Raw genomic sequence first — 44,452 nt, 5'->3', positions numbered from 1 at the left:
CGCCGACTTCAAGATCGACTTCATGAAGTCGGTCGGCATCGCCGTCGCCGACAGCCCCGCCAGCCTGGGCTCCACCATGCTGAAGGTGTTCAAGGGCTGATCGCCTGCGGGCGTCGCCTCAAGGTGACGCCCACGGCCTCCGGCCTTTGAAAAGAGGACGCCTCGAAAGAGGCTGACGGGCGGGACGCTGCGGTGCCCCGCCCGCCGCCTCTCTGGTCGGCCCTCTGGACGGACGGTCCTGGGGACCCATATGCAAGCGTCGGCGGTCTCCCCGCCGGCGCTGGCACATGGGGATCCAACGATCCCCCGTCCCCTTCCGCCTTAAAACCATCTCCCACAGGGACCCGGGTCCACGCCCGAGGTGAAACCATGTCGGCAAATCTGGAACAGACCTCGTTCCTCTTCGGCTCGAACGCCGGTTACGTCGCCGAACTCTACGCCAGCTACCTGTCCAACCCGGCCGCCGTCGACCCCAGCTGGAACAGCTTCTTCCAGGATCTGGACGAGGATTCGCGCGCCGTCCTGGACGAGCTGCGCGGCGCGTCCTGGACCGTGTCCGATCTGGAGGACCCCAAGGCCAAGCGCGACCCGGTCGCCGAGAGCTTCATCGTCGGTCTCCCCAACGGCGCCGCTCCCAATGGCGCCGCCGCCGCGATGAACGGCCCGGCAAACGGCGCCATGCTGGCCCACACCCAGCAGGTCTATGGCGGCATCAGCCCGCAGCAGCTGCGCGCCGCCACGCTGGACAGCATCCGCGCCCTGATGCTGATCCGCGTCTTCCGCGTCCGCGGCCACATGAACGCGCATTTCGACCCGCTGGGCCTGGAAAAGCGCGAGCCGCACCCGGAACTGGATCCGGCGACCTACGGCTTCGGTCCGGACGACCTCGACCGTCCGATCTTCCTGAACTACTCGCTCGGCCTGGAAACGGCGTCGCTGCGCCAGATCCTCGAGATCCTGCACAAGACCTATTGCGGGACGATCGGCGTCGAGTTCATGCACATCCAGGACCCGGAAGAGAAGGCCTGGATCCAGGAGCGCATCGAGGGCGGCCGCAACCACACCGACTTCACGGTGAACGGCAAGCGCGCCATCCTGGAGCGCCTGACCGCGGCCGAGGGCTTCGAGAAGTTCCTGCAGCTGAAATACACCGGCACCAAGCGCTTCGGCCTTGAGGGCGGCGAGTCGATGATCCCCGCGCTGGAGCAGATCCTGAAGCGCGGCGGCCAGCTCGGCCTCCGGGAAGTCGTCGTCGGCATGGCCCACCGCGGCCGTCTGAACGTGCTGACCAACTTCATGGGCAAGCCCTTCTCCGCCGTCTTCTCGGAGTTCCAGGGCAACCCGTCGAGCCCGCAGGACGTCCAGGGTTCGGGCGACGTGAAGTACCATCTCGGCACCTCGTCGGACCGTGACTTCAACGGCAACATCGTCCACCTGTCGCTGACCGCCAACCCGTCCCACCTGGAATGGGTCAACCCGGTCGTGCTGGGCAAGGTGCGCGCCAAGCAGCAGCAGCGCCGCGATCTCGAGCGCGAGCAGGTGATGGGCGTGCTGATCCACGGCGACGCCGCCTTCGCCGGCCAGGGCATCGTGGCCGAGACGCTGGGCCTGTCGGAGCTGCGCGGCTACCGCACCGGCGGCACCATGCACTTCATCATCAACAACCAGATCGGCTTCACCACCAACCCGACCTATTCGCGGTCGGGCGTGTACTGCTCCGACATGGCCAAGATGGTGCAGGCGCCGATCTTCCACGTGAACGGCGACGATCCCGAAGCCGTCGTCCATGTCAGCCGCATCGCCATCGAGTTCCGCCAGAAGTTCAAGCGGGACGTCGTGATCGACATGGTCTGCTACCGTCGCCACGGCCACAACGAGGGCGACGAGCCGGGCTTCACCCAGCCGCTGATGTACAAGAAGATCCGTGCCCACGCGACCACGCGCGAGCTGTACGCCAAGCAGCTGGTCGAGGAGAACGTGATCACCCAGGCCGAGGGCGACCAGATCACCCAGGACTTCATGAAGAAGCTGGAGGGTGAGTTCGAGGCGTCCAGCACCTACAAGCCGAACAAGGCCGACTGGCTGGAAGGCAAGTGGGCCGGCCTGCAGGCGCAGGGTGCCAACTCCGCCCACCGCGGCGAGACCGGCGTGGACATCGACAAGCTGAAGCAGATCGGCTTCAAGCTCTGCGAGTACCCGAAGAACTTCGCGATCAACTCCAAGATCGCGCGCCAGCTGGAAGCCAAGAAGAAGACGCTCGAGTCGGGCGAAGGCATCGACTGGGCGACCGCCGAGGCGCTGGCCTACGCCACGCTGGTGGCCGAGGGCACCGGCGTCCGCCTGTCGGGCCAGGATTCCGGCCGCGGCACCTTCTCGCACCGCCATGCGGTGATGTACGACCAGAACACCGAAGAGAAGTACGTCCCGCTCTGCCACGTCAGCCCGGATCAGGCGACCTTCGAGGTCCATGACAGCCCGCTGTCGGAAGCCGCCGTCGTCGGTTACGAATACGGCTATTCGCTGGCCGAGCCGCACAATCTGGTGCTGTGGGAGGCGCAGTTCGGCGACTTCGCCAACACCGCCCAGACCATCATCGACCAGTTCATCTCGTCGGGCGAGTCCAAGTGGCTGCGCATGTCCGGCTTGGTGATGCTGCTGCCGCACGGCTACGAGGGCCAGGGTCCGGAACACTCGTCCGCCCGTCCGGAACGCTTCCTGCAGATGTGCGCCGAGGACAACTGGCAGATCTGCAACGTGACGACGCCGGCCAACCTGTTCCACGTCTTCCGCCGCCAGATCCGCCGCAGTTTCCGCAAGCCGCTGGTCCTGTTCACGCCGAAGTCGCTGCTGCGCCACAAGCTGTGCATCTCCGACCTGTCGGAGATGGGGCCGGGCAGCACGTTCCACCGCGTGCTGGGCGAGACCGCCAACGATCTGGCCGCCAACGACAAGATCCGCCGCATCGTGGTGTGCTCCGGCAAGGTCTATTACGACCTGCTGCAGGAGCGCATGAGCCGCGGCATCAAGGACGTGGTCATCCTGCGCCTGGAACAGCTCTACCCGTTCCCGAAGGACGCTCTGGCGGCCGAGTTCGCCAAGTATCCGAACGCCGAGCTGGTCTGGTGCCAGGAAGAGCCGGAGAACCAGGGCGCCTGGTTCTTCGCCGACCGCCGCCTGGAAGCCGTGCTGAAGGACGTCGGCCACAAGGCCGGCCGCCCGTCCTATGTCGGCCGCCCGGCCACCGCCTCGCCGGCGACCGGCCTGCTGAAGCGTCACAACCAGGAGCAGGCCAAGCTTCTGGACGAAGCCCTGACGGTCCGCTGACCATCACCCAAGCGAACAAGAAGACGAACGAGGATAAAGAATGGCTACCGACATCAAGGTCCCCACGCTGGGTGAGTCCGTCTCCGAGGCGACGGTTGCCCGCTGGCTGAAGAAGGCCGGCGAGGCCGTCGCCATGGACGAGGCGCTGGTCGAGCTGGAGACCGACAAGGTCACGCTTGAGGTGAACGCGTCGACTGCCGGCGTGCTGGCCGAGATCGTCGCTCCGGAAGGGGCGAACGTCGAGGTCGGCGCCCTGCTGGGCGTCATCAACGAGGGCGCCAGCGCCGGCGCCGCTCCGGCTGCTGCTGCCCCGGCGCCCGCCGCTGCTCCGGCTCCGGCCGCCGCGCCGGCCCCGGCTCCGGCCGCCGCCGCTCCCGGCAACCTGGCCGCTTCGGGCCCGGCCGCCCGCAAGCTGGCGGACGAGAAGGGCATCGACGGCTCGTCCATCGCCGGTTCGGGCAAGGATGGCCGTGTGACCAAGGGCGACGTGCTGGCCGCCCCGGCCGCCAAGCCGGCCGCTCCGGCCCCGGCTCCGGCGCCGAAGATGGTGTGGGCCGCCGGCACCCAGGGCGACCGTCCGCGGGCCGCGCAGGAAGAGCGCGTCCGCATGACCCGCCTGCGCCAGCGCATCGCCGAGCGTCTGAAGGAGGCCCAGAACTCCGCCGCCATGCTGACCACCTTCAACGAGGTGGACATGTCGGCGGCGATCGCTCTGCGCGCCGAGTACAAGGACTATTTCGAAAAGCGCCACAAGGTGCGGCTCGGCTTCATGTCCTTCTTCGTCAAGGCCGCCGTCCAGGCCCTGAAGGAGATCCCGGCCGTCAACGCCGAGATCGACGGCACCGACATCGTCTACAAGAACTACTATGACATCGGCGTCGCCGTCGGCACGCCGCAGGGTCTGGTGGTTCCGGTCGTCCGCGACGCCGACAAGCTGGACTTCGCCGGCGTCGAGGGCACCATCGCCGCTCTCGGCAAGAAGGGCCGCGACGGCAAGCTGTCGATGGACGAGCTAACCGGCGGCACCTTCACCATCTCCAACGGTGGTGTCTACGGCTCGCTGATGTCGACCCCGATCATCAACCCGCCGCAGTCGGCCATCCTCGGCATGCACAAGACGATGGACCGCGCGGTCGTCGTCGGCGGCAAGATCGAGGTCCGCCCGATGATGTATCTGGCGCTGTCCTACGACCACCGCATCATCGACGGCAAGGAGGCGGTCACCTTCCTCGTCCGCATCAAGGAGCTGATCGAGGATCCGCGCCGCCTGCTGCTGGACGTCTGATCCGGAAAACCGGGTTCAATGACGCAAGGAAGGGCGCCGCGAGGCGCCCTTTTCTTTTGCCGATGCGACCGAAACCGCGCTTACAACCAAAACAAAAACACAAATGCCGATAACAATCGCTCCGGTTCGTTGACAGCCCCTGCGTGCCGGTATTGTCTCGGCTTCCCGTTTACGACGAAGGGCGCCATCATGCCGGTCAATATCCTCGATCTGGCCGTTGCCGCGAACACCGTCTACAATTTCCAGAAGGGCCGCGGCAACGACGCCGCCGCCTTCAACAAGGCGGACGGGGCACGGCGGTCTCCGCCCGGCTTCCAGGTGATCTTCACCCATGAAGATATCGACGTCGGCTTCTTCGGCGCCGTCTATCAGGAAAAGCACTCCGACCAGTACATCATCGCCTATCGCGGCACGGCGGTCGGCAGCAGCACGTCGGGCCAGATGGCCGGCACCAAGAACCTGAAGACCGACATCGCGCTCTACACGATCGAAAGCCTGCCCGCCGGCATCCGTGCCGCCCATCTTCTGCTGGAACAGGCGAAGATGCTGCTGGGCGCCGCCCGTCCGATCCTGTGCGGCCATTCGCTGGGCGGCGCCATCGCCACCATCGTCGCGGTCGAGACCGCGCTGCCCTGCTGCGCCTTCAATGCGCCGACGGTGTCGAAGATGGTGCGCGGCGGCATCATCCACGGCCCCTATGTCCGGGTGCCCACCGAAGATCTGGCGTCCATCGAAAAGCAGATCATCAACTTCAACCTGCAATGGGACCCGATCAGCAAATCGTCGAAGGCGGTCGGCAAGGTGATCAAGCTGCCGGCGACCCTCTCCACCGGCGGCCATTCGCAGGACAAGGTGGTCGCCAACATCAAGTCCAGCAAATACGCGTCGATGCCCTTCTTCAGCCTGGTGGGCTGATCTCGATCGGGTTCCTGTTCAATTGGCCGGGCAATCGTCCGGTCAATTGCCCAGATCAATTGAACGAGATGCTCTGCACCACGAACTCCTTTACTTTATAGTCGACGGTCGACCCGTCCCGCTTCACGAAGTTGCGGTATCGGTCGACCAGTCCGGCGAACAGATCGCCGACGCTGCCGCTGGACGCCTTGTATTCGCCGAAGTTGGGATCGAAGAAATACAGGTGCGATCCCAAACCGAAAGCCTTGCCGCCGGACTTGTAGCAGCAGGTCGCGTGCGCCATCCCCCGCTGTTCGAAGATCATGGTGACGACGTGATAGGTGTGGGGGCTGGCGGTGGCGGTGCTGATCGCCTTCATCACCTCCTTGACGCTTTCGGGATTGGTGGCGCTCACCCATTCCGTCTTGGTCGATGCGATCTTGAACCCGGCCTGCGCCATCGCCTGGTTGCGTGATCCGAGCTGCTCGGAGGACAGGTCCAGATCGTGGCTCAGTTCGGCGCCGTAAAGGCGCTGCTTGATGCTGGCGTGCAGGATCGTGTTGTCCAGGTCGATGTAGGCGATGCGCGCCTTCGACGTTTCGCCCTTGTGCGAGCGGTGGCGCGCGATCCACTCAAGACTGAGGCCGAAGCAGATGCCGCTGTTGACCTCGTGGTCCGCGGGAAACAGCCGCTGGATCGGCATGCGCTGCTTGAACGGCGCCACACAATAGCTGTCGAACGCGGCCATTCCATTCCCCATCGATGTCAGAAGATCGAACTCCGGCGGTCCCTCCGGTCGGACGCCGCCAACCTTACGCTATGTCAGATAATCATTCGATTACAATTGATTGGAACTTTCAGCAAATCCTCAGCTTCCCCTCTCCGGCCAATTCCTGCTGCGGCGGTCATCGCTTGACCTCTCCCCCGATCTGTTCGCTTCCACCACAGTTCGGGTCCCTCTCAAATCCTCTTGCATGGTCGATGGTATCTGGTATACGGTATCGATAATGTCAGTGCGGCACGCTTTACGGGCCACCGCCGCACCGGCTCCCCCGGCGCCCAATCCAAGAGGGGGCGAGCGCCAAGGAGATCGACATGGAACAGACAGCAGCAGCGGGTTCGCCCGCGGTTGTGGATTGCGAACAGTTGGTGGCGGTGATCGGCGACGCCGTCATCGTGTCCGACCCGACCGGCGCCATCATCCTGTGGAATGCGGCGGCGGAACGGATGTTCGGCTTCACCGCCGACGAGGCGATGGGCAAGTCGCTCGACATCATCATTCCCGAACGCCAGCGCCAGCGTCATTGGGACGGCTACGAAAAGACCATGGCCACCGGCGAGACCCGCTACGGCCATGACCTGCTGCGGGTTCCGGCGGTCCACAAGGACGGGCACAGCCTGTCGATCGCCTTCACCGTCGCGCTTTTGCGCGGGACCGACGGTGGAGTGACCGGGATCGTCGCCGTGGTGCGGGACGAAACCGCCCGCTGGACCGAAGAACGGAAACTGCGCCGCCGCCTCACCGAACTCGAAGCGGCGGCCGGCTGACGGCATCTGGCGGCAATTAGCGAATTCCGGCCGATAGCGACCTCGACGCCCCCCTGATCTCCGGGCGTGGCCCGGCCGGGCAGAAGAGCAAGTCCAAGAGACAATCTGAAACTACGTGAAAAAAGGGAGTGTTGCAGTCATGACCAAGCCGCTTGAAGGCATTAAGATCATCGACTTCACCCATGTGCAGGCCGGCCCCGCCTGCACCCAGCTTCTGGCCTGGTACGGCGCGGACGTGATCAAGGTCGAACGTCCGGGCGCCGGCGACGTCACCCGCAACCAGCTGCGTGACATCCCGGACGCCGACGCGCTCTATTTCACGATGCTCAACAGCAACAAGCGCTCCCTGACGCTGGACACCAAGACCGCCGAAGGCAAGGAAGTCCTGACCCGTCTGATCCGCGAATCCGACGTGCTGGTGGAGAATTTCGGCCCCGGCGCGCTCGACCGTATGGGCTTCAGCTGGGACAAGATCCGCGAACTGAACCCCGGCATGATCGTCGCCTCGGTCAAGGGCTTCAGCGACGGCCACCATTACCAGGACCTGAAGGTCTATGAGAACGTCGCCCAGTGCGCCGGCGGCGCCGCGTCGACCACCGGCTTCTGGGATGGCCCGCCGACCGTGTCCGCCGCCGCTCTCGGCGACAGCAACACCGGCATGCACCTCGCCATCGGCATCCTGACCGCCCTGATGGCCCGCACCAAGACCGGCAAGGGCCAGAAGGTCGCCGTGTCGATGCAGGACAGCGTGCTGAACCTCTGCCGCGTCAAGCTGCGCGACCAGCAGCGCCTCGACCGCGTCGGCTATCTGGAGGAATACCCGCAGTACCCGCACGGCAAGTTCACCGACGTGGTTCCGCGCGGTGGCAATGCCGGCGGCGGCGGCCAGCCGGGCTGGGTGCTGAAGTGCAAGGGCTGGGAGACCGATCCCAACGCCTACATCTACTTCACCATCCAGGGCCATGCCTGGGCGCCGATCTGTAAGGCTCTCGGCCGCGAGGAGTGGATCGACGACCCGGCCTACAACACCGCCGAGGCGCGCCAGGACAAGATCTTCGACATCTTCGCGGTGATCGAGGATTGGCTGAAGGACAAGACCAAGTTCGAGGCCGTCGACATCCTGCGCAAGTTCGACATCCCCTGCTCTCCGGTCCTGTCGATGAAGGAGATCGCCAACGACCCGTCGCTGCGCGCCAGCGGCACGGTCGTCGAGGTCGACCACAAGGTGCGCGGCAAGTACCTGACCGTCGGCAGCCCGATCAAGTTCTCCGACATGAAGGTCGAGGTCACCGGCTCCCCGCTGCTCGGCGAGCACACCGACGAGGTCCTGGCCCAGCTCGGCTACAACAAGGACCAGATCGCCGCCATGCACGAAGCCAAGGTGGTCTGAGGCGGGTCGCACTTGCCCCCACCCCGACCCTCCCCCGCTGGGCGGGGGAGGGAGTCTGTCGCAGGGCGGCGGAGTTCCCTCCCCTGCGGAGCGGGGGAGGGTTAGGGTGGGGGCAAAGTGGCAACCACCACGCAAAAACGACAACGGCGCCCCATGCGGGCGCCGTTTCCTTTTTCCAAACCCTCGGTGCCTTACGCCTTTCCGCTGCGCTCCAGATCGTCCAGGATTTCCCCGGCCCGGCTGGTCAGGGTGTGGGCCAGCCGGTCGTAATGGCCGTTACCGGTCATGCGGGCGCGCCGGGCGGCATCCGCGCCCAGCTGGGCCAGCTCAAGGGCCATCTTCCGATAGTCCGGAACTGCGCTCCACGCCGCGTCGGCCGCGCCGGCCGCGCCGGCCGCGACGCGAGCCTTCGGATGATCTTTCGAAGCCACAAACCACCCCATCCATCGATGCCGGTGAAGGGCGCAATCCTGGCACGCCGGCGCTCAGGAACCAACTGACGCTTACGGCAGCAGCGTCACAGCCTTTGGATGTGCAAGGGACCAGCCGAACCGTATAGGACCCGCCCGGACTCCGCCGCAATCCGGTCAGTCGATCAGCAGGTCCAGCGTCGAGCGGACCACCTGCACGATCTCCCCGCCATAGGGCGAGCTGGCCTGACCGCGGGCGTTGACGATGATCGACAGCTCATGCTCCGTCGTCGGGGCGAAGCGAGCGATCTCCTGCACCAGATCGTCGGCCAGGATGACGTCGCGCGTCACCCCGGCCTGGGCGGCGGCCTTGTCGCGCCAGCCGTTCAGCGCGGCGGCGATGGCCGCCTCGATCTGCTGCGACTCCTCCTTGCGGCGGAGGTCGGTGAACAGCACCAGCACCCGCCACGCGCCGTCAGCATAGGCGGTCTCGATACGCTGGACCTCGACCGTCCGCAGGAAGGCGGACAGTTGCACCTGCGCCTCTTCGGCGGCGGCGTCGGGAATGGAGAAGGTGCGGATCTCGGTGCTCATCGCCCAACCTTGCTGAAAGGCTTCCCTGGATGGAGGAAGCCTACACAGAAATGGCGCGTTCGGCAAACCGGGACCCTGCCACGGGGGTGTTCCGGGGCCTTGGGGATACCCCCAATTTCCACGGGCCGAATCTGCTCCCCCGCGCGTTGTGGGAGGAGACGACGCGCACCGGCACCCGGCCAATTCCCCTCGCCCGTCCCACGCCTCCACCGCTTGGAGACCCCAGATGACCCATCCCGAACCGCAGGAGCCGCAATCCGCCCACCCCCTTCACGAGGAGCCCACTCCCGACTCCGCCGCGACACCGCGCCGCGGCGGGCGACGCTGGTGGATGCTGGGGACCGGGCTGCTGCTGGCGCTGGGCGGGCTGGCGGTGCTGGCGGTCCTGTGGGTTGGCTCGATGCTCTACGACCAGCCCTTCGCCTGGTACAACCTGAACCGCATCGACGCGATGGCCGACCGGGTGTCGCGCAATCCCGATTCGGTGATGGTGGTCGCGCTCGGCGACACCGCGCTGCGCGACGCCACGCTGGACGAGGGGGGCATGACCAGGATCGCCGCCGAGCGCGGCGTGCCCAACCTGGAATTCCTGCGCATCGTCCACCGGCAGGCCCAGTTCGCCGATTTCGAGCCGCTGCTCGACCGGCTGATCGCCGTCAAGCCGACGCTGATCCTGCTCGACCGCAACCTGCTGACCGCCAGCCGCAGCCCGTTCGACGAGCTGGAGCGCTACGGCCACGGCCTGATGCGGCTCTATCGCGGGCAGGCCTACGTGCAGGATCAGGTGGCATTGCAATACCGGCGCGGCTGCGGCCCGACGCCGTCGGCCTGGCTGACTGGAGGAGCGCCCGGCGCCGTCGACGGCTCCACCGCCACCGCGCGGCAGGTGCGCGCCTTCATCGACCGAGCCTGGGCCGCCGGCATCCGCGTCGCCCTGATCGAGGTGCACAGCCGCCCCGCCGAGCCGCGCTCCACCGGCCTGATCGCCACCGCGTCCGCCGCCGAGCCCTCCGCTGCTCCCTCTGCCATCAACCTGCCGCTATGGAACTACGATGACGAGGACGCCATCCCCGCCACCGCCTGCGGCCAAGCCAGCGCCGATGGCCGCAGCGCCTTCTCCGCCTGGCTGACCGGCGGCATCGCCGGGGCGGTGGCCGGCGCCCAGCCCGACCGCATGCCCGGCCGCGCCGTGGTGACCGAAGCCGCCGCGTTGCCGTAATTGCCGCAGTACAACCGTCCCCGTTCTTTCCACCTTCCGATTTAACCACTTTTTGTTTATGGTTTTGTCGTCGGGCGAGTCGCAACAGGAGACGGATGCATGGCTTCCATCATGATCAAGAAGGCTGGCGAAGGGCTGGTCTCGCAGGCTCACCGCAACGCCGACGTCGGCCCGACCAGCGGCAGCTCGGTCGTCTATGAAATCCAGAATGTGCCGGGCGACGTCAGCGTCGACGACGTGATCGCCGCCTTCAAGAGCTACAAGCCGGTCGACAAGCTGTACGAGATCGACTGGTCCGCCCTGTCAAAGTAACCAGGGGAGGGGGCCGCCAACGCCCCCTTCCTCACACGCCCATTTACTGCTGCAGCGCCGGATAGCGCTTGGCCCACACCTCCAACTGGGCGACATGCTCGGCCTCTTCGGCGGCGAACTCCTCGGCCATCATGCGGACTTCCGAATCGGTGGTGGTCTTCGCCACCTCGGCGTAGAAGGCCTGCCCGCGCTTTTCGCTCTCCAGCGCCAGTTCCAGCGCGTATTCCACCGTCATCAGATAGTGCGAGCCTTCCATCGAGGCCGCTTCCGGGCTGTCACCGTCCGGCCACTGGAAGTCTTCCGGCGCAAGGTCGGGGATCTTGCGGAAGCCCGACCGTTCCCGCGCCTCGGCAAGATGCAGGCGCGAGAATTTCGCCATCTGGCCGAAGAAGGCCGCGACCTCCTGGTTGCCATAGGTCTTCATCGCTTCCGACAAGTCGGCGAAGCGGTTGGCGGCGTCCTCCTCCAGCGCGCAGGCGTGGGCGAGGAACAGGGCGGCGTCGTGGATTTCGGTCATGGATCCCTTTGATAAGCGAATAAGCCCGACGACCCCAAAACCATACATTTTTTACGGTCATCGGTCGCGGCCCCTGTCCCCCTCCCCCGCCCCTGCGACCTTTTGGCGCGCGCCGTGCCGACCGCCTCCCGAAAACCATTGCCTTTCCCGCCGGTTCGCGGCAGCAGACTCCCCCTCATGAGCAAGCCCGCCTTCCCCGCCCTCCCCATTGATCCCGTCCTGCCCGCCCTCTTGGAGGCGCTGGACAGCCGCGGCACCGCCGTGCTCCAGGCCCCGCCCGGCGCCGGCAAGACCACGCGGGTGCCGCTGGCCCTGCTGGAGGCCGGTTGGCTGAAGGGCCGCAAGATCCTGGTGCTGGAGCCGCGGCGCCTTGCCGCCCGCGCCGCCGCCCGCCGGATGGCGTCGATGCTGGGGGAGGCGGTGGGCGAGACCGTCGGCTACCGCGTGCGCCTCGACACCAAAATCGGCCCGAAGACCCGGATCGAGGTGGTGACCGACGGCCTGTTCCTGCGCCAACTGCAAGAGGACCCGGAGCTTCCCGCCGTCGGCGCCGTCCTGTTCGACGAGTTCCACGAGCGCGGCATCGACAGCGACCTCGCCCTTGCCCTGGTGCAGGAGGCGCGCGGCGCGTTGCGCGACGACCTGCGCCTTGTCGTCATGTCGGCGACGCTGGACGCCGCCCCCGTCGCCACCCTGCTGGCCGACGCGAATGGCCCCGCCCCGATGGTGACCAGCGAGGGCCGCGCCTACCCCGTCGAGACCCGCCACCTAGACGCTCCGACCCAAGGCAACCGCATCGAGGACGCCGTTGCCGCCGCCGTCCGCCGCGCCCTGCGCGAGGAGCCCGGCAACGCCCTGGTCTTCCTGCCCGGCGTCGGCGAGATCCGCCGCGTCCAGTCCCTGCTCGACCAGTCCGACCTCGGCCCCAACACCATCATCGCCCCGCTCTATGGCGATCTGTCGGCCGACGCGCAGGACCGCGCGATCTCCCCCACCCCGCCCGGCCAGCGCAAGATCGTGCTGGCGACCTCCATCGCCGAGACCAGCCTGACCATCGAGGGCATCCGCATCGTGGTGGACAGCGGCCTGATGCGGGTTCCGCGTTTCGACCCGCGCGGCGGCATGACCCGTCTGGCGACGGTGAAGGTCAGCCAAGCCTCTGCCGAGCAGCGCCGCGGCCGCGCCGGCCGTCTGGAGCCCGGCGTCTGTTACCGCCTGTGGCCGGAAGCGACGCACAAGGCCCTGGCCCCCTTCACCACGCCGGAGATCCAGGACGCCGACCTTGCCCCGCTGGCGCTGGAGCTTGCGGTGTGGGGTGTTTCCGACCCAGCCACCCTGTCCTGGCTCGACCAGCCGCCGCTCGCGGCGATGGCCCAGGCGCGCGAGCTGCTGACCGGCCTCGGCGCGCTCGACCGGTCCGATCAGAAGGGGGGCGCCATCACCCCGCACGGCCGCCGCATGGCCGGCTTCGGCGTGCATCCGCGTCTGGCCCACATGATGCTGGCCGGCAAGGCGATGGGCCAGGGCGCGCTCGCCTGTCTGGTCGCGGCATTGCTGGGCGAGCGCGACATCGTCCGCAGCCAGCCGGGCTTCCGCGACGCCGACCTGGGCCTGCGCGTCGACCTGCTGCGCGGCGAGGAGCGCGGCGGCCATGGTGCGGCGCGCGGCCTCAGCGTCGATCGCGGCGGTGCCCAGCAGGCGGTGAAGCAGGCGCGGCAGTGGCGCCGCCAGCTTGGCGTGCGCGACGACGACGTGATGGACTCCAACGCCGTCGGCATTCTGGTGGCGCTCGCCTATCCCGACCGCATCGGCCAGCGCCGCCCCGGCGGCCAACCCGGCGGGGTGGCGGCGCAGTATCGCCTGTCGGGCGGGCGCGGCGCCTATTTCCAGGAGGCCGAGCCGCTGTCGGCCGAGGAGTGGCTCGCCATCGCCGACCTCGACGGCGCCGCCCGCGAATCCCGCATCTTCCTGGCCGCCCCGGTCACGCTGGCCGATCTGGAGGAGAGCTTCGCCGACGACATCCGCACCGAGACCATCGTCGCCTGGGACGCGCGCGAGCAGATGGTGCTGGCGCGCCGCCGCCGCATGCTGTTCGCCCTGATCCTGAAGGACGAGAAGCTGGCCAAGCCACCGGCCGAGGCGATGACCGCCGCGATGATCGAGGGCATCCGCGCGCTCGGCCCAAGCTGCCTGCCCTGGACCGACGAGCTGCGCAAATGGCGCACCCGCGTGATGTTCCTGCGCGCGCGGGAGGGCGACGTGTGGCCCGACCTGTCCGACCCGGCCCTGATGGACGGCCTGGAGGAGTGGCTGGCCCCCTTCCTCGACGGCGTGTCGCGCCGCGCCCATCTGGAGCGCATCGACCTGTCGAGCGCCTTGCGCGCCCTGCTGCCCTGGGAGTTGCGGACCCGCCTGGACGCCGAGGCCCCGACCCATGTCGAGGTGCCGAGCGGCTCCCGCATCCCCATCGACTATGACGGCGAAGAGCCGGTTCTGGCGGTGCGCCTGCAGGAGATGTTCGGCCTTGCCGAGACCCCGCGCATCGCCGGCGGCCGGGTTCCGCTTCTGCTGCACCTGCTGTCCCCCGCCCGCCGCCCGGTGCAGGTCACCCGCGACCTCGCGAGCTTCTGGGCCAACGCCTACAAGGCGGTGAAGGCGGATTTGAAGGGCCAGTACCCGAAACACTACTGGCCCGACAACCCGCTGGAAGCGGAGCCCACCGCCAGGGCGAAGCCGAGGGGGCGGTAACTCCGTCAACGTCACCGTTTCCATCTCCGACTCCGTCCCCGCCCCCTCCTCCCACCGGTCTTCTTCCTCTCCTTCCAACCGGTCTTCACCCCCTCTCCCATCTGGTCCTCATCCCCCATCCAACCGGTCCTCATCCCCTCTCCCCCCTGGGGAGAGGGTCAGGGTGAGGGGGCAGCAAAGGCGCCGGCCTTTGCCAGGGGATTGCGAAGGGGCAGCATGCCCCTTGGCGGCGCGCGTCAGCGCGCCCGTCCACCCTCTCCCAGTTCCGTCGCCCGTGGCTACAATCACCCTCTCCCGCCCCGGGAGAGAGCGGGGACCCGCCGCGAAGCGGTGGGGAGGGTGAGGGGCACCCCAAGACTCCCGAACCGCATGGCCCCTGCACGTCCCCAACCGAAACCGGACGCAAACGCGGTAGCCGCATCCCCTCCCCCAGCGCATACTGAAACCGCCTCACCGGCCACCACGCCGAAGACAGCGAGGACACCAGGGAGCCCGACCATGCGGACCTTGCATGATTTGTGTGACGAGATGCTGGCGGTCGCCCAGGGCACCCGCGCGGTTCCCCCGGTGCAGTCCGTGACGGATGGCGAGCCGGTCTCCGGCCTTCTCGGCGTGCTGACCCCGGCCAACCGGGCGTTGATGCACCTGATCGCCACGGAACGCCCGGAGACGGTCTCCCGTCTCGCCCAACTCGCCGACCGCGCCCAGCCCAACGTCTCGCGCGCTCTGCAAGACTTGGCGAAGCACGGTCTGGTGCGACTGGTCCGCGACGGCATGAGCATCCGGCCGAAACTGGTCGCAGCGGAAATCGACGTCGATCTGGTGCGCGGGACTTGCCGGGTGGTGCCGATGGCGGTGGCGGCGGAGTAGGGAGCGACTCCGCATCGCCGGGGCCTGGGTGAGTTTCTGTTGCAACTGCTCTCCCCAGACCGGCGTAGGTTACCCGCAATCTCGCGGCGAGACTAATCCAGTCTAACTTGATCCAATGCTCTCTTAAGTGTCCTAACGACACGATCAAGGTTGGAGTGTATTTTAGAAGTCTCTATGGAAGCTTCAAGAATTATTGTCATACCGCTGTACCCAGTTGACTTCTTTATTTCCCATTCATTACTGGACAATATATCCTTTGCTGATCGCAACTTCTCAGTCCAAAGCCTATCGATTCCAGAACGATTTGTTGCTTCAGTTGCAACGTTCTCAAATGATACAGCAACAGACCTGCCTTGAATATCGCCTTTAATTGATATGGTGCGACCAGCCCTAAGTTCTCTGGTGAAAACAGTCGAAAAGCTATTTGACTCATAATCCGCTTCAACAGAACGATATAGGATTTCTTCTGCCCAAAAGTCAGGGGAAATCCCTTGCCACCGCCCTTCTACAACATCGACAAGCTGCTCAAGCTCTGCGGCAATTTGGCGTACTGTTGGCCTATTCTTTTGCTCCGGCGATGTAGAGGTAAGTATTAACCTACGCACTCGTTCATGCGCTGACTGCCACCTGACCGATGGATCTCGCCTAATCTTCTGCTTAAGTATATCAGACCAGTCAGCTGCGTTCCCACCACCAGTAGGTGGAGTACAACCAGTACAAGCGTAAAAAAGAGACATACCAAGTCCATAGGAGTCAACAAGAGCAGATCGCGATTGCTCATTATTAATATCAGCAACTTGCTCAGGCGGATAGTATCCTGCCTCCTCAATATTACCGGTTATAGTGACACCCCTAGCCTTCAAATGCCAGGACATATCATAATTCAGAAGAACCACATCATGCTTTGAACACTCCAACCTAGAAATATCAGACTCGTTATAGTAAAAATATGGAACCATAATATTTGTCGGGCGAATATCTCGATGAAGGACACCCTGAGGCAGATTATGGCTGTGAACCAGATGATTTGCAACGCTAAGTATTATTTTTATGCCGTCCATCCAAAACTTGAAATTCCTTGATTTTACAATTTCGTTTAAATTGTCTCCCTCAATAAAGTCCATAATTATTGAAGTAGGGATTTCATGCGCAACCACATACCTCGCGTTCCCTGGCACATCAGCATTTGAAAGAAAACGAAGAGACTGAACGCCCCGACGAAAGCTATCAAGCTGCGGCCCCTTTTCTAAATTATCTATTTGGATTATCTTTGCCGCAAATGCACTCCCACTCTCATCAACAACCTTCCAGACACTGGAGAAGGAACCGGAGGAAATTTGATCAACAACAGAGTAACCATAGAATATATTAGACGGCTCCCAGTTCTTTACATGCCAAGCTTGGTGAATAGCTCTAGAATAATTTTTTAGGAAGCTTCTGTATTCCAAACTATCTGTGGTTCCTCCATTTTTCTCAATTATAGATTTAGCATACCCAGCAAGCCTCTTCCTGATCTCGTCTTCATCATCTAACATTAATAGCTCTTTTTGAGAAGGGAGATAATCAAGATTGTCAATCTGCGGTATAACCACCGGTGCCTTCTGATCTTTCGAAACAAATTCTCTGAGATCCTTTATTATATCCGACAAAACTGTAGAGTGATCTGATTTCCCTTCACTATCAACATTCGGCTCGTATCGGACAATCTGCACCCCCGCTTTGTTAGCCCAACGGTTGGCGGCGCTATCACGACGATCTGTAATCCAGAAATGCTGTCCAAGGTCTATTCCCTGCTCAGCCAACTCCTGCAAAAAGCCGCCTGCGGCGACATCGTCCGCAGATATCCCAAGAAATACGATTGCACGATCTGCAATAATGTACTTTACAAATTGACAATAGCCTTGATCTGAAATCAAATTTTTCAGATCTGATCTCGTAAATACCCAACTCCTAGCACTTTGATGAATACCATGGAGATTCGCAATGAATGGCTTTCTCCTATTAACAATATGCACATAGTCGGATGCATCTTTACCAGTGAAAACTGCTATATCCTCTAGCGGCCTTACCCTCCTATGAGCTTTTTCCGCGAAACCATCAAGATTCAACGTAAGAAGACCTGAAACCCCAGGCAGACCCCATATATCTCTGTATATTTCCGGAGGTTCGGCGTTATCGGCCCTCTCCAATATAACTCTTAGAGCCGCTTTAAAGCTTGGCTCTCCAATCACTCCTTTTATAATGTCAAATGCGTGCCAAGAATTGTTAGTACCATAAATCTCGTTTATCTCATCCTCTTTCCTTTTCGCCTCTTCATCTTTCAGAAGGCGAATTGATTCCATCGCTTGCTCAACGAGAATTTGGCGAAGTTCGAGCCATGTGGGTAGGTTGGCGGGCCGACTTGCGCCTGCTCCAAGCCAGAACACTACATCCTTGCGCCTTTCCGCATACAGATCACGAAGGCGTCGATATGGAGCCTGATTAGGATCGAATGGCATAATCTCACCTGTGCGGAAAAGGAAATTCAAACACGTTTATCCCACGCCAACTTGGCCTAATTTTTTTAAGTATTTGCTAACATAACAACCGCCAGACGATATTAACCAAAGGAGCAAACCGAAAACCTGAACTTCTTTTGAGATGAATAACCTCTAACACCACTCTTTACCGCCAACCGTCATCCATGATAGGACTATAAGCCTCAGCCGCCCGAGGAGTGTCCTGCATGCACCGCCACTGGTGCCACGCCCCCTTGCGCCCGTCCTCCCGCGCACCCGCCCCGCCGGATGGAACAGTGAACAGCCCCCGGAAAACCGTTCCAAACTGTTCCAAACGTTCCATCCGACCGCCGCAGACCGGGTCGGGCGCCCCGGATGGAACAGTGAACAGTCCGCCGAACTCTGTTCCACGATGTTCCACCCGCCCAACTCCACCGCCAAAACGAAACGGCCCCCTTCCCTTGCGGGAAGAGGGCCGAAGTCGTTTCAGCTATTCGAAGCGGATCAGTCGCGCTTGACCGTGTCGCTGTTCAGCGCGGCCTGGGCGGCGGCGAGGCGGGCGATCGGCACGCGGTAGGGCGAGCAGGAGACATAGGTCAGCCCGATCTTCTCGCAGAAGGAGATCGAGGCCGGGTCGCCGCCATGCTCGCCGCAGATGCCCAGCTTGATGTCCGGACGGACCTTGCGGCCACGCTCGGTGGCGATCTCCACCAGTTCGCCGACGCCGGTGACGTCCAGCGACTGGAACGGGTCCTGCTCCAGGATGCCCTGGCGCTGGTACTCCGGCAGGAAGCTGCCGGCGTCGTCGCGCGACAGGCCCAGCGTGGTCTGGGTCAGGTCGTTGGTGCCGTAGCTGAAGAACTCGGCCGACTCGGCGATCTCGCCGGCCTTCAGGGCCGCGCGCGGGATCTCGATCATCGTGCCGGTCAGGTACTCCACCGTCACGCCGGTCTCGGCCTTCACCTGCTCGGCGGCGCGGTCGATCACCCCCTTGAGGATGTCGAACTCCTTCTTGGTGATGATCAGCGGGATCATCACTTCGGGAATGACGGCCTCGCCGGTGGTCTTGGCGACCTCGGCGGCGGCGGCGAAGATGGCGCGGGCCTGCATCTCGTAGATCTCGGGGTACGAGATGCCCAGACGGCAGCCGCGATGGCCCAGCATCGGGTTCGCTTCATGCAGCTGGATGGTGCGGTGGCGCACCCGCAACGGATCGGTGCCGGTGGCCTGGGCGACCTCCGCCATGTCCTCTTCGGTGTTCGGCAGGAACTCGTGCAGCGGCGGGTCGAGCAGGCGGATCGTCACCGGCAGGCCGGTCATGATCGTGAACAGCTCGACGAAGTCCTTCTTCTGGAAGGGCTCCAGCTTGGCGAGCGCCTTGCGGCGGCCGGCCTCGTCTTCCGCCAGGATCATCTCGCGGACGGCCAGGATGCGCTCCGGGTCGAAGAACATGTGCTCGGTGCGCGACAGGCCGATGCCCTCGGCGCCGAACTTCCGCGCGGTGCGGGCGTCCAGCGGGGTTTCGGCGTTGGCGCGGATCTTCATCCGGCGGATGCTGTCGGCCCAGCCCATCAGGGTGGCGAAGTCGCCCGACAGTTCCGGCTGGATCGTCGGCACCTCGCCCAGCATCACCTCGCCGGTGGAGCCGTCGATGGTCAGGACGTCGCCTTCCTTAACGGTGACGCCGCGGACGGCCATCTGCTTGGTCTTGTAGTCGATTCGCAGGTCGCCGGCGCCCGACACGCAGGCACGGCCCATGCCGCGGGCAACCACCGCCGCGTGGCTGGTCATGCCACCGCGGCTGGTCAGGATGCCGCGGGCGGCGTGCATGCCGTGGATGTCCTCAGGTGAGGTCTCGATGCGGCAGAGGATCACCGACTCGCCCTTGCCGGCCATCTGCTCGGCCTCGTCGGCGGTGAACACCACCTTGCCCGACGCGGCGCCGGGGGAGGCCGGCAGGCCCTTGGCGATGACCTTGCGGTCGGCCTTGGGGTCCAGCGTCGGGTGCAGCAGCTGGTCGAGCGAGGCCGGATCGATGCGGCGGACCGCCTCGTTCTGGTCGATGACGCCCTCGTTCGCCAGATCGACGGCGATCTTCAGCGCGGCCGGGGCGGTGCGCTTGCCGTTGCGGGTCTGCAGCATGAACAGCTTGTTCTGCTGGACGGTGAACTCGATGTCCTGCATGTCGCGGTAGTGCTTTTCCAGCTTGAGGCGGACCTCGTTCAGCTGGTTGAACACCTCCGGCATCACCTCTTCCATGGCGGGGAGGTCGGACTTGTTGGCGAGCTTGCCGGCGACGGTCAGGTGCTGCGGCGTGCGGATGCCGGCAACGACGTCCTCACCCTGGGCGTTGACCAGATACTCGCCGTAGAAGGCGTTCTCGCCGGTCGACGGGTTGCGGGTGAAGGCCACGCCGGTGGCGCAGTCGTTGCCCATGTTGCCGAAGACCATGCACTGCACGTTGACCGCGGTGCCCCAGTCGGCCGGGATGTCGTGCAGCTTGCGGTAGGTGATGGCGCGGGCGTTCATCCAGGAGCCGAAGACGGCGCCGATGGCGCCCCACAGCTGCTCCTGCACATCCTGCGGGAAGGGCCGGCCCAGCTCGCGCTCGACCGCCTTCTTGTAGTCCTCGATCACCGCCTGCCAATCCTCGGCCGACAGGTCGGTGTCGAGGTTGTAGGACTTGTCGCGCTTGTGGTTGTCGAGGATGTCCTCGAAATGGTGATGCTCAACGTCGAGCACGACGTTGGAGTACATCTGGATGAAGCGGCGATAGCTGTCGTAGGCGAAGCGGCCGTCACCCGACCGCTTGGCGAGGCCAGCGGCGGTCGCGTCGTTCAGGCCCAGGTTCAGGACGGTGTCCATCATGCCGGGCATCGACGCGCGGGCGCCGGAGCGGACCGACACCAGCAGCGGGTTGATCGGGTCGCCGAACTTGGCGTCCATCGCCTGTTCCAGCCGCGCGATGGCGGCGTTCACCTGCGCCGTCAGTTCCGGCGGATAGGAGCGGCCGTTGGCGTAGAAATAGGTGCACAGCTCGGTGGTGATCGTGAAGCCCGGCGGAACGGGCAGGCCAAGATTGGCCATCTCGGCCAGATTGGCGCCCTTGCCGCCCAGCAGGTTCTTCATATCGGCCCGTCCTTCGGTGGCACCGGCCCCGAAGCTGTAGACCCACTTGGATTCACCCTGGCTCGCCATCGCGGAATTCCTCTCGCCCCATGGTCGTCCGGCATGCGGGTGCTCCCCTTGTGTCCAACGACGGTCGCCGGGCGGTCCTTTCCGCTCAGCGAAACGCCGTGGTCAGTTTGCTTGACCGCACATGCCGCTGAGTGGACCTTCTATCGCCCCAAACGTTGGGACACAAGACAGTCGCGTGGTCTAGAACGGGATGACCTGCGCTTTGCCGGCAAAGGAGCGTTGCGACTATATCGTATTGCCGGATCCCCATTACTCCGGCGGAACCGCATAAGCACCGATTCGAATGGTGAAATGCGGTCGAAGTACCCCGTAAATCCAAAGAAAAACGGGACCATTTCCACTGCAAATGTTTCAGATGCTGAAGCAGGCGTCGGCCGGACACTCCACCCAGTGCTTGCCCTCCCCCCTCAGCCAGTCCGCCAGCGCCGCCGCCGGCATCGGCCGGGCGAAGCGGTATCCCTGGCCGATGGCGCAGCCTTCCGCCTCCAGCATGAGGTGCTGGGCCTCGCGCTCCACCCCCTCCGCCACGACGGTCAGGCCCAACGCCTCGCCGATCTGGATGATGGCGCGCACCAGCGGCCGGTTGGCGGCATCGATGTCCAGTTCCTTGACAAAGCTGCGGTCGATCTTCAGTTCGCCGACGGGGAAGCGCTTCAGGTAGCTCAAGGACGAATAGCCGGTGCCGAAATCGTCGATCGACAGGGTGACGCCCAGCGCATGCAGGGCATCCAGCGCGTCATGGACGCCGACCTCCTCGGTCATCATCAGCCGCTCGGTGATTTCCAACGTCAGGTCGTTGGCCGGGATGCCGTTGGCGGCCAGCGCGGCACGGACCTGATCCGGCAGGTCGCCGCGGGCGAAGCGGACGGCGGAGACGTTCACCGCCAGCCCCGGCACCGGCACCCCCGCTGCACGCCAGCGGCCGAGCTGCGCCACCGAAGTCTGCAGCACCCAACTGTCCAGCCGGTCGATCAGCCCGCATTCCTCGGCCAGCGGCACGAACTCCACCGGCGACACCGCGCCCCAGCGCGGGTGGGTCCAGCGGATCAGCGCCTCCACCCGATGCAGGCAATGCGGCTTCAGCCGGACCTGGGGCTGGTAATGCAGCTCGAACGGAGCCTCGTCGTCCGGGCATCCGGCCTCCTGGCGGTCCAGCGCCTCGCGCAGCGCCGCCTCCATCTCCAGCCGGCGCACCGCCTGTTCGTTCATGTCGCGACGGAAGAAGTGGCAGCGGTTGCGGCCGGCCTGCTTGGCCCGGTACATCGCCGCGTCGGCCTGGCGCAGCAGCGTGTCGAAGTCCATGCCGTCGTCGGGATGCACGGCGATGCCGATGCTGGCGGTCGGGGTCAGCGTCAGGTCGGCGACCGTCAACGGCACCGACAGGGTGGCCAGCACCCGTTCGGCCAGCAGGGACGCATGGGCGGCGTCGCAGCCCGGCAGCAATGCTACGAACTCGTCCCCGCCCAGCCGAGCCAGCGTGTCACCCTCGATGAACAGTCGCTCCAGCCGGGTCGCCACCTCCACCAGCAGCCGGTCGCCGACCGCATGGCCCAGAGAATCGTTGACGGTCTTGAAGCGGTCGATGTCCAGGAACATCAGCGTCACCGGCTGCCGCGTACGTCCGGCCAGCGCCAGCGCCGCCGTGGCGCGGTCGGCCAGGAGCTGGCGGTTGGGCAGCCCGGTCAGCGTGTCGAAATAGGCCAGCCGATTGATCTCCGCCCGCGCCCGGTCATGTTCGATGGCGAGCGCGCACAGATGCACGCAGGCCTCCACCAGCCGGCGGTGAAAGGGGGCGGCAGGGCGGCGCTCGCGGTAATAGAGCGCGAAGCTGCCCAACATGCGGGCGTCCCGCCCCTTGATCGGGTTGGACCAGCAGGCGGCCAGCCCATGGGCCAGCGGCACCTCGCGATAGGGTGCCCAGCGCGGGTCTTCGGCGATGTCGACGGACATCACCGCCTCGCCCCGGCTCATCGCGCTGCCGCAGCAGCCGACGTCGGGGCCGATGGCCAGCCCGTCAATGGCGTTGGCATAGACGACGGGCAGCGATGGGGCGGCGGCGACCCGCATGCGGTTCTCGTCGTCACGCAGCATCACCGAACAGGCGACCTCCGGCGCGCAGGCCTCCACCTGCCGGCAGAGGAAATCCAGGACCTGCTTCAGCGACCGGCCGGCGGCCACCAATTCCAGGACATTCTGCTGCAGGCGTGCCACCGCCTCCGCCCGTTCGCGCTCCTCGAAATCACGCATCTCGCACAGAAGCAGGACGTCGTCGCCGTCGGTCAGATGCTGCCAGTGCAGATCGACCGGGACCGGATCGCGGCGAGGAACGCGCAAGGCAGCGGTGCCGGGTGGTGGATGGTCGTTTTCCTGCGCCCCATCCCACACCGCCTGCCAGTCACGGCCACCGAAATCGAGCAGGCCAGGCAGCGGGCGGCCGATCAGCGCATCCAGGGGGATGCCGGCCAGCCGGGCGAAACCGGGATTGGCGCCAACGATGGTGCCGTCGGCCGATGTCCAGACCAAGGCCGCGCTCCATTGCGCAGCGGTCGCTCGCAGCAAGCGATCGGACGGCAGGCGGTCGTCCAGCGCGGTCCCGGCCGAATCCATGACCCCTGATCCCTCCGGACATGCTTCGGGAACGCCGCGCCGGCGCCCCGGGGGAGTCAGCTAACATGAACACACGCGGCGCGGTCAAGGCCCCTCATCATCCGGCCATACTGTTGCATCCACACGAGAATGGTTCCAAACAGCGCGCGGCGGTTTTGTTCGTATACAAGCAAAAGGGAGGAAGCGGTTTCCCGCTCCCTCCCCTTCATCGTTCATCGTCCGGCTAGGCTCCCGGAGGAGCGCTCTCTGGAGGATCAGCTGCAGCCGGTGGTCGACCCGCAGCTGTCGCACTTCAGGCAGGTGCCGTTGCGGACCAGGGTCATGTTGCCGCATTCGCCGCAGGGATCGCCCTCATAGCCGCGGGCGCGGGCCTCGCGGATGCGGTCGAAGCGCTGGTCGCTGGTGCTGCCGCCATAGGCCGTACCGGTGGCCGCGGTGGCGGCGACATGGCCCTGGACGGTGGCGGCGGCGACCGCCGGGCTGGCGGACATAGCGGCCTGGGCGGAAGCCTGGGTGCCGGCCGAGGCGGTGACGCTCACGGCCGCCGTGTCGGTGCCGGTGGCGGCGAAGGCCGCCGCGGCGCTGGCACGCTGGGTCTGGCCACCATGCAGGACGCGCAGGTTGTTGCGGACATAGCCGGTCGACGCGATGCGGCGGACGATGTCGGACGGCTGCACCTGGGTATCCGGCAGGTCGCCCTGCTTGTCGCCGCTGCCCACGGTGAAGGGCACCAGATCCTCCGGCGTGGCGTGCGCCAGATCGGTGCGGTTCAGGTAGGAGATGGCGATCTCGCGGAAGATGTAGTCGATGACCGAGGTCGCCATCTTGATGGTGTCGTTGCCGGTCACCATGCCCGACGGCTCGAAGCGCGTGAAGGTGAAGGCCTCCACGAACTCCTCCAGCGGCACGCCATATTGCAGGCCGATCGACACCGCGATGGCGAAGTTGTTCATCAGCGACCGGAAGGCGGCACCTTCCTTGTGCATGTCGATGAAGATCTCGCCCAGGCGGCCGTCCTCATACTCGCCGGTGCGCAGGTACACCTTGTGGCCGCCGACATTGGCCTTCTGGGTATAGCCCTTGCGGCGGTGCGGCAGACGCTCGCGCGAGCTGCTCTTCCGCTCCACCACCCGCTCGATCACCTTCTCGACGATGCGCTCGGTGACCATCTGCGCGCGGACGGCAGCCGGCGCCTCGATCATCGCCTCGACGGCCTCGCCATCCTCCTCGTCATCGAGCAGGGCGGCCTGCAGCGGCTGGCTCAGCTTGGAGCCGTCGCGGTACAGCGCGTTCGCCTTCAGGCCCAGGCGCCAGGACATCAGGTAGGCGTCCTTGCACTCGTCGACCGTCGCCGTGTTCGGCATGTTGATGGTCTTGGAGATGGCGCCGGAGATGAAGGGCTGCGCCGCCGCCATCATCGTGATGTGCGATTCCCAGGACAGGAAGCGCTTGCCGATGCGGCCGCAGGGGTTGGCGCAGTCGAACACCGACAGATGCTCGTCTTTCAGGAAGGGAGCCCCTTCCAGCGTCATGGCGCCGCAGCAGAAGGTGTTGGCCGCCTCGATCTGCGCCTTGGTGAAGCCGATATGGCTCAGCAGGTCGAAGCCCGGAGCGTCCAGCGTCTCGGCCGGAATGCCCAGCGTCTGGGTGCAGAAGTCGGCGCCGATGGTCCAGCGGTTGAAGACGAACTTGATGTCGAAGGCGGTGGCGAGGTTGCCCTCGAGCCGCTCCAGCAGTTCGTCGGTAAAGCCCTTGGCCTTCAGCGACTCGTGGTTCACGCCCGGGGCGTTCTTCAGCGTGCCGTGGCCGACGGCGTAGAGCGCAATCTCTTCGATCTGGTCCGGGGTGTAGCCGAGCGTCTTCAGCGCTTCCGGCACCAGCCGGTTGACGATCTTGAAGTAGCCGCCGCCGGCCAGCTTCTTGAACTTCACCAGGGCGAAGTCGGGCTCGATGCCGGTGGTGTCGCAGTCCATCACCAGACCGATGGTGCCGGTCGGGGCGACCACGGTGGCCTGGGCGTTGCGGTAGCCGTGGGCCTCGCCCAGTTCCAGCGCCTCGTCCCACACGCGGACGGCGGCCAGAGCCAGTTCCTGGTCCGGGCAGAGGTCGGCGACGAAGGGCACCGGCTCGACCGCCAAGCCCTCATAGCCGTTCATCTCGCCGTTGGCGGCGCGGCGATGGTTGCGGATGACCCGCAGCATGTGGTCGCGGTTCGCCTCGAAGCCCGGGAAGGTGCCCAGCTCCTGCGCCATCTCGGCCGAGGTGGCATAGGCGACGCCGGTCATGACGGCGGAGATGCCGGCGCAGTAGGCGCGGCCCTCGTCCGAGTCGTAGGACAGGCCCGATGCCATCAGCAGGCCGCCGAGATTGGCGAAGCCCAGGCCCAGCGTGCGGAACTCGTAGGAGAGCTGGGCGATTTCCTTCGACGGGAACTGCGCCATCAGCACGGAGATTTCCAGCACGATGGTCCACAGCCGGCAGGCATGCTCGAACGCCTCGACGTCGAAGGAACCGTCCTTCAGACGGAACGACATCAGGTTCAGCGACGCCAGATTGCAGGCGGTGTCGTCGAGGAACATGTACTCCGAGCACGGGTTCGAGGCGTTGATGCGCCCCGAGGCCGGGCAGGTGTGCCATTCGTTGATGGTGCTGTCGAACTGCACGCCCGGATCGGCGCAGGCCCAGGCGGCATAGCCGACCTTGTCCCACAGGTCGCGGGCGCGGACGGTCTTCACCACCTTGCCGTTGGTGCGACCGATCAGGTTCCAGTCGGCATCGTCCAGAACCGCCTGCACGAACTCGTTGGAGACGCGCACGGAGTTGTTGGAGTTCTGGCCCGAAACCGTCAGGTAGGCTTCCGAATCCCAGTCGGTGTTGTAGGTCTTGAACTCGATCGAGGTGAAACCCTGGCCGGCGAACTGGATCACGCGCTGGATGTAGTTCTCAGACACCTGATCCTTGCGGGCGGCGAGGATCGCCTTCTTGAGCTCCTTGTTCTCCTTCGGGTCCAGGCCCGACTGGGCGGCGGCCATCACCGCCGTCAGGTGCTTCTGGCAGATCTTGGAGCCGGTCACCAGCGCCGCGACCTTCTGCTCCTCGTTCACCTTCCAGTCGATGTAGCCTTCGATGTCCGGGTGGTCCATGTCCACCGTGACCATCTTGGCCGCACGACGGGTGGTGCCGCCCGACTTGATGGCGCCGGCCGCGCGGTCGCCGATCTTCAGGAAGCTCATCAGGCCCGACGACTTGCCGCCGCCGGCCAGCTTCTCGCCTTCGCCGCGCAGCTTGGAGAAGTTGGAGCCGGTGCCCGAACCGTACTTGAACAGGCGGGCCTCACGCACCCACAGGTCCATGATGCCGCCCTCGTTGACGAGGTCGTCGGCGACGGACTGGATGAAGCAGGCGTGCGGCTGCGGATGCTCGTAGGCTGAGGCGGACGAGGTCAGCAGGCCGGTCTTGAAATCGACGTAGAAGTGACCCTGGCTCGGGCCGTCGATGCCGTAGGCCCAGTGCAGGCCGGTGTTGAACCACTGCGGGCTGTTCGGGGCCGCCATCTGGGCGGCCAGCATGAAGCGCATCTCGTCGAAGAAGGTGCGGGCGTCGGCTTCGGTGTCGAAATAGCCGCCCTTCCAGCCCCAATAGGTCCAGGTGCCGGCCAGACGGTCGAAGACCTGGCGGGCCGAGTTCTCACCGACGAAACGCTTTTCCTTCGGCAGCGCGGCCAGCTTTTCCTGGTCGGCTTCCTTGCGCCACAGCCAGGACGGGACGGTGTTCTCTTCCACGGCGCGGAGCGCGGCGGGGACGCCGGCCTTGCGGAAATACTTCTGGGCCAGGATGTCGCTGGCGACCTGCGAGAAGTTGTCCGGCACCTCGATGCCGGTCTGCTGGAAGACGATCGTTCCATCCGGGTTGCGGATCTCGCTGGTCGCCTGGCGGAAACCGAGGCTGGCGTAGGCGTCCTGACCTTCGTGCGTGAAACGACGCTCGATCCGCATGATGAGACTGTCCCCTGCTTGGAGCACGCCGCGGCGGGCTCGAATGGAAATGTGGTGCGACCCGTCCCGATGAAAGCGGCCGGCGGTTCTATCCGCCGTCCGGCCCGGCAATGCAGATGGCGCCGTACAAACAGGGGCCTCTTGCCCGACTGTCCGCCGTCGCCGCTGTGCTGCCGGGACCGGGGCCGCCGCTTGAGGCCGGCCGGGTCACGTGGGCCGCATCCTAGCCAGCGCGACCGGGGCAGGCAAGCCCCACTCTGCTAGATATTGTGGTTGACATGACCGAACCCCTCAAAACCTTGATCTTGTGGTGTTCAACCCGTTACCGGGGATCCTGTTCCCGCCCGCCAAGCAAATTTTCGAGGAGGCGGCGGCTGGGCCGCATCGCGGCCGGAAGGCACCAACTGTAGGCACTCAAATGGCCGCCGGGGCTGGAGATGACCGCGGCACTCCCCGATTAGAGCGCAAAACGCGCCCGACCGCCAGAGCTTCCTTGCGGTGAAAATCAACATCTTGTTGCTAATATGCCGTTGTACCCACCACCGATTCGCCACGGGGCGACTCGGACCAAGCTGCCGGAATCCAAGGGGCGACTCGAAAAGGCCCGCCTTTCCCACCCCCGAGTCGCCGCGGGCTCGCCAAAGGTTCGGCACGGAAGAGGGGTAGTGGCAGCGCCCCCGCAACTATTTCATGCGATCCCGGTTGAGGCGCATGGAGCCAAGGTGGATCCCACGCGATCCTGGGGGAGGAGAGGCGTCCATGCTGAAGATCACCCACAAGATGTGGTTTGCATTGCCCGCGCTGACACTGCTGGTCGGCATGGCGACTCCGCAAGGGGCCGTCGGACAGACGGTCATCATCGACGGCTCGACTCCGGCCGTCGGCGCCGCGGTGGAACGCAAGACCGGCCCCAGCGTCGACCAGTTGATGAACCGCAGTGTCGTCGGTGCCGACGGGTCGAAGATCGGCACCGTCACCGACGTGATTCTCGACGACAAGGGCGAGGCCCAATACATCGTCATCCACTCGGGGGGCATTCTGGGCTTCGGCGGCAAGGACATCGCGGCCGACCTGACCCTGGCCGACCTACGCAGCGGCAGCGAGGCGATCCGTCTGCGCGAGGTGACCGCCGCCAGTGTCCGCGACATGCCGGAATTCCGCTACGACGACAGCATCACTTCGCTGACCCGCAGCCCGGAGCCGCGGCGGTAGGCGGCTGGAAAAGTCGAGGATGAGCACGCAAGGTTTGACACGGATTTCGCGGATTTAGGCACGGATTACACGGATTTTTCTTTGGCTTGGGAAACGCGTCCCCCGCCGACCAGCGACCATGATGCAAGTTCGATCCTGGTTCATCGACGATACCGCTGCTTGACCAGCGACGGACCGGCAACGCCACATCCGTGAAATCCGTGCTCAAATCCGTGAAATCCGTGTCGATCTTGCCCGACACTGCAGCACCCTGCCGCCCATCGTCAGCCCACAACGAAAAAGGCCGCGCCCCAAGCGGGACGCGGCCTTTCTCTTACCCTTCCGGGAGATCGCTATGCCCCCTCCCCCACGTTGCCGCAGGGGAGGATGGCCTCAGACGATCACTCGTCGTTCTGCTGCTTGCGCTTCAGAGCGGCGCCCAGGATGTCGCCCAGCGAGGCGCCCGAGTCGGACGAACCGAACTCGGCCATCGCCTGCTTCTCTTCCTCCATCTCGCGGGCCTTGATGGACAGCGAGATGCGGCGGGAAGCGCGGTCGATCTGGGTGACCTTGGCGTCGACCTTTTCGCCGACGGCGAAACGGTCCGGGCGCTGTTCCGAACGGTCGCGGGACAGGTCCGACTTGCGGATGAAGCCGGTGTAGCCCTCGCCGACGGTCACTTCGATGCCGCCGTCCGTCACCTGCGTCACGGTGCAGGTCACGACCTCGTTCTTCTTCAGGCCGGCGGTGGCCGACTCGAACGGATCGCTGGCCAGCTGCTTGATGCCGAGGCTGATGCGCTCCTTCTCGACGTCGACGTCGAGAACCTTGACCTTGACGCGGTCGCCCTTCTTGTACTCGGCGATCGCCTCTTCACCCGACTTGTTCCAGTCGAGATCGGACATGTGGACCATGCCGTCGATGTCGCCCGGCAGGCCGACGAACAGACCGAACTCGGTGATGTTCTTGACTTCGCCTTCCAGCTCGGTGCCAGGACCGAACTTGTCGGTGAAGGTCTCCCACGGGTTGTCCAGGCACTGCTTCAGGCCGAGGCTGATGCGGCGCTTCTGCGGATCGACGTCCAGGACCATGACCTCGACTTCCTGCGAAGTCGACACGATCTTGCCCGGATGGACGTTCTTCTTGGTCCAGGACATTTCCGAAACGTGGACCAAGCCCTCGATCCCCGGCTCCAGCTCCACGAAGGCGCCGTAGTCGGTGATGTTGGTGACGCGGCCCTTGAACTTCGCGCCGACCGGATACTTGGCCTCGACGCCTTCCCACGGGTCGGCTTCGAGCTGCTTCATGCCCAGGCTGATGCGCTGGGTTTCCGGGTTGAAGCGGATGACCTGGACCGTGACGGTCTGGCCGATCTGCAGGGCTTCCGACGGATGGTTGATGCGGCGCCACGCGATGTCGGTGACGTGCAGCAGGCCATCGACGCCGCCCAGGTCGACGAACGCACCGTAGTCGGTGATGTTCTTGACGACGCCCTGGAGGATCTGGCCTTCCTTGAGGTTGGCCACCAGCTCCGAACGGGCCTCGGCGCGGCTCTCTTCGAGCACGGCGCGACGCGACACGACGATGTTGCCGCGCGAGCGGTCCATCTTCAGGATCTGGAACGGCTGCGGGGTGCCCAGCAGCGGGGAGATGTCGCGGACCGGACGGATGTCGACCTGGCTGCCCGGCAGGAAGGCCACGGCGCCCGACAGGTCGACCGTGAAGCCGCCCTTGACGCGGCCGAAGATGACGCCGGTGACGCGGGTCTGGTCGTTGAACGACTTCTCCAGCAGGGCCCAGGCCTCTTCGCGCTTCGCCTTCTCACGGCTCAGCATCGCCTCGCCGTTCTTGTCTTCCATCCGCTCGAGGTAGACCTCGACGGTGTCGCCCGCCTTCAGCTCGGGCGGCTGGCCGGCAACGGCGAATTCCTTCAGCGCGACGCGGCCTTCCGACTTCAGACCGACGTCGATGGTGACCATGTCGTTCTCGACGGCGACGACGCGTCCCTTGACGACCGTACCTTCGAGCGACTCGGCCGCGCCCAGCGACTCTTCGAGCAGAGACGCAAAGCTTTCCTTTTCGACCGTGCGGGCCAGTGACTGTGCCATTGAAACTCCTAAAGGTGGCGCGAAAGCGGCCCCGTTCCGGTCCCTCCCGCGGCAAAACGGGTGGGACCTCGACCGAACCGCCGCGCCGGGCACCACGCCCGGCGACTTGGTTGATGGTTTTCCATGGAGGGCGTCGGACCCGCCCGCGCCGCCACCGGCGGCCCGTCAACGGAAGTCCGAAGCGGCGGCTTTAGGCCGTGGGCTTCAGACCGGTTTTCGAACCGATGTGGTCGACCGCCATCGAGAACACCTGATCGGCATCGAGAGCGGACGTATCAAGCACAAAAGCGTCGACAGCCGGACGGAGCGGGGCCACCGCTCTCTGGCTGTCGCGCGCATCACGAGCCTTCATGTCCTCCAGGACATCGGAGGATATAGCCGGAATCCCCCGTCTCTGCAACTCCTTGAGTCGCCGTTCGGCCCGGACCTCCACCGAAGCGGTAACGAACAGTTTGGCCTGGGCATCGGGACAGACCACCGTTCCGATGTCGCGCCCGTCCAGAACCGCCCCCGGCGCGCCGCCCGGCGGGTGGGAGGCGAAGCGCCGCTGGAAGTCGAGAAGCGCCGCCCGCACCTCCGGCACCGCCGCCACCTTGCTGGCCGCCTGCGCCGCCTCGTCGGTGCGCAGGGCCACCTCCTGCAGGATCGGGTGCTCGGGGTGCAGCTCATAGGCGGCGCGCGCCGCCGCCGCGTTATCGGCCGGATCGCCGCCGGCCCTGAGGACCGACACGCCGACCGCGCGGTACAGCACGCCGGTGTCGAGATGGGCGAAGCCGAAGGCGTCGGCGATGCGCTGCGACAGGGTGCCCTTGCCGCTGGCGGCCGGGCCGTCGATGGCGACGACGACCGCCCTGGCCGGAGTCTCCTGATTGGAAAGCGGCTGCGTCATCGCCTCACGCCTCACTGATCTTCGCGCCGAGCCCGTTCATCAGACCGACGAAGTCGGGGAAGCTGGTGTCGATGAAGGCGCCGTCGTCGACCGAAATCGGCTCTTCCGACGCCATGCCCAGCACCAGGAAGCTCATGGCGATGCGGTGATCCATGGCGGTGAGGACGGTGGCGCCGCCCTTCGGCGGCTTGCCGGTGCCGTGCACCGTCAGGCTGTCGTCGGCACCGACCTCGACCGACACGCCGCAGCGGGTCAGGCCTTCCGCCACCATGGCGAGGCGGTCGCTCTCCTTCACCCGCAGCTCCTTCAGGCCCAGCATCACCGTGGTCCCCTCGGCACAGGCGGCGGCGGCGGCCAGCACCGGGTATTCGTCGATCATGCTCGGCGCGCGGTCGGCCGGCACCACGATGCCCTTCAGCGCGCTGTGCTTCACCCGCAGGTCGGCCACCGGCTCGCCCGCCTGGTCGCGGCGGTTCTCGAAGGCGATATCGGCGCCCATCTCCACCAGCGTGTCGTAGAGGCCGGTGCGGCGCGGGTTCATACCGACATCGTTCAGCAGCAACTCCGAGCCCGGCCGCAGCAGGGCGGCGACCGCCGGGAAGGCGGCGCTGCTGGGATCGGCCGGCACATGGATGGTGCGGCCGGTCAGTTCCGGCTGGCCGATGACGGTGACGGCCAGCGCGCCGTCCTCCAGCCGCTCGGTCGTCACGGTTGCGCCGAAATGGCGCAGCATCAGCTCGGTATGGTCGCGCGTCGGCTCCGCCTCGATCACCGTGGTGGCGCCGGCGGTGTTGAGGCCGGCCAGCAGGATCGCCGACTTGACCTGGGCGGAGGCCACCGGCAGGCGATAGGTGATCGGGACCAGATCGCCGCTGCCGACCACGGTCAGCGGCAGGCGTCCGCCGGAACGGCCGACGAAGCGGGCGCCCATCTCCTCCAGCGGCTTGGTGACGCGGGCCATCGGCCGCTTGTTCAGCGAGGCGTCGCCCGTGAAGACGCAGGTGATCGGGTGGCCGGCGACCAGCCCCATCAGCAGGCGGGCGGCGGTGCCGCTGTTGCCCATGTCCAGAACCTGCGCCGGTTCCTGCAACGCTCCCAGCCCGACGCCGCGCACGCGCCAGACCCCGGCCCCCTGGCCGTTGTCTTCACGCTCCGCCTCAGCCCCCAGCAGGCGCATGGCCGCTGCGGTGTGCAGGACGTCTTCCCCTTCCAGCAGGCCGTGGATCACCGTCTCGCCCACCGCGATGGCGCCCAGCATCAGCGACCGGTGCGAGATCGATTTGTCGCCGGGCACACGGATGCTGCCCCGGATCGCGCCGGTGGTGGTGGAGCGCAGCGGCCTTGCGTGCGTCATGGGACGGGTCCTTCGGATCGGAACGGGAAGCGGTTATGGCCGCCGTTCCTATCACAGCCCCCGCCCCGATGCGAGAGGATGGGCCCCTTTCCATCCCCGCCAGAGCTTGTGCGGCGCACAAATGAAAAGAGGCCGCCCGAAGGCGGCCCCGAGTTCAAGGAGGAAACCAAATGGAGGAGTTGCACACTGTGCAGGTCCGTTCTAGCGAGTTATGGTTAACGCCCTGTAAAGGCAACCCCTGCCCGGGCGGGATACCTCTTTCCCGCTGCCGCTGCGGCGCGGCGATCACCCGGCCGCTTCATCTTTTTTTTGACAAGCGTCTCAGGGCATGGCAAAGGGCGCCTCTTGAGAACCCCCTGATTTTTGTGACGGAGGACGTGGCGTGGCCAAACCCGAATGGGGCGTCAAGCGCATCTGCCCGAGCTGTGGCGCTCGTTACTATGACATGCGCAAGGACCCGCCGGTCTGCCCGAGCTGTGGCGCGCAGTTCGATCCCGAGGCTCTGCTGAAGTCCCGCAAGGCCCGTCCGGCCCCGGCCGACGACACCAAGAAGGTGGTGGCCGTGGCGGAGGACGAGGAAGAGGCCGAGGCTGAGACCGAGACCACGGAACTGGAGGACGTCGAGGACGACATGTCCGTCGACGACATCGAGGAAGCCGACGACACCACCGAGGATGAGGACGACGTCCTGATCGAGGACACGTCGGAACTGGGTGAGGACGACATGGACGAGGTCGTCGATGTCGAAGGCGAGGACGAGGAGGAGCGCTGACCGGCGCCCTTCCCGGTGACTGCTTTCCGGTGGGTGCGGGAGGTCAGGCGGAGTGGTGAAAAAAAGCGCGGCGGGGCGAATTTTCCGCTTGCATCACTCCACCGCCTGACTATTATCCCGCTCCACCAAGGCCGGACGGAAACGACCGGCCCCCAGAGTTAAAGGGGCCATAGCTCAGCTGGGAGAGCGCTACAATGGCATTGTAGAGGTCAGGAGTTCGATCCTCCTTGGCTCCACCAAATCGATCAAGGGCTCGGCGAGCAATCGCCGGGCCCTTGATGCTTTTGGACCATGCTCCCGGCTGAACCGCCAGTTTTGCCCGTACTTGCGAATGCTGTCCGACCGGACGGGAATGCCGCCGCGCCTGCGGACGGCGGGACGGCATTCCCAAGCGTCCGCTACTTCAGCCAGCGGTCGAACACCGCCTGATACTGGCCGGTGGCGACGGCCTGGTGCAGCCACTGGTCGACCCACAGCTTCAGCACGATGTCGCGCGGCAGCAGGAAGGCCTTTTCCGAAAAATCGAAGGGCTTGTCCGGATGGACGGCGCACAGCTCCGGATGCAGCTTCTGCTGAAGCCGGGTCTCCACCGCATCGGTGATCATCAGGTCGGCCTTGCCGGCGACGATCTGGTCGAAGATGGTGACGTTGTCCGGATGCACCTCGATCTGGGCAGTGTGGATGTTGGCGCGGGCGAATTTCTCGTTGGTGCCGCCGGGGTTGACGATCAGGCGGACGCCGGGCTTATCGATGTCGGCGACGGTCTGGAAGCGGTCCTTGTTCTCGCAGCGGGTGATCGGCGTCTTGCCGTCGCGCATCAGCGCATCGGAGAACAGCGCCTTCTTCTGCCGCTCCAGCGTCACGGAAACACCGCCGACGGCAATGTCATACTTGTCGGCCAGCAGGTCGGGCAGCAGGTTGCCCCACGTCGTCTTCACGAACTCAACCTTGACGCCCAGCGCTTTGCCCATGGCTTCGGCGAGGTCGATGTCCATGCCCTCGAACTTCTGGGTCTGCGGGTTCAGGTAGGTGAAGGGCTTGTAGTCGCCGGTGGTGCCGACGCGCAGCGTGCCCGCCGAGATCACCGCATCCAACCGCGACTCCTGGGCGGTCGCGTGGGCGGCCGCTTGGGCGGAGGGAGCGGTCTGCGCTGCGGCTCCGGTGGACGACAGGGCGGCGACGGCACAGACCAGAACCGCGCCGACCACGGCGGCAAGGCTCCGGCCGCTGCGGCGCAGGGTATGGACGGGCATGAAGATCCTCCCAATGCTTTGTTTGCCGACCGGATGGTACGGTGCAGGGAAGGATCTGGCGAGAGTCCGCGATCCGAATGTGCAGAGTTCAGCTATGCAACAATCGAAAAGCCGCGGAAGCCCGAAAACGGCGAAGGCCGCGAACCCGTTCCGGTTCGCGGCCTTCAGAATGGTGGGCGGTACTGGGATTGAACCAGTGACCCCTACGATGTCAACGTAGTGCTCTCCCGCTGAGCTAACCGCCCACTGTAGCGGCCGGTGGCGGAGCGTTTGGCGTCGTTCCGTCCGGCGTGGGCGGGTGTATACCGACCTCCTTGCCCACACGCAAGCCCTTTCATGGCCCCACCCGCTTTTTTTATCCGCCGGCGATAGAGCGGCGGCCAATCCCGTGACAGAGGTCCCGTGACACGGCGGCTGGTGTCCATTACATCATTCGACCATGGACGCCTCCTTCGACGCGCAGCGCGACGCCGGCCCCGATCCGGACGCCGACGCTCAGCCGCCCAACGCCCCGGCCTTCGAAATCCTGGCCCCGCAGAGCCAGAGGCTGCCGCTCGTGCTGGCGTCGCCGCACAGCGGGAACGCTTATTCCGCCGCGTTTCTCGCCTCATCCCGCCTGGATGCCCGCGCGTTGCGCAAGTCGGAGGACTGCTTCGTCGACGAGATCTTCGCCTTCGCCCCCGGCTTGGGCGTGCCGCTGATCCGCGCTCTGTTCCCGCGCGCCTATCTGGACGTCAACCGCGAAGCCTACGAGCTGGACCCGGAGATGTTCGCCGATCCGCTGCCGGCCTATGTCAACACCCGTTCGCCCCGGGTGGCGGCGGGGCTGGGCACCATCGCCCGGGTGGTCGCCAACGGCGAGGACATCTACAAGGGCAAGCTGCGCTTCACCGAGGCGCTGGACCGGGTCAGCCGCTGCTACACCCCCTATCACAACGCCCTGCGCCAGCTGGTGGACGCAACCCACGACGCCTTCGGCCACGTGCTGCTGATCGACTGCCATTCCATGCCGTCCGCCAGCGCCACCACCGATGGACGGCGGGGCGGCGGTCGGGGCGGCGGGCGCGGCGCCGGCCATCCCGACATCGTGCTGGGCGACTGCTTCGGCAACGCCTGCGCCCCGGCGGTGATCGACGCGGCCGAGGAGTATCTGTGCGGGCTGGGCTATGCCGTCAGCCGCAACAATCCCTATGCCGGCGGCTACACCACCCGCCATTACGGCCGGCCGCGCCAGGGCATCCACACGCTTCAGATCGAAATCGCCCGCGACCTCTACATGGACGAGGCGGCGCTGAAACGCCTGCCCTACCTGGACGTTCTCGCCCGCCACATGACGGAATTGGTCGACACGCTGGGCCTGCTGCCGCCCCACGGTCTGGGTCCGCGCTGATCCGCGGATGAGACGCCCGTAAGGGACCATTGCCCCGTCTCTGCCACAGTTTCGCCCTATCACGTCAGGGCCAAGCTTCGGCTTGGCACCGCTGCGACCTCTTCCGGGGCGGCGCGCTGTCGCGTCGGCTCCGGGAGCCTTTGGCACAAAAAAAGGGCCGCGGGCGGACCCGCGGCCTCAGTCTAGGGAGGAAACGCCCAAGAAGTGCGTTACGCCAACGTCCACGCCGAGGCGCGACCGTTGCCGCACTGCACAATATGAACGCGGCGCCGCCCGGCTTCAAGCCAAAAAAGAATTTCTTATTCATTACATTGCGTTAACCGGAGTTGGAGGTATCGCGAACCGGATAGCGCCTCAGCAAGTCATGCTGCGCCGCACCATAACCCTTCGTGGAGTGATCTGACCCAAAGGACAGGGAGCGCCGGACCTTCGGACCAGCGTCTTGAGCTTGACGGCCGGCGCTCGGAACCAAGCCCGCCCATCGTCGTTTCGTAGTGGTCCCGCATAGGGTGTCCACCAGGACAGCCGGACTTCGCGGACTGCGGAACGCCCTGCCGGCGGCCAATAAGGAGAAGAACATCGTGAGCAGGCTCGTCGTCGTATCCAACCGGGTGGCCCTGATGGAAGAGGGCAAACAGGCGGCCGGCGGCCTCGCCGTCGCCATCCTGGCGGCCTTGAAGAAGACCGGCGGCATCTGGTTCGGGTGGAGCGGAAAGGTCGTCGATGGCGAGTCCCAGGCGGAACCGACCCGGACGGAGGCCGGCAAGCTGACCTATGCCACGCTGGATCTGGGCCGCCGCGACCACGAGGAATATTACAACGGCTTCGCCAACCAGACCTTATGGCCGCTGTTCCATTACCGGCTGGGCCTGATCTCGGTAAACCGGCGCACGCGCGAAGGATACGAGCGGGTCAACGCCTATTTCGCCGACAAGCTGGAGCCGCTGCTGCGCCCGGACGACATGATCTGGGTCCACGACTATCACCTGATCCCCTTCGGCGACGAGCTGCGCCGCCGCGGCTGTTCGCAGCGCATGGGCTTCTTCCTGCACACGCCCTTCCCGCCGCCGGAACTGCTGACCGCCCTGCCCAACCACCGCGACCTGATCCGCGAACTGTGCGCCTATGATCTGGTGGGCTTCCACACCGCCACCGACCTGCGCGGCTTCTGCGACTATATCCGCACCGAGACCGACGGCACGGTGGAACAGCGCGGCGCCTACGGGACGGCGATGATCCGCGCCTTCGGGCGCACCCTGCTGGCGAAGGTCTTTCCCATCAGCATCGATACCGAAGCGCTGGAAAGCCTGGCCCGCACCGCCGGCCGCTCGCGGCAGGCCGAACGTCTGCGCGAAAGTCTGGTCGGCCGCCGCCTGATCATCGGCGTCGACCGGCTCGACTATTCGAAGGGCCTGCCGCAGCGCTTCGCCGCCTTCGAACAACTGCTGGAAAGCTATCCGGAGCATTGCAACCGCGTCTCCTTCCTGCAGGTCGCCCCGCCCTCGCGCGAGGATGTGCCGGAATACATCGCCATCCGCCGAGAGCTGTCGGAGATGGCCGGCCGCATCAACGGCCGATTCGCCGAGTTCGACTGGCAACCGATCCGCTACCTGAACCGCAGCTTCGGACAGCGCGTACTGGCGGGCTTCTACCGGCTGGCCAATGTCGGGCTGGTGACGCCGCTGCGCGACGGCATGAACCTCGTCGCGAAGGAGTATGTCGCCTGCCAGGATGCGGACAATCCGGGCGTGCTGGTACTGTCGCAGTTCGCCGGCGCCGCCCATGAGATGGGCGAGGCGCTGATCGTCAACCCCTTCGACATCGAGGGCGTCGGCGACGCGCTGCAGCGGGCGCTGACCATGCCGCTGGGCGAGCGCAAGGAACGCCATGCCGCCCTGATGCAGACCCTGCGCCGGCACGACATCAGCTGGTGGCGTGAAAGCTATGTGGACGCGCTGACCCGGGCACCGTATGACTTTCCGGTCACCTGAGCATCCGCTCGGTCCATCAAACGAGCATCCGCTCGGCCCACCAACAACGCAGACCCGGATCCATGGCCGCCGATCTCTCCTCCACCCCGGCTCCCATCCTTGTCGCCGACATCGGCGGCACCAATGCCCGCTTCGGTCTGATCGACGGCCGGATCGTCCGCGACACCCGCGTGCTGCGCTGCGCCGATTACGCCTCGATCGAGGATGCGGCGAACGCCTATCTGTCGGCGGTCGGGCTGGCGGCGGTCGGCACTCCCGGCCGGCCGCGGCGCGGCGCCTTCGCGGTGGCTGGGCCGGTCACCGGCGACCACATCGCCATGACCAATCTGGTCTGGGAGTTCTCCGTCAACCGGGTGCGCGATGCCCTGGGGCTGGACGGGCTGGTCGTGATCAACGACTTCACCGCCGTCGCCCTGTCGGTGCCGCGTCTGGCTGACGAGGACCGGCGCCCGATCGGCGACGGTGCGCCGCAGCCGGGGGCCGTCGTCGGGGTGCTGGGGCCGGGCAGCGGGCTGGGCGTGTCCGGTCTGGTGCCGGGCGCCAACGGCCGCTGGACCGCGCTGTCGGGTGAAGGGGGCCATGTCAGCATGGCGCCGATCAGCGACCGCGAGAGCGCCGTGCTGGGCCAGCTGCGCAAGAGCTTCGACCATGTCTCGGCCGAGCGGGTGCTGTCCGGGCCGGGCCTCGTCAACCTCTATGGCGCGCTGTCGATCCTGGATGGGCGGGAACCGGCCGCCCTCACCCCCGCCCAGGTGGCCGACAACGCCCTGACCGGCAGCGAACCCCATTGCGTGGAGGCGGTGGAGATGTTCTGCGCCATGCTGGGCACCGTCGCCGGCAACCTCGCTTTGACGCTGGGCGCGCGCGGCGGCGTCTATATCGCCGGCGGCATCGTGCCGAAGCTGGGCACGCTGTTCACCCACTCCCGCTTCCGCAAGCGCTTCACGGAAAAGGGCCGCATGCGCGACTTCCTGGCCCCGATCCCCACCTATGTCATCACCCACGACCTGCCCGCCTTCCTGGGCCTCGCCGAGGCCGCCGGGGCGGAGTGAGGATCGCGGGGTAAGGTGCGCAGGACAAGGTTCGCCCCACTTGCCGCTTGAACCGGTGGGGCGGACCCCACATGGTTGTTCCCATCCCTTTCGGATTCGCAACGGAACACCATGCCCGCCGACCTTCGTGTCCGCTTCCTGCACCCGTCGGGCGCCATCGGCCCCGGCAAGATCGCCCTGCTGGAGGCCATCGACCGCACCGGCTCGATCTCCGCCGCCGCGCGCTCGCTGGACATGACCTTTCGCCGCGCCTGGTTCCTGGTGGAGACGATGAACACCGCCTTCCGCGAGCCGGTGATCCGCACCAGCGTCGGCGGGCGGGAAGGCGGCGGCGCCGGCCTGACCCCGCTGGGCCAGGAGATGGTCGCCCGCTACCGCCAGACCCAGGAAGAGGCGCGCAAGGCCGCCGAGCCGCACCTGCGCTGGCTGGACGAGGTGCTGAAGGAGGAAGCTCCCGAAGAAAAGCCCGGCACAGGTCCGGCCGGAATGGGCTAACGCCTCCGGAGGGCTTCTCCCTGTCCGGGGGGCGGTCGAATTGGGCACTGGCGCACCGGGACCGTCGCGCCTAAAAGATGCCTTGTGCACCGCAACGGCAGCGACGAAGGGCGGACCATTCATGATGAAGCGTCTTTACGACTGGACCATGGCCAAGGCCGCGTCGAAGGATTCGACCGCCTGGCTGGCCGGGGTATCTTTTGCCGAAAGCTCCTTCTTCCCGCTGCCGCCGGACCTGCTGCTGGTGCCGATGGTCATGGCCAACCGCAAGGCGGCGTGGAAGCTGGCGACGATCTGCACGCTGGCATCCGTCGTCGGCGGCATCGCCGGCTACATGATCGGCTATTTCCTGTACGAGACGATCGGCCGCTGGGTGATCGATTTCTATCACCTGACCGACAAGTTCGAGCAGCTGCGCCACACCTTCGTCGAGTACGGGGCCGAGATCCTCATCATCAAGGGCATGACGCCCATCCCCTACAAGCTGCTGACCATCACCGCCGGCGTCGCGCATCTGCCGCTGTGGGTGTTCATCGGCGCCTCGATCATCTCGCGGTCGATCCGCTTCTATCTGGTGGCGGCGCTGCTGTATTTCTTCGGTCCGCCGATCCGCGCCTTCATCGAAAAGCGGCTGACCCTGGTCACCAGCGTGTTCGCGGTGGCGCTGGTCGGCGGCTTCCTGGTGGTGAAGCTGCTGTAAGCCGCCACTTCTTCCAGACAGACAGGACCTCCATGCCTCCGCGCGGGCGCCCGCCCCAACCCAGCCGCGCCCGTTCCCGGACCGCCGCCCATCCCTCCCCCTCCGTCCCGGCACCCGACAGCGTCGACCAGCGCAAGCTGTTCCGCGTCGCCGGGCTGGCCGCCGTCTCCGCCCTCTTTGCCCATGAGCCGGAGCGGGTGGAGCGCCTGTTCTTCGACGAGCGGCTGAAACCGGCGGTGGGCGCCTACTGCAAGGCGATGGCGGCGGCCCGCAAGCCCTACCGCATGGTGGAGGCGGACGAACTGGCGAAGGTCGCCGGCACCGTGCTGCATGGCGGGGTGGTGGCGCTGATGGCGCCGCGGACGCTGCCGCTGTTCGATACGGAGGCCGCGCGCCGGGCGGCGGAGCCGCTGCTGATCCTCGACGGCGTCGGCAACCCGCACAATCTGGGCGCCATCCTGCGCACCGCCGCCTTCTTCGGCCTGCCCCGCGTCCTGGTCTCCGACCATCCCGGCCAGGCCTTGCCGTCGGAAGCCGCCTATCGCGTGGCGGAGGGCGGGTTCGAGTGGGTGACGCTGGAGCGCGCCCCCGCCCTGCCGGCCGTGCTGAAACGGCTGCGCGCCAGCCACCGGGTGTTCGGAACGGCGCTGGACCAGACCCGGCCGACGGTCGATGCCGGCGCGCTGACCGGCTGGCGCGGCAAACAGAGTGTGAAGCCGCCGGCCGTCGTGCTGGGCAACGAGGAGGACGGCATCCCGCCGGCCACCCTGGCAGCCTGCGAGGCGGTGCTGACCATCCCCGGCAGCGGGCGCGTCCAGTCGCTGAACGTCGCCGCCACCGCCGCCATCCTCATCCACGCGCTGGCCGCCGGGTAAGCCGGCTTAGCCGAGCGCCGCGATCAGCACCACCGCAACCACGGCCATGGAAGCCAGCGGCAGCAGTTCCACGCCGTCACGCTTCCAGGTCGGCGCATTGCCGTGATGGCCGCCGGCATGGCCGTCCGCGATGTCGTCGGCCCAGCCATGGCGCGACGGAACCGCACCCGGAGCCGACACCGCCGGGGCCGCCGGGCTCGCAATGTCCACCACGCCGTCGCCGCGGTGATAGTCGCCGCGCTGGCGCGCCAATGCCGGATTGGGGCGGCCGCGCATCAGGCGGGAATCGTCCAGTTCGACCTCGACTCCGGCAGCCTCCACCCGCTCGATCACCGCGGCGGTTTCCTCCGGGGTCATGGTATCGACAGGCAGGATCTCGCCCAGCGCTTCGGCGCTCAGGCGGTTGCCGTTGCGGCGGCCACGGTCGATCAGCGATTGGATGAGACGGTCGTCTGTGCTGCTGGCCATGATGGCTCTCCTTGTTCAAGATCCTCGCGGGTCCTCTGGTCAAACGCATGGAAACGCCTGAAGGTTCACGACACCTCCCTTCCCGCCTTCCGCCCCCTGCGCCACCTTGCCGCAGTCGGCCCGCCACCCGACATAAGTGGTCCCTCCAACGGATCGTCATCGATCCACAGGATCGTCATTGATGGGAGACTCGACCATGCTGGGGCATTTTCTGCGCAAGCCGGCGACGCTGCCGACGCCGGAGGAGGCGCTGCCCGGCCGCAGCCAACCCGTTCCGGTTCCCGGACAGCATCACGTCAACGGCCATCGCCTGACCGGCCCCTATCCGCCGGGGCTGGAGGTCATCGACCTTGGGCTCGGCTGCTTCTGGGGGGCGGAGCGCAAGTTCTGGCAGCTTCCCGGCGTCTGGGTGACCGCCGTCGGCTATCAGGGCGGCCACACCCCGAACCCGACTTATGAAGAGGTCTGCTCCGGCCGCACCGGCCATACCGAGGCGGTGCGCGTCGTCTACGACCCGGCGATGGTGAAGGTCGAGGATCTGCTGCGCGTCTTCTGGGAATCGCACGATCCGACCCAGGGCATGCGCCAGGGCAATGATGTCGGCACCCAGTACCGCTCCGCCGTCTACACCCACAGCCCCGCCCAGCAAGCGGCGGCGGAGTCGACGCTGGCCGCCTATCAGGAGCGGCTGGCCCAGGCCGGCTACGGTCCGATCACCACCGAGATCCGCGAGGCCCCGCCCTTCTACTTCGCCGAAGGCTACCACCAGCAGTATCTCGCCAAGAATCCCAACGGCTATTGCGGGCTGGGCGGCACCGGCGTCACTTGTGCGGCCTGATTGGCGCGGCGTTATTGGCGCGGCCTGATGAAGCGCGGGTAAACACAGGGGTGCGGCGCCCCTGCCGGGCTTAGCCCTTGCGGTTGCGCCACACCGGCCCTTGCGGGTATGGTTCGGGCGGCTCTTGAAAGCTCCGGCGGCGTTACCCCGCGGGGGCGCCGCCCGTCCAGCTGCGATTGTCATGACCAAGGAAAGAACCGAGCTGGCGACGCCGTATCTCAGCGGCCTGCTCGAATTCTGGCTCACCAAATCCGTCGCCGGCCGTCCGCCGGTCCCCAGCAGCATCGCCCCGGCCGATTTGCGGCCGTGGAAGGACAACATCGCCGTGTTCGAGGTGATCGGGGAGGAATCCGGCACCTTCGTCTATTCCTATTACGGCAAGGCGCTGGCCGCCGCCTTCGGCCAGTCGCGCCTGGGCGCCACGCTGGACGATCTGCCGCCCGAACAGCGGGCATTGCTTCAGCCGGAATACGAGACGGTGCGCCGCGAACGGCTGCCCGTCGCCCGTGTCCACACCGCCGTCTTCGGCGGGCGCACCCGCAGCTTCGAACGGCTGGTGCTGCCGATGTCCAGCGACGGGGTCAGCATCGACAAGCTGCTGGTCGCCGCCTACGAGATGACGCCGCGCGAGCTGGCGGCGCGCCCACCCCTGCCGGGCGGCTCCTCCTCCGGTCCAGTCCCCCTCACCGTTCAGAAGCCGGGAGCCTCGGCATGACCCCGCGTATGCCGCATCTCGCCGCCCCGCCCACCCAGGCGGGCGTGGTGACCGCCGACGAGTTCAATCTGTGGTGCGCGCTGAACGGCCGCCCCTTCAACCTCGTCCCCAACCCGCGCCCCGACGGCCGCGTGATGTGGGATGTGGAGGTTCTGCCCGGCACGCCGCGCGCCGGCACCGTCTATTCCACCAACCTGTCGGACGAGGCGCTGGCGGTAGTCGCCGGCTTCGCCTTCCTGTCCGGCGTCGAATGGGCCTATGAGGCGCGCGACCCGGCGGAGGCCGAAGCGCCCGCCACCGCCCCGTGCGAGGCCGCCCCGGCTGCGGCAGCCCCCGTTCCGGCCCCCGTTCCAGCCTCCATGCCGGCGGCGGTGGCCCCCTGCGCGCCCGCCGCTCCGGCGGAGCCGGTGGAGTATCCCGCCGTCTACTCGCTGCCCGCCGTCTCGCTGCTGCAGAACCCGCCGCCGCGCCCGGTCCAGCAGCATGACGAATCGGTGCTGGCCCGCAACGCGCGGATGCTGGAAACCGTCCTGAAGAACTTCCGCGTCCGCGGCGAGATCATGGACGTCCGCCCCGGCCCGGTGGTGACGCTGTACGAGTTCGAGCCGGCCCCCGGCACCAAGTCGGCGACCGTCATCAACCTGACCGACGACATCGCCCGCTCGATGAGCGTGGTGACCGCCCGCATCGCCATCGTCCCCGGCCGCAGCGTCATCGGCGTCGAGCTGCCGAACCCGGTTCGCGAGATGGTCTATTTGCGCGAAAGCTTCGACCACGACGCCTTCCGCAACACCACGGCGCAGCTCGCCATCGCGCTGGGCAAGGACATCAGCGGCGAGCCGGTGGTGGCCGACCTCGCCCGCATGCCGCACCTGCTGGTCGCCGGCACCACCGGCTCGGGCAAGTCGGTGGCGATCAACACCATGATCCTGTCGCTGCTCTACCGGCTGCC

General features: G+C 66.0%; 33 protein-coding genes, 2 tRNA genes and 1 pseudogene. 22 read left to right on the top strand and 14 right to left on the bottom strand.

Annotated elements, in window-relative coordinates:
• The 4 genes and pseudogenes from TSO5_RS33525 to TSO5_RS28055 form a co-directional block, all read left to right on the top strand.
• Positions 1–100, top strand: a pseudogene (locus TSO5_RS33525) (succinate--CoA ligase subunit alpha); the annotation flags it as partial.
• 269 nt (positions 101–369) lie between these two features.
• A complete protein-coding gene (locus TSO5_RS28065; RefSeq protein WP_109154696.1) occupies positions 370–3,324 on the top strand; it encodes a 2-oxoglutarate dehydrogenase E1 component in 2,955 nt (984 codons plus the stop codon).
• Positions 3,325–3,364: 40 nt separating this feature from the next.
• Positions 3,365–4,609, top strand: coding sequence for a 2-oxoglutarate dehydrogenase complex dihydrolipoyllysine-residue succinyltransferase (odhB, locus tag TSO5_RS28060; protein ID WP_109154695.1), 1,245 nt, complete (start codon positions 3,365–3,367; stop codon positions 4,607–4,609).
• Between the two features lie 189 nt (positions 4,610–4,798).
• Entirely contained in the window at positions 4,799–5,524 is a 726-nt protein-coding gene (locus tag TSO5_RS28055) for a hypothetical protein (RefSeq protein WP_109073344.1), read from the top strand.
• A gap of 55 nt (positions 5,525–5,579) precedes the next feature.
• Here the strand turns inward: TSO5_RS28055 and TSO5_RS28050 are convergent, their stop codons facing one another.
• Positions 5,580–6,251 carry a YopT-type cysteine protease domain-containing protein gene (locus tag TSO5_RS28050; protein WP_158282497.1) on the bottom strand — a complete coding sequence of 224 codons (672 nt, stop codon included), beginning with the start codon at positions 6,249–6,251 and terminating at the stop codon, positions 5,580–5,582.
• A 347-nt stretch (positions 6,252–6,598) separates the two neighbouring features.
• Between TSO5_RS28050 and TSO5_RS28045 the strand changes: the two genes are divergently transcribed.
• The gene (locus TSO5_RS28045; protein WP_109154693.1) at positions 6,599–7,051 is read left to right on the top strand and encodes a PAS domain S-box protein; all 453 of its coding nucleotides are present in this window, start codon (positions 6,599–6,601) and stop codon (positions 7,049–7,051) included.
• A gap of 139 nt (positions 7,052–7,190) precedes the next feature.
• Positions 7,191–8,441 carry a formyl-CoA transferase gene (gene frc, locus TSO5_RS28040; protein WP_109073341.1) on the top strand — a complete coding sequence of 417 codons (1,251 nt, stop codon included), beginning with the start codon at positions 7,191–7,193 and terminating at the stop codon, positions 8,439–8,441.
• 191 nt (positions 8,442–8,632) lie between these two features.
• On the opposite strand, the gene TSO5_RS33080 is transcribed toward frc, so the two are convergent.
• Positions 8,633–8,779, bottom strand: a complete 147-nt coding sequence (locus TSO5_RS33080; protein ID WP_199231041.1) for a hypothetical protein — start codon at positions 8,777–8,779, stop codon at positions 8,633–8,635.
• 249 nt (positions 8,780–9,028) lie between these two features.
• Positions 9,029–9,445 (bottom strand): HRDC domain-containing protein, encoded by a 417-nt coding sequence (locus TSO5_RS28030; RefSeq protein ID WP_109154691.1) that lies wholly within the window; start codon positions 9,443–9,445, stop codon positions 9,029–9,031.
• A gap of 226 nt (positions 9,446–9,671) precedes the next feature.
• Here TSO5_RS28030 and TSO5_RS28025 point away from each other — a divergent pair, with 226 nt between their 5' ends.
• Both TSO5_RS28025 and TSO5_RS28020 read left to right on the top strand, forming a co-directional pair.
• Positions 9,672–10,664, top strand: a complete 993-nt coding sequence (locus TSO5_RS28025) for a hypothetical protein (RefSeq protein ID WP_146203850.1) — start codon at positions 9,672–9,674, stop codon at positions 10,662–10,664.
• A gap of 99 nt (positions 10,665–10,763) precedes the next feature.
• Positions 10,764–10,976 carry a hypothetical protein gene (locus TSO5_RS28020; RefSeq protein ID WP_109154689.1) on the top strand — a complete coding sequence of 71 codons (213 nt, stop codon included), beginning with the start codon at positions 10,764–10,766 and terminating at the stop codon, positions 10,974–10,976.
• Positions 10,977–11,019: 43 nt separating this feature from the next.
• On the opposite strand, the gene TSO5_RS28015 is transcribed toward TSO5_RS28020, so the two are convergent.
• Positions 11,020–11,493, bottom strand: a complete 474-nt coding sequence (locus tag TSO5_RS28015; protein ID WP_109154688.1) for a ferritin family protein — start codon at positions 11,491–11,493, stop codon at positions 11,020–11,022.
• Between the two features lie 177 nt (positions 11,494–11,670).
• On the opposite strand from TSO5_RS28015, the gene hrpB reads away from it, so the two are divergent.
• A complete protein-coding gene (gene hrpB / locus TSO5_RS28010; RefSeq protein ID WP_109154687.1) occupies positions 11,671–14,241 on the top strand; it encodes an ATP-dependent helicase HrpB in 2,571 nt (856 codons plus the stop codon).
• 498 nt (positions 14,242–14,739) lie between these two features.
• The gene (locus TSO5_RS28005) at positions 14,740–15,111 is read left to right on the top strand and encodes a MarR family transcriptional regulator (protein ID WP_109154686.1); all 372 of its coding nucleotides are present in this window, start codon (positions 14,740–14,742) and stop codon (positions 15,109–15,111) included.
• 92 nt (positions 15,112–15,203) lie between these two features.
• Here the strand turns inward: TSO5_RS28005 and TSO5_RS32420 are convergent, their stop codons facing one another.
• The 4 genes from TSO5_RS32420 to TSO5_RS27980 form a co-directional block, all read right to left on the bottom strand.
• Positions 15,204–17,453, bottom strand: a complete 2,250-nt coding sequence (locus TSO5_RS32420) for an SIR2 family protein (protein WP_158282496.1) — start codon at positions 17,451–17,453, stop codon at positions 15,204–15,206.
• Positions 17,454–18,113: 660 nt separating this feature from the next.
• Entirely contained in the window at positions 18,114–20,807 is a 2,694-nt protein-coding gene (ppdK, locus tag TSO5_RS27990) for a pyruvate, phosphate dikinase (RefSeq protein WP_109154685.1), read from the bottom strand.
• A gap of 351 nt (positions 20,808–21,158) precedes the next feature.
• The gene (locus TSO5_RS27985) at positions 21,159–23,414 is read right to left on the bottom strand and encodes an EAL domain-containing protein (protein WP_109154684.1); all 2,256 of its coding nucleotides are present in this window, start codon (positions 23,412–23,414) and stop codon (positions 21,159–21,161) included.
• A 254-nt stretch (positions 23,415–23,668) separates the two neighbouring features.
• Positions 23,669–27,409, bottom strand: coding sequence for a vitamin B12-dependent ribonucleotide reductase (locus TSO5_RS27980; RefSeq protein WP_109154683.1), 3,741 nt, complete (start codon positions 27,407–27,409; stop codon positions 23,669–23,671).
• Positions 27,410–28,168: 759 nt separating this feature from the next.
• Between TSO5_RS27980 and TSO5_RS27975 the strand changes: the two genes are divergently transcribed.
• Positions 28,169–28,621 carry a PRC-barrel domain-containing protein gene (locus TSO5_RS27975; protein ID WP_109154682.1) on the top strand — a complete coding sequence of 151 codons (453 nt, stop codon included), beginning with the start codon at positions 28,169–28,171 and terminating at the stop codon, positions 28,619–28,621.
• Positions 28,622–29,001: 380 nt separating this feature from the next.
• On the opposite strand, the gene rpsA is transcribed toward TSO5_RS27975, so the two are convergent.
• The 3 genes from rpsA to aroA form a co-directional block, all read right to left on the bottom strand.
• The gene (gene rpsA / locus TSO5_RS27970; RefSeq protein WP_042694362.1) at positions 29,002–30,708 is read right to left on the bottom strand and encodes a 30S ribosomal protein S1; all 1,707 of its coding nucleotides are present in this window, start codon (positions 30,706–30,708) and stop codon (positions 29,002–29,004) included.
• A gap of 190 nt (positions 30,709–30,898) precedes the next feature.
• Positions 30,899–31,597 carry a (d)CMP kinase gene (gene cmk, locus TSO5_RS27965; RefSeq protein ID WP_109154681.1) on the bottom strand — a complete coding sequence of 233 codons (699 nt, stop codon included), beginning with the start codon at positions 31,595–31,597 and terminating at the stop codon, positions 30,899–30,901.
• A gap of 4 nt (positions 31,598–31,601) precedes the next feature.
• Positions 31,602–32,951 carry a 3-phosphoshikimate 1-carboxyvinyltransferase gene (gene aroA, locus TSO5_RS27960; RefSeq protein ID WP_109154680.1) on the bottom strand — a complete coding sequence of 450 codons (1,350 nt, stop codon included), beginning with the start codon at positions 32,949–32,951 and terminating at the stop codon, positions 31,602–31,604.
• A gap of 382 nt (positions 32,952–33,333) precedes the next feature.
• Here aroA and TSO5_RS27955 point away from each other — a divergent pair, with 382 nt between their 5' ends.
• Positions 33,334–33,723 (top strand): TIGR02300 family protein, encoded by a 390-nt coding sequence (locus TSO5_RS27955; RefSeq protein ID WP_109073328.1) that lies wholly within the window; start codon positions 33,334–33,336, stop codon positions 33,721–33,723.
• A gap of 163 nt (positions 33,724–33,886) precedes the next feature.
• Positions 33,887–33,962 (top strand) — tRNA-Ala (locus TSO5_RS27950).
• A gap of 159 nt (positions 33,963–34,121) precedes the next feature.
• On the opposite strand, the gene TSO5_RS27945 is transcribed toward TSO5_RS27950, so the two are convergent.
• Both TSO5_RS27945 and TSO5_RS27940 read right to left on the bottom strand, forming a co-directional pair.
• Positions 34,122–34,976 carry a transporter substrate-binding domain-containing protein gene (locus TSO5_RS27945; protein ID WP_109154679.1) on the bottom strand — a complete coding sequence of 285 codons (855 nt, stop codon included), beginning with the start codon at positions 34,974–34,976 and terminating at the stop codon, positions 34,122–34,124.
• A gap of 170 nt (positions 34,977–35,146) precedes the next feature.
• Positions 35,147–35,221, bottom strand: a tRNA-Val gene (locus TSO5_RS27940).
• A gap of 194 nt (positions 35,222–35,415) precedes the next feature.
• On the opposite strand from TSO5_RS27940, the gene TSO5_RS27935 reads away from it, so the two are divergent.
• The 6 genes from TSO5_RS27935 (at position 35,416) to TSO5_RS27910 (ending at position 41,479) form a co-directional block, all read left to right on the top strand.
• Positions 35,416–36,366: an N-formylglutamate amidohydrolase gene (locus TSO5_RS27935; RefSeq protein ID WP_109154678.1), complete on the top strand. Its 951-nt coding sequence runs from the start codon at positions 35,416–35,418 to the stop codon at positions 36,364–36,366.
• A 581-nt stretch (positions 36,367–36,947) separates the two neighbouring features.
• Positions 36,948–38,357, top strand: coding sequence for an alpha,alpha-trehalose-phosphate synthase (UDP-forming) (otsA, locus tag TSO5_RS27930; protein WP_109154677.1), 1,410 nt, complete (start codon positions 36,948–36,950; stop codon positions 38,355–38,357).
• 62 nt (positions 38,358–38,419) lie between these two features.
• Entirely contained in the window at positions 38,420–39,409 is a 990-nt protein-coding gene (locus TSO5_RS27925) for a glucokinase (protein WP_109154676.1), read from the top strand.
• A 111-nt stretch (positions 39,410–39,520) separates the two neighbouring features.
• Positions 39,521–39,904: a LysR family transcriptional regulator gene (locus tag TSO5_RS27920; RefSeq protein ID WP_109154675.1), complete on the top strand. Its 384-nt coding sequence runs from the start codon at positions 39,521–39,523 to the stop codon at positions 39,902–39,904.
• Positions 39,905–40,025: 121 nt separating this feature from the next.
• Positions 40,026–40,604, top strand: a complete 579-nt coding sequence (locus tag TSO5_RS27915) for a YqaA family protein (protein WP_109073322.1) — start codon at positions 40,026–40,028, stop codon at positions 40,602–40,604.
• A gap of 32 nt (positions 40,605–40,636) precedes the next feature.
• Positions 40,637–41,479 (top strand): RNA methyltransferase, encoded by an 843-nt coding sequence (locus tag TSO5_RS27910; RefSeq protein WP_109154674.1) that lies wholly within the window; start codon positions 40,637–40,639, stop codon positions 41,477–41,479.
• Positions 41,480–41,485: 6 nt separating this feature from the next.
• On the opposite strand, the gene TSO5_RS27905 is transcribed toward TSO5_RS27910, so the two are convergent.
• Entirely contained in the window at positions 41,486–41,947 is a 462-nt protein-coding gene (locus tag TSO5_RS27905; RefSeq protein ID WP_109154673.1) for an RNA polymerase sigma factor region1.1 domain-containing protein, read from the bottom strand.
• Between the two features lie 196 nt (positions 41,948–42,143).
• On the opposite strand from TSO5_RS27905, the gene msrA reads away from it, so the two are divergent.
• The 3 genes from msrA to TSO5_RS27890 all read left to right on the top strand — a co-directional run.
• Complete coding sequence (gene msrA, locus TSO5_RS27900) at positions 42,144–42,785, top strand: peptide-methionine (S)-S-oxide reductase MsrA (RefSeq protein WP_109154672.1); 642 nt, start codon at positions 42,144–42,146, stop codon at positions 42,783–42,785.
• Positions 42,786–42,966: 181 nt separating this feature from the next.
• Entirely contained in the window at positions 42,967–43,500 is a 534-nt protein-coding gene (locus TSO5_RS27895; RefSeq protein ID WP_109154671.1) for a PAS domain-containing protein, read from the top strand.
• Positions 43,497–44,452: DNA translocase FtsK (locus tag TSO5_RS27890; protein WP_282183540.1), on the top strand; the 956-nt coding region annotated here is incomplete at its 3' end. The genes TSO5_RS27895 and TSO5_RS27890, both read left to right, overlap by 4 nt.

Origin of the sequence: Azospirillum sp. TSO5, assembly GCF_003116065.1 — a bacterium.
Lineage (GTDB): Bacteria > Pseudomonadota > Alphaproteobacteria > Azospirillales > Azospirillaceae > Azospirillum.
Note: the sequence above shows the minus strand (reverse complement) of the source record. Positions and strands in the feature narration are given on the sequence as shown.

Bases quoted from the DNA above. Each gene is read 5' to 3' on its own strand.
- TSO5_RS28065 (WP_109154696.1), top strand. From the start codon at position 370: ATGTCGGCAAATCTGGAACAGACCTCGTTCCTCTTCGGCTCGAACGCC.
- odhB (WP_109154695.1), top strand. From the start codon at position 3,365: ATGGCTACCGACATCAAGGTCCCCACGCTGGGTGAGTCCGTCTCCGAG.
- TSO5_RS28055 (WP_109073344.1), top strand. From the start codon at position 4,799: ATGCCGGTCAATATCCTCGATCTGGCCGTTGCCGCGAACACCGTCTAC.
- TSO5_RS28050 (WP_158282497.1), bottom strand. From the start codon at position 6,251: ATGGCCGCGTTCGACAGCTATTGTGTGGCGCCGTTCAAGCAGCGCATG.
- TSO5_RS28045 (WP_109154693.1), top strand. From the start codon at position 6,599: ATGGAACAGACAGCAGCAGCGGGTTCGCCCGCGGTTGTGGATTGCGAA.
- frc (WP_109073341.1), top strand. From the start codon at position 7,191: ATGACCAAGCCGCTTGAAGGCATTAAGATCATCGACTTCACCCATGTG.
- TSO5_RS33080 (WP_199231041.1), bottom strand. From the start codon at position 8,779: ATGGCCCTTGAGCTGGCCCAGCTGGGCGCGGATGCCGCCCGGCGCGCC.
- TSO5_RS28030 (WP_109154691.1), bottom strand. From the start codon at position 9,445: ATGAGCACCGAGATCCGCACCTTCTCCATTCCCGACGCCGCCGCCGAA.
- TSO5_RS28025 (WP_146203850.1), top strand. From the start codon at position 9,672: ATGACCCATCCCGAACCGCAGGAGCCGCAATCCGCCCACCCCCTTCAC.
- TSO5_RS28020 (WP_109154689.1), top strand. From the start codon at position 10,764: ATGGCTTCCATCATGATCAAGAAGGCTGGCGAAGGGCTGGTCTCGCAG.
- TSO5_RS28015 (WP_109154688.1), bottom strand. From the start codon at position 11,493: ATGACCGAAATCCACGACGCCGCCCTGTTCCTCGCCCACGCCTGCGCG.
- hrpB (WP_109154687.1), top strand. From the start codon at position 11,671: ATGAGCAAGCCCGCCTTCCCCGCCCTCCCCATTGATCCCGTCCTGCCC.
- TSO5_RS28005 (WP_109154686.1), top strand. From the start codon at position 14,740: ATGCGGACCTTGCATGATTTGTGTGACGAGATGCTGGCGGTCGCCCAG.
- TSO5_RS32420 (WP_158282496.1), bottom strand. From the start codon at position 17,453: ATGGAATCAATTCGCCTTCTGAAAGATGAAGAGGCGAAAAGGAAAGAG.
- ppdK (WP_109154685.1), bottom strand. From the start codon at position 20,807: ATGGCGAGCCAGGGTGAATCCAAGTGGGTCTACAGCTTCGGGGCCGGT.
- TSO5_RS27985 (WP_109154684.1), bottom strand. From the start codon at position 23,414: ATGGATTCGGCCGGGACCGCGCTGGACGACCGCCTGCCGTCCGATCGC.
- TSO5_RS27980 (WP_109154683.1), bottom strand. From the start codon at position 27,409: ATGCGGATCGAGCGTCGTTTCACGCACGAAGGTCAGGACGCCTACGCC.
- TSO5_RS27975 (WP_109154682.1), top strand. From the start codon at position 28,169: ATGCTGAAGATCACCCACAAGATGTGGTTTGCATTGCCCGCGCTGACA.
- rpsA (WP_042694362.1), bottom strand. From the start codon at position 30,708: ATGGCACAGTCACTGGCCCGCACGGTCGAAAAGGAAAGCTTTGCGTCT.
- cmk (WP_109154681.1), bottom strand. From the start codon at position 31,597: ATGACGCAGCCGCTTTCCAATCAGGAGACTCCGGCCAGGGCGGTCGTC.
- aroA (WP_109154680.1), bottom strand. From the start codon at position 32,951: ATGACGCACGCAAGGCCGCTGCGCTCCACCACCACCGGCGCGATCCGG.
- TSO5_RS27945 (WP_109154679.1), bottom strand. From the start codon at position 34,976: ATGCCCGTCCATACCCTGCGCCGCAGCGGCCGGAGCCTTGCCGCCGTG.
- TSO5_RS27935 (WP_109154678.1), top strand. From the start codon at position 35,416: ATGGACGCCTCCTTCGACGCGCAGCGCGACGCCGGCCCCGATCCGGAC.
- TSO5_RS27925 (WP_109154676.1), top strand. From the start codon at position 38,420: ATGGCCGCCGATCTCTCCTCCACCCCGGCTCCCATCCTTGTCGCCGAC.
- TSO5_RS27920 (WP_109154675.1), top strand. From the start codon at position 39,521: ATGCCCGCCGACCTTCGTGTCCGCTTCCTGCACCCGTCGGGCGCCATC.
- TSO5_RS27915 (WP_109073322.1), top strand. From the start codon at position 40,026: ATGATGAAGCGTCTTTACGACTGGACCATGGCCAAGGCCGCGTCGAAG.
- TSO5_RS27910 (WP_109154674.1), top strand. From the start codon at position 40,637: ATGCCTCCGCGCGGGCGCCCGCCCCAACCCAGCCGCGCCCGTTCCCGG.
- TSO5_RS27905 (WP_109154673.1), bottom strand. From the start codon at position 41,947: ATGGCCAGCAGCACAGACGACCGTCTCATCCAATCGCTGATCGACCGT.
- msrA (WP_109154672.1), top strand. From the start codon at position 42,144: ATGCTGGGGCATTTTCTGCGCAAGCCGGCGACGCTGCCGACGCCGGAG.
- TSO5_RS27895 (WP_109154671.1), top strand. From the start codon at position 42,967: ATGACCAAGGAAAGAACCGAGCTGGCGACGCCGTATCTCAGCGGCCTG.